The organism is Candidatus Cloacimonadota bacterium, assembly GCA_028706475.1.
Taxonomy (GTDB): domain Bacteria; phylum Cloacimonadota; class Cloacimonadia; order Cloacimonadales; family Cloacimonadaceae; genus UBA5456.
In genome coordinates this window covers 1-57,671 of the sequence record JAQWBI010000004.1, presented here as the reverse complement: position 1 = coordinate 57,671, position 57,671 = coordinate 1, and the positions used below count along the sequence as shown (strand labels likewise).

Genomic DNA, 57,671 nt, shown 5'->3' with positions numbered 1-57,671 from the left:
CCCGCGGTATCATCTTTGCTTCCCGGGATACGGATTTCGCAACTGTGGCAGGTATGAAAGCCAAAGAACTCTATAGGGCGTGTAAGGGCTGAGCACGACAACAAGATATACAGATTGTATCGACATATTTGCATATATTGTCTTGCAGTAAAATGCGTTGGAAAATCGAAGAAGTCCACCGTCATTTGAAACAAGTCTAAGGCTGGGAAAGTATACAATTAACATCATATATAAGTTTACAAACCATGAATCCGATTCTTTTGCTTACAATGTGTTTCCTGTACTCATTGAAGAGGTTCGCACATAAGTACTTGCTGGCATTCCCTGCCATTATGAAGTATAGAAACAAAACTTGGAAGAAGATATACGACTTTGTCTATTATCGCCTGTCAGAGCTCGTCACTCGATGCTTCTGCTCAGTTTCCAGATTCAATATGAATCCCTATAAGGGAAAATGGCACGAAGAAAACCAGCTTATTGTATCCTGTTTTACAACCGGGGGATGTGAGAGTAGATAATAGTTCTTGACATATTTATTCAAAGACTATCTTTAGATTTATTGTGTGTCTGGCTCTGGATATTGTGGCGTTAAAGGGTCGTGGATTCACATGTACGATTTGTTATGACGCATTGCCAAAGACACAAAAATGCACAGATCACAAGGATGTTCAATGAAGAAATTCTGTCTGATTTTACTGGTTATTGTGTTGAGCCAGGCTGCGTTTGCACAGAATCAAGTGCGATACGCTGGATTTAGCTTTAGTGGAGATTATGCCAATATCCCTCAAAGATACAAATATACTCATCAGTTGTTTGCACAAAAGGATTCCTCCGGTCTTTCCGTATTGGAACAAGAATTCTTTAGAATGTTTGAACAAAACAAGGTCTTTGGTAACTTCGAATTAGTCTTCACGAATATTGATACCAGACTGGCAATGACTATCACTCTATTGCGAGAGAACGTAGATTTTGAGCAGATCGGAGAGTATGTAAAGCTGATCTACAATCTGGGTTTCTCATTGAATATTCTGGATTATGATGAGATGCGAGTAATTCAATCTTATCCTGTGAAAGTGGCGTATCTGGATATCATTGAAGGTTCTGAAGACGATATTTTGCAGACCCGCATCATAAACACGATTCACGAGATAATCCAGAAACAGGTGATAAACGGTCTTAGCCGGCGTGTAGCTGAAGTATATCTCGCACAGAGCGGCACTTTATCGATGAAAGTGAGTGATATAACATTCAGCGACGATGTTTTGCATCAGATCACAGACAGCGGGCAGAATGAAGCTAGTTATGCTGCCCTGATCGCCAATCAAGCAACAGAAGCTTTAGCGTTTGATCTCAATGTGTCCATGTTACCCTATTCCAGGGATTATGCCGGGCAAAAGATGGCACTCTCCTTCTCTGACGCTGAAATGCAGAATTTCAGTATCCCTGCTGCCAGCTACGATCTGGCCATCCATGTGGATAAGTTCTATAAAGCTTTGCATTCGGAAAAAAACACTGAAAGAGTGTATGTATATGGGGCTTATACCAACGTGAAGATCTATGATGCTGAATTAGGTGATGTGTATTGGAACAATGAGGTGAAGCATGGAGCGGCAAAGCTGACGGTAAAGAATCAGGTCGTGGACGATTTTGCCAATTTCAATGAAGTTTTGTTAACCGCTGTTACAAAAACAATGATTGATACTTTTAAGGCAGATAAGGAACTCATGAGAGACAAAAAAGGAAAAAAAGGAGTGATAAAAAGATGTCAAAACTTCTGAAGAACATCTTCATCTGTGTGCTTCTATCATTTGTGATAAACAGTATGTATGCCATTACCAAAGTAAAGGTGAAGGGAGAAACGGATATCCGGAAAAAGAAACCCTCCATAGAAGAAATCAATAGGGTTTTTGAAAATGGCAAAGAGCAAGCCATCAAAAAATGGGCTGCGACTCTTGAATCCCAACGCCTGCAACTGATCAATTCACTCCTCCCCGAGATAATGGATAATCTCAATATATATATTCTGGAAGTAACGCAATTGAATGAAGGGGAATTGGTGAACGGCAAGTGGCAGATGAACTTGGAAGTATCCATCAACGATGCTCAGATTGATCTTTTGGCGAATCAACGATCTCAATCCAGCAGACAACTGCAGCAGGATACGTACCTTAGCTTTATCTATGTGGCACGGGAGGTAAGTGCGGTGGAAGCTTTTGACGATACTGTGAACAGAACTGCCGCCAGCTCCTCTTCACATAGCTATAATGCCTCCAGCGATAATGACCGCGTTCAGCACAGCAAGATAAGCGGCAACACCGACATCGTTACTACTACGCAAGGGCATGGCTCTTCCGATACTCGCGTTATCCAGCAAACAGACACTGCGGCAGCAACCTTGAAAACGCATGACGATGCTGCTGTGTCTGGAAGCGTACATTATCAAGACGATAATGCAGCCTTGTCTGTAACCTCGAGCAGTTCTACATCCTTGGACAAAATGCATAGTTCATCCGACACGGTACAGGATACAAATGTAAACAGCCAATTTGAAAATAGAACAGACACCAATATCAACACCAGCGGAAATATTGTGACCACTACTGTTTACAGAAACAGCTCCAAGGGCAATACGGATAGTGCTACTCTCTCGACATTCCAATCCTCAGGATCGGTGGTAAAAAGCAGCCAGGGTATTATCTATCGGGTCTTCAATCCACAGGAGATAGATTCCAAGGTAACGGAGATCTTCAATAAAGCGGGAATTGATGTGGTGCCGGCTTATGAAGCGGATATCACTCCGGAGCAGCTAGCATTTGACTTTGCTTCCATCGGAGAAGTGGCCAGTTCAACTCAGAAAGAAGCTACCGATCTGGCTCGTGATGCCGGCTTGGATTTTCTCGCAATAGGTCTCTTGGATCTGGGACAGGAAGAGATTGATCCAGTAACGGGTCAATACAAAATCTACGCTAAAGTAAACAGCTACATCATGGATCTCAGAAAGCGTTTTGCCACCAAGATCTGCAGTGTGGGTCCGGTACAGTTTAGCGGATTGGGCGAAAACCCAACCGTGGCAAAGACAAACGCTCTCATCGAAGCATCTACAAAAGCATCCCAAGATCTTGTGGATCAGCTACGAGTCAAAATGGGGATGTAGTATAAAAAAGGAGAGAACAATGAAAAAAATCATTGTAAGTCTGGTTATGGTAATAATTGTCTTCGGGGCATTTGCCAAAAAGAAAAAAGACACGGCTGAATTCCAGTTGATTCTGGATGATTCCCAGTTTGAAACAGAGGAAGCACAGATAGCTTATGCAAATAGTATTTCTGGAGATGTGCTTACTATTCTTCCGAGTTTGTATGCGTCTGTGGCATCAATGGGCAAGGATTTTACGCCTATCATGGTAGAGTTTCAATCCGCCAAAGAAGATATAGCATATGCTAATGAAATCATGTTGCAAGCTCTGGATCTCAGAAAAGACGTAGTGGCTGCACAGGCAGCAACAGATGCAGCAGCAGCGGGCAATGCAGGGCAAGTAATGACGGAAAAATCTGCTGAAGCCGAAGCCAGATTACAGGAAATGGCAGACAACAAGACTGAACTTAGTGAGCTACAAAAAGCCTGGATGAAAGCCGGATTAATGCGCATGGGTTCAGCAGTGATCAGGGAAACTGCGCTGGTGGTAGCGGTGAAACAATATACCGATAATTCCAAATCCCTGAAGGGAATAGCAAAAACAAAAGAAGCCAAAAATCTTGCTGCGGCAGCTTCTATGGCGGCAGAAATCCCTACAATGCTCTCTCAACAGGGCAATACCCTGAAAAATTTGCTAACGATAGCCTCGGTAAACAATATCGAAGTGCCAGCAGAAATAAAACTACCATGATCTAAAAACATACGGGGAGGGGGCAATCCTCTCCCCGCAATGATTGAGGCACGACATCATGAAAAAATGTATGCTAAATTTAGTACTTATATCGGTTTTGATTTTGCCCGCACTTGCCATAACCAACAAACCACCAGAATGGATTGCTGCTCCCTCAAAGTATTATCCTCAGGATTTATATGCCACAGCATACGGAACAGGAAAGACCGCCGAAGCAGCAAAAGCAAACGCCCTGTCAAGTCTCTCAGGATTCCTTGAGACCAGAATATCTTCTGGGCTCAGGGTTACTGAAGAAGCTATGGAACAACGGGATGCAAAAAAAACTACCAACAAGTACAGCCAGCATGTTTCTTCTGATGTAAGAACCTACACTGTGGGCAGTCTTCAATTTGCTGAGATCAAGGAAAGCTGGTACGATGAATCTGCTCACCTGTGGCATGCATTGGCGGCCATAGAAAGGGATAAGGTGCTGACCCATTACAGTAGCATAATCGACAACAACGAACAACTAATAATGCTCAAAATGGAAGCTCGCGATCAACTTCCGGATACGATCAAAAATTATATTCAAGCTCAGTATTTATTCCAGGAAAACAAAACGAACTACTTTTATTATAACGCTTTTACCACTTCAGTGACTCAGAACCGATATCCCAGCATCAGGGAAGACTACATCCTGCAGGAAATCCAAAGAGCAAAACAACAGATGCCCCTATCAATAATAGTTCGAAACGATTACGATCTGCAGATAGAGAATGAATTGAAACAGACTTTAAAAGAGCATGATTTCAGCCTTGCTCCGGAATCAAATTATCGATTGATCGTTGATATAGAGCTTCGGGAATCCCGAGAGATGAACAAACAGCACTTCGTAAATTTGGCAGCTACTTTGATGTTGATGTATAAAGATACAGAACTCTTCAGGGTATCTGCATCGGCAAATCAGGGCGATAGAAATGAAAGTGGAGCATTGAAACGCAGCAGTAAAGTCCTTGCACGTAAACTAAGCACCGAAGTACTCCACGCCTTCGGACAGCAATAGTATCCCCCATACGAAAAAACCCGGCTGAAACCGGGTTAAGGCAAATGGCTGGGATGGAAGGATTTGAACCCTCACATACGGATCCAGAGTCCGCTGTCCTACCATTAGACGACATCCCAACAATAAAGTGGCTGGGCAGGGAGGATTCGAACCCCCGTATGGCAGGACCAAAACCTGCTGCCTTACCGCTTGGCGACTGCCCAACTCGAAGATATGTGGCGGAGAGGCAGGGATTCGAACCCTGGGTAGGCTTTTGACCTACACACGCTTAGCAGGCGTGCACCTTCAGCCAGCTCGGTCACCTCTCCTGGCACAAATTATCTATATATCAATTACACTTCTATACTCTGGCGGAGGATGAGGGATTCGAACCCCCATGGGCAGAACCCGGCGGTTTTCAAGACCGCTGCCTTACCAATTAGGACTAATCCTCCATATGTTTAATCCAAAAATTATGCGTCCGGCTTTCTGTCAAGTATTTTCGCTTGGCTTGCATTCCTCATTTTATATGAGGAATATTATCAACAGATGATAAAGAATGGATGTTAATCATCTGGGAGCCATCAATCCTGGACATATCCACATATAAATGAAGTTCATCCAAAGCTTTTTTCTTGACTGAATATCCTTTGGCACAAAAACTTGGAATCTATGTTAATTATGGGAGAAAATGATGTCCAGAAAGCAACAAGGGATGTTTACTGTATGTATCATGGCCTTTCTAATAATGGTCTCAGGACTTTATGGAAGCTTTTTCAGCCACAACTCTGAAGTGATGCCCATGGGGCAGATTGGTGGTGTGTTCAGAGCTGTAGATGGAACAGGGCTGGAAGATGTGCGAATCGATGTGTATCTTCAACAGGCTCAGGTGCGCAGCTTGCATACTGGCCCGCTGGGGGAATATAGCATCAAGTCCCTTGTTCCCGGTATCTACAGCCTGGAGTTTCAGCTTCCCGGTGCCGAGAGTATCCGGCAAGATGTGAGAGTGCATCCTGCCCGAAACAGCTTCTGTAACGTGCGGATGGAGTCTTCCCCCTCAATCGCTTTCATGCTTACTATCCCCATAATACCGGTTGAGCATTCGTCCCTGGATATGCTGATGCCTCAGCCGGTGCCGGTTAGTGGCGCTTATGCCGCACCATACATGCCTCCGGTATTACCTGAAGCATTTCTGCCCGTTAGTTCCATGCCTTTTTATGATGTGTCTGCCAAACCTTTGACCGATGTATCTGTAAATGTGAACACAGCATATTTCAGTTATCTCCGCCGTCTTCTTTCTGCCGGCAGGCTGCCCAATCCGAATGCTCCGAGAGTTGATGAGATGCTGGCTTATATGCAACCAGATATTTCTGGTTCGTCAGCAGATGCTTTCACAGTGGCAACCCAGATTATGCGGCATCCCTATGATCCTGACCGGAGCTTTTTGTATGTGGGAATGAAGTCTCCCGTACTAAATACAGAGAAAGCAAATCCCCGAAACCTGTATGTGGTGCTGGATTGTTCCGGCAGAATGGGAACTGAAGACAAGCTGTATCTGGCCAAAGAGAGCTTACGTTGTTTTATTGAGCAGATGAATCAGGACACCCGGCTCACAATTATCTGCGCGCGACAAGATCCGCTTGTAATCTCGGTGGATGGCAAGGATAAAGCATCTGCTTACCTAGCTTTGGATAAGATATCGGCTTCTGGAAGCGGAAATGTGATTGATGCGTTACAATTAGCACTACAGCAGGCCATAAAACTGGAGCATAATGGAACTGCACAGTTAGAGCATGGAATCTTCCCCAATACACTAAGTGTACCCATGTATGGCGAAATGTGGCTCTTCAGTGATGGCTTTTACTCTGAACAGATCCTGCAAGATATGGCTAGCACTCTGGCTCTGGCACACAAACAAGGGATTTTATGCACGATTTTAGGTTTGGGCTTGGATCTGTATCAGGATAACAATCTGTACAAGGTATCTGGTGAAAGTTCAGCAAGATACATCTATGTGGATAGTCTGAAGGAATTCCAGCATCAACTCCAAGCGGGCCTATTGAAATATGTACCTCTTACAGCACAATATCTGCAGTTAAAGTTTGATTTTTCCGGTTCCAGCATTACCCGCTATCGTCAGATCGCAGTGAGTGGTATGGATGAGAGTAGCGCTACATCCAGTGCTTCGTTCACTCCAAATATGTTGACTTCGGGGCAGAGCATTTCCGCTTTGTTTGAGATAGAGTTGCCTGATACTGCCGATATCCAAAGCGATAGTGCGGGCAAGTTGATGCTTTACTATCATAGTCCTCATTCTGCAAAACCTCGCTACGAGGAGTATGATCCCAGCCTAACCGCCTCAGCTGAAGCGCAACAAGACATGCGGGATTATGTGTTTACTGCGCTCTTTGCTAAATTACTCAGAGATGAGGTAGATGTCGATGGACTGTCCTGGCACAGTTTATGGGACTATGTGCAGAATTATGCCTCAGACTCAGAGCTGAAATTCATGATCCAAACAGCCACCGAGTTACAACCGTAAAACATGAGGATGTAGTGCGTATGAAACTAAGAACGATAATTGTTTTTTTACTTTCGTTTCTATTGGGATCCTGTTGGTTCACACAAAGCTTTCTTACTCACGAACTGAAGCTTCAAAGGACAAATCGCTATGAAAATCCTGCAATCAACACAATCGTTGCCGATCTCAAAGGTGATGGCAGAGAGCTTCAGATATCTGCATTCTATGAAAATAACTTGGGCAGGATCGAGATCAACAATCAAGAAGGTAAAACCATTTCACAAATCAACACTGCAAATTATCGCCCAGGTGCCCTGAAAGTTCTTGAGAATCCGAAAGACAAAAGCACTTGGCTGTTTTACAGTATGAACAATGGTAGTACTTTATCCTTACGAGCTGCTAAATACACTTGGCAAGTACCTCTATTACGTGAAAACAAAGGCTTTGTGCCATATTACCGTGAAGATGAGCTGATGGACTTGGATTCCTACACCTGGACCGCTTTCTTCGTCCCGCAGATAATTGATGATATCGATGGAGATGACAGGCTGGAGATCGTTTGTACAGCTTATGATGGTTACAGTTCAAATCCCAGGGGACTGATCGCCTATGATTGGGAAAGTGGGGCACAAAAATGGTTCTATCGCAGCCCGGCGGTTTTTTCCGGATTCTTCTATGATGACTTTGATCTGGATGGAAGCAAAGAGTTCCTGCTCTCAAACATCTCTTTCAACAACAATACTATGAGTATTGACGGTCTGAACGACTTCAGCGGGAACTTAGTGATACTGAACACTAAAGGTGAGCTGACCCATTTGCACAGGATCTTTGATGGTTTAGGCGCACTAACTGTGAACGTTGCGGATGTGGATCAGGACGGCAAGCTGGACATCTTTGCTGTAGCATCCACGCGGGGCAACAATACTGATGCCGATTGTATAATTCGGTTTAGCTACGACGATGGGCGCCTTATCCGCAAAAAGGAACTATCTTTACCCAAAAGCTTGATGATGTTTGATCATAATGATTTTTTGCAACGCATGGACAGCTCCTCAGAGTATCGCTTGATATTATCTGATGCATTGAGAGGCATTATATGTTTTGACGAGGATTTGAACGAATGCCATAGCCGCACCGTCCGGAACGTGAAGCGTATCTGTACAATCACAGATATCGATCACAACGGTAAAAAAGAAATAATTGCCCTGAATAACGAGGATGAACTGCAGGTTTTTAATCATGATCTGCTGGAAATAGCCCGCACACCCTTGTCTTTGGAGGATCAGAACCTGATGGGTATAAGAGTGATCAACCGTGCAGAGGGCATGCAAACCTCAATTGCAGTGATAATGGACAAATCTATCCACTTCTACTATCTGCAGCATATCTCATTTTTTCTCCTGGTATATCGCTTGTTGAAAGCCCATGCCCTATGGTTGATGTTGATCCTTCTGGCAATCGTTATCTACATGGGAATCTACATCAGTAAACGCAAGCAGGACGCCATCTCCACTTACAATCTACTGGATGAAGGCGTGTTTCTGGTAAACAAAAAGGGCTGTATCCTCTTTGCGAATAAAGTTGCTATTTCCATGGCTCCCCAAAATGAATCACGAAGTTATTGTAAGCATTTGCGCACCATCTCTCCAGATTTGGATGAAGCCCTGGCAAAGATGCGCCGCAGTATGTCCAGTCAGGAGCATCTGGAGATCATTCTAAATGGGAAACCGCTAAAAGTAAGCCTGCAAAGATCTCATAGCTATTCTGGTAGATACTTCATCTTTATGTACCGAAAACTGGCGGATATTGAATCCGATACTCTGCAATGGGCAGAGACTGCACGCAGGCTCTCGCATCATGTTCGCCGGCACATCACAAACGTGATTCTGGCTCTGGACCCCCTGGAAAAAGACTGCAGCCAGGAAGATGCCGAGTATCTGGATATCATCAAAAGCGAAATCGAAAAGGTACGCGTGTTCACACACGCATTCCAGCGCTTCACCGAAATGCACAATTACGATCTGAAAGTTCAGGATCTCATCCCTTCGGTGGAGCATGCTCTTAGCAACACCAAGATCCGGGATAACATCAAGATCATTCGTAATTACAATCTAAAATCCATCCATGCTAAAATCGAGCCTATCCGCTTTGAAGAAGCCATTGTGAATATCATAAACAACGCCACGGAAGCCATGCCAGAAGGCGGCACCCTACACATCAGCATCCGTGAATTTCCTCTGCACCAAAGCCCCGGCGGCAACCTCAGCGTGTTAGTGGAGATTGAAGACTCCGGTAAAGGCATTCCCCAAAAATACATGGAAGATATCTGGAAACCGTTTTTCACTACAAATCAATCCGGAACCGGCATCGGCATTCCCGAAACCCGCAAAATCGTCGATTCCATGGGCGGTCTGATCGACATCCAAAGCGAGGAGGGTCTGGGGACTACTGTTTCCATCTGGTTAAAAGGATCTCAAGATGAATAGCATACGTATTTTGATCGCTGATGACGATACGATATTTTGCAAGCTTATCGAAGATTTGTTGCGCAGGGAAGGCTATATTGTCCACTCCGCTTCCTGTATCGCAGAAGCACAGGCTGCATTGAACACATATAAGTTCGATTTGGTGATGCAGGACATGTGCTATCCTGCTCTGCAAGATGGTTTTGCCATGTTGGAAGAGCTGCATGAGCGTTATCCGGAAATGCCCATCCTAATGATCTCTGGCGCTGCGCACATTCCTGATGCTGTAAATGCCATCAAATACGGAGCTACAGATTTTATTGAAAAGCCTATTGCCAAAGAGCATCTCATTATCCGGTTGGAACGGCTCAAAGACAACATCCTGATGCGCAGAAACCTGCATGGATTACAGCTTTCGTCGATCGGAATGATAGGCAATTCCGAGCCCATGAAGCAAGTGTATGATTCCATCATCAAAGCATCACGTTTCGATACCCCGGTCCTTATTTGCGGTGAAACCGGGGTAGGTAAAGAATTGGCGGCTATGGCCATCCATCGTCTGTCTGATCTGCATGAAAAGAATCTGGTGACCATCAATTGTGCGTCCATACCCAGTGAGCTCTTTGAATCGGAACTGTTTGGCTACGAAAAGGGAGCTTTTACCGGAGCTACAAATTCTCACAAAGGCTATTTTGAGTATGCTCAGGGCAGTAGTATCTTTTTGGATGAGATTGGTGAATTACCCATGACCGTACAGGCAAAACTGCTGCGAGTGATCTCCGAACAGGAGATTCAAAAGCTTGGAGGAGGCCCCTGCAAAGTTTCCACCCGCATTATCAGCGCATCGAATAAAAACCTGCTGGATATGGTGGAAAATGCTTTATTTCGCGACGACCTCTACTATCGCATCAGCACCATTAAAATAGATATCCCGCCTTTGCGTAATCACCGTGATGACATCATCATTCTGGCGGATTACTTTTTACATTGCTTTTGCACCAGGCATCAGATTCCCCTCAAGATCATCTCCCCCTCTGCGGCCGCATGGCTGTTTGAGCAGGATTATCCCGGAAATGTAAGGGAGTTGAAAAACTCTGTGGAGCGCGCAGCTGTTTTTTCGATATCGCAGACCTTGAGTGTGGTAGATTTTACCACAAAGTATCCTGAACTCGATGACATTCCTACCTCATATCGGGAGACGGTACGTCAGTTTGAACGAAATTACCTGGAAAAGATACTCTTGATTCACGATGGAAACATTACTCGCGCAGCAAGTTACCTCCAGATGGATAAATCTAACCTCAGTAAGAAAATCAGCAGTCTGGGCATCGAATTACCGGGTAAATAATACCATAATCTGACTAAATCTGCCTTCTACTGCGCCATGAGTGTGGTAGATTTTACCACATCCGCTATCAGATAATTCCTCACAACATATTGAATATCAATATAATATGATACTCATGATATTTGGTGCAAATCCTGCAATATATTTACGTACATCCATCATGGATCGTATATCTTCGCACGCATTATTCGGTAGCGAGATAGCGCTGGGTGGATCAGGCAGAAGGGCGATCGGAAGGTTGTAGGATCTGTAGGCCGGGGCATCCTTCAGGGGTAATGGGCAGGCATCTATAATGGATGTAGGCTTTTTTTACTATACCAATAAGGAGTATTGTGATATCTGTAGGCTGATGCCTCAATGAAGCAAAGGCTAGACCATATGGATGGGCAACAAAGGGATAGTTCCGGCTTCAGACAGCAGGCTGAATGGCCGGATCATAGAAAGGATCTTGCATATACGCGGTGTGAGATCCTTTTCTTTTTCAGGGTGACTTTATCGAACTCCCTCGGCAAACATGATTCCATGCCGTACACCCCGGTTGCTCACGATCAAGTTGCTGCTCTTTGTGCTATCCATGATTCTGCTGATGATCATCACCGCTGCCAGCATGATATCCACGCGGGAAGGATCCATGCCGGGAATGAGGCGGATTTGATCCAGAGTGAGTGCGCGATAGGTTCGTTCTTGACGCAGTATTTCGCTTCTACGCATTTCATAACCGTCAATTTCCTTCAGGGCTTCAGCTTCGTTTTTCCCTTCATTCATCAGTGCTACCATTGCGCAGGTGTACACTGCTCCACCGGTTCCCACCAATTTTTTGGCAAATGGGTTGTTCCAGGCTAGCTCTCGTTCCAATTCCATCTGAAGTCCCAGATACATACATTGCGTGGGTGGTTGTTTTCTGATAAATCTTTGGCTCAGGTTTACTGCTCCCAAGGGAAAACTCTTGCTGTAAAGTATCTTCTCATTGTTTCCTTTGATGATCTCTGTGCTGGAACCACCGATGTCGAAGCAGTTTATGAATCCGGTTACACCTTTTGTGCCTATTACTCCGCGATATGCCGCTTCGGCCTCTTCTTCCCATGTCAGGATGCGCAGCTTCAGGCCAAATTGTTCGCTGATGAGCTTTTTGATCTCGTCACTGTTTCTTGCGCGTCGCAAAGCTTCTGTAGCGATAAGGATGATATCATCAGTCTCCGGGAAGCGTTTTTTAACGTCGTCGATAGTTTTCAGGATAGCTTTAATCCCCGCTGCAGTCATCATTTCTTTGCCGTTGATCTGGGATGCCAACCGCAAAGGTAAGCGATAGAAGCAGCCTTCTTTGCCTTCCGACATATTTGCAGAAAGCACTTTAGCAGTGTTTGAACCAAACTCGATCAGAACTTTCAGGTCACTATTATGCTTCATAATTCCCCCATACTTCAAAATATAATGCGACTGAGGCAAATTGCCCAATGAATTCGGTTCATTTCCTATTTTTATTCTTTTGCTTTGTACATGTAGTATACTATATCACTATTGTCCCTCTATGGTTTATGCCGTTCTGAAGCAGATATAAAGCTGTTATCGTCCAGTGTTCACTCGATTATAACGGCTTTATGACCCGTTGAACACAGCTTGATGTTCCGGGCTTGATCTGTGGGGGTAAATGAATTGAAAGTTGCTGGCTGCTATGGGTTTCTCGGAAAAATCTTGACGTATCTTCGCCTTCCCCAAACTGGTATATATTAGATAAAATGAATCAGAGGTGAACGTGCGAGAACTTATTATAGCCGGCAATTGGAAGATGCATAAGGGTTTAGATGAAGCCAAGCAGTTTTCTCGGAAACTCAGAGAGGCGTTGCAGGGTAAGAACACAGGCAATGTGATCCCAATCGTAGCACCTGCCTATCCTTTTTTGGCCGTATTACTCAGAGAATTTGACGACAGCCCTGTGAAAGTAGCCGCACAGGATGTGAGTGTACATGGCGATGGCGCATTTACTGGCGAAGTATCCGCAAACATGCTTGCTTCTCTGCAGCTGCCTTACTGTATTGTAGGGCATTCCGAGCGACGTGCATATCACGCCGAGAGCAACGAAATTGTACGGAAAAAAGCTATGAAGCTGATGCAACAGGGGATCGTTCCAATCCTTTGCATTGGAGAGACTTTAGAACAACGCGATGCCGGAATCACAGAGAAAGTGATCAAAGACCAGTTATCCGGATGCCTGTACCAGATCAATCTCTACAGCGGTAAAGAACTGATCATCGCCTACGAACCCGTGTGGGCCATTGGCACAGGTCGCACTGCCACGGGAGAGCAAGCTCAGCAAGTTCACGCTCTCATCCGAAAATGGCTGTCTGTAGCTTACCATGATGAATTGGCGGAATCGTTATGTATACTGTATGGCGGAAGCGTGAAGCCGGAAAACATCTCTGAATTACTTAGCATGCCGGACATTGATGGCGGTTTGATCGGAGGAGCATCGCTGGACTCCGATTCTTATCTAAAAATGCTTGACATTGCACAACACTATGATATGGAGCACAATAGATGATAGATATGAAGTATATCCGGGCAAATCCGGATGTGGTGCGAAACGCAATTATAAACAAGAACGAAAAAGCGAATCTGGATGAGCTTTTGGCGGCCGACGAAAAACGCCGTAAACTGCAGTATGATTTCGATCAGTTAAAAGCCAGGCAAAACTCTGTGTCTCAGATCATTGCCCAAAAGAAAAGAGTACGGGAAGAGGTTGCGGAAGAGCTGGCAGAGATGGCAAAAGTGGCAGAAGAGATCAAAAGCATCCAATTGGACTTGAGCGCTGTAAGTGCCGAAGCGGATGCGCTCTTGCTCCGCATCCCGAATATCCCGCATCCTTCTGTTCCGATCGGCAGGGATGAGTCTTTGAATGAGGTGATTCGCCATGAAGGCGAGCCGCCTAAATTCGATTTTAAGCCTTTGGATCATCTTGATGTGGCAAACCATAACGCTATGCTGGATCTTCCCCGCGGGGCAAAGATATCCGGTAGCGGATTTCCCATTTATACGGGATTTGGTGCCCGGCTGGAACGTGCACTGATAAACTTTATGCTGGAATATCATCTGCAAAAGCACGGTTACACGGAGCTGATGGTGCCTCTTGCCGTGAATAGAAAGACTATGACCGGAACGGGGCAACTGCCGAAATTGGAAGATGATATGTACCACGTCAGCGAAGATGACCTCTTCCTGATCCCGACCGCAGAAGTGCCGGTTACCAATATCTATGCGGACGAAGTGCTGTCCTACAAAGACCTCCCCCAAAAGTTTGTGGCTTACACTCCTTGTTTCCGCAGAGAAGCGGGAAGTTATGGTAAGGACACTCGAGGTTTGCAGCGTTTGCATCAGTTCAATAAAGTGGAGATGGTACGTTTTGTAGAGCCGGAGTGTTCTGAAGCCGCTTTGGAAGATATGCTGCATGATGCCGAGGACATACTGAAAGCTTTTGGATTGCACTATCGGGTAGTGTCGCTGTGCACGGGAGATCTCAGTTTTGCCAGTGAAAAGACCTACGATCTGGAAGTATGGGCGGCAGGCAGCGGGAAGTATCTGGAAGTATCTTCTGTAAGTAGTTTTGGAGAGTTTCAAGCCCGGCGTGCCAATATCCGCTACAAGGATGCCGAAGGCAAGATGCGTCATCCTCACACTTTGAATGGTAGTGGTTTGGCCACACCCAGGCTAATGATCGCGATATTGGAAAGCTATCAGCAAGCTGACGGCAGTCTGCGAGTTCCGGAAGTGCTGAAACCCTGGATGGAATTGAAGTTATAGTAAGATCAATATGATGATTAACCAGAGTAGATCAACAAACAAAGACCATTGGAGATGATATGAGACGCGCATACAGGATTGTTCCGCTGCTTCTGTTGCTTTGCCTGAACCTAGGAGCAAAGCATTCAGACGAGTTTATGATAGGTACTTATTCTTATCTAAGCAATAGATTTCCCTACCTGGTGGAACACCGGGAGACACTGAGCCGTTATATGCATGAAATGGGCTACAACAGCAATTTGGTTGAGACAAAAAAAGATGACCCGGATTTTCCTGCACTGTTGGCAACCCTGGATAAACACGAAATCGATGCATGGATCATAGAGAAGTCGTATTCGGACGACCCTGCTGATGAAAGGCATTATGCCATCTCATATATGACAACATCGAGTTATCAGAGATTTGAGGCGGAATATCTGGATGAGAATGATCTCCACCGCGGCGACAGCAAAGACAACAGATTTTGGTATGCATCGCGTAATGATAACCTGATTACTCGCACGGGAAGGGCAAAAGCAGATTCGAGGGCCTCAAACGGATATGTGTGGCAAAGCATCCGGGGCAAAGATAAACCAGGATATGCCATGGGGGATCTCCGCTATCGCTGGCCCAATCCAAATGGCTTCTATGTGCGGTTTGGACATTCATTTCGCGTTTATCGAAGAAACCTTCCAACTCATGCTGGCAATTATCTATGGGTCACCTATAGATTCAAGCTTGCGGACATAGCTCCAGATGTAAAACCGGATACGGAGCTTCTACGCTTTGAAGTGGTGGGTTTTAATCTGGAAGGAAGCGGCTTTGCCGCCAAGGCTACCCCGCTTGCGGCATCATCTTCCAAGGGTACGGCTCAGGAGGCAGCATATACACTGGCAGATTACGAGCGTTCCCGCGGGGAGGACGGTTATGTGGATTTTGTGCTTAAGATACCTTATCAGGATTTGATCGACGCCAATCTGTTTAAACTTGATGCTACTGGTGTGTACGTTCTGGATAACCTCAATGCACGCTTGTATTGGCAAGGTAACTGCAACCTGGAGCTGGACTATGTGGAAATCGAAGATCAAATGAGCCGGGAATTGAGATCCATGGACGAAGCCCAAAAGGCAAAACTACTGAGCCGGGCCCGGAATCTGATTAGCCAAGGCAAAGGGAATGTACTAGGTTTCTATACCTTCGACGAACCTTTACAACCTCAGTTCAACAGTTATAGAATAATGGATGAACTAATGGCGGAAGAAGATATCAATATAATGACCGCAATCTACGATTATAAGTATGAAGACATCGTCTTGGACAAAACAAATGAAGTCTATTACGACAATGTGGCAGGATTTATTAGTGCGGCTCAACCAAGAATTGTGGCACCGGATATATATCCCATGCTTCAAGGCTACAGCTTGAATCCGGGAGCAGAGGGCAGGGAATTCCTCCAGGAAGTTTTGAACAGCAATATGCTTCAGATTTATGAACATGGAGTCCGCTATTGCAAAGAGGATCCATCCAGAAAGTTCTATCCCATCATACAGGCATTCGGAAGATGGGAAAAGGGGGATCCGGATACGTGGAGAAAATGGGTTTTACCGCCATATGCCACACAAAAAGCTCTACTTTATCTGCCCCTGGTGTATCAGGCGGACGGGGTTTTGCACTACAGACTACAATCCTACATTGATCAAGATGGATATGGCGAATATACAAGCCTGAGTGCCATAATGAAAGACGGGAAACACATGTCCCCGGTACCCGGTATGGAGGCAATGGACGCCATCATGCACTCCAATCCCAAGGTCTATATGTACGGAAACATCCTGCAAGACATGGAATGGCTGGACGCCGGAACGATCATGACAAAGCCCACGAAGTCCAAGGTAATCCCCAAACAGATACCAGTAAAAGCGATGTATGTGCAAAATCAAACAGAAGCTCCTTATAGCGGGTACATACAATGCGGGTATTATATCGATGCGGATAAAACGCCCTATTTGATGCTGGTAAATCGCCGTGGTAATTACTTTAACAGTAGTGTGGCTACCAGTGAAGACTTGGTGCCTCCCTCATTGTATGATCAGCATTATCCTCAGGCAGATCCCCAAACACTGCACATTACTCTGAGTCCATACATCAAAGGTTATTCGGAAAATGTGGGCTTGATGGATCCTTACGATAAGCAGATATACCAGGTACAGGATGGTAAATGCGCCATCGAAATCCCTGCAGGCGAGGCGAAGCTGCTGAAACTGGTGAACACTCTGCCGTCCAGGGTGGAAGGCTTGGTGACACTTAAGGGAGAGACCATAATAGCTCACGATGTTACTTTGGAAAAAGGAGCAAAGCTGAAAATGCATAAAGACGCTCGTGTCACTATGTTGCCAGGAGCCCGCATCTTCGCTCCCGAAAACACTGATGTGGTATTGGCTGGAGAAATAGAAATGCAGGGAGACTCCTCGCTTGTGATAATGGGATACCTGAAAGAAAAGAATGTGGACATCAGGCAAGATGAGCAAGCGAAGCTTCTGAAACAGCCCCAAGCCAAGAAGTCCTTCTTCAAAAGATTGTTTTGCATAGACTAAGGAATGCTCATGGAACATAAAAGCTTCGATATCTTTGAACTACTGAGGATCATGGCGGAAAATCGCAAGATGATCATCGCGATTGTGTTAATTGTAGCCATCGCGGCAGTGATTTATAGTTTGTTGACTCCACAGATATTCAGTTCCAGAGCCAGCTTCTTCTCTGTGGGAGATCAATCCTCGTCACTACCGATAAATATACCTGGGCTTTCCGGCGTTGCGGCAAGTCTGCTTGGTTCCGAGGGCTCCCCAAATGCGGAGAATCTCACTACAGTGATGAGATCACGAACCTTTGCCGAAGACCTCATCCGGGAGTTCAAACTTATCGATTACTTTAAACTTACTCATCCCGACAGCCTGAGAAATCTGGACGATGCCATAGAAAAGTTGAGAGGCAAGATGTTCTCTACCGGCTACGACGATGCCAGCGGATTAATCTCCATCAAGATAAGTTCAAAGGATAAACAGCTTTCTTTGGATATGGTGAATTACCTCTTGCAGAAATTGGATAAATACAACAGAGAGCAGAAAGTAACACAGGGTAAGCTAAACCGTCAGTTTCTGGAAGGTAGAGTGAAAGAGATAGAGGCTAGCCTGGATTCTCTGATCGAGCGCAGCCGGGAGATGGGAGAGAGCACGAAAGTGGTGCATCTGGAAGCCCAGGGCGAAGCAATTATCAAATCTTATACCGAGTTGATCGCAGAAGGTATGAAAGCAGATCTAGACCTGGAAATGGCAAAGGCCAATTATGGCGAAAACAGCCCGGTGATGCAAGCGGCAATATTGCGTAGAAACAGCATCCAAAAGCAGATTCGAGACCTGGAAGAAAACAAGAATACACCAGAGTATCTGCTGGATATGGGCAAACTGCCTCAGATCACTGCCGATCATCTGCGACTGGAGATGAACATGCAGATAAACCGTACTCTGTATGAATACATCTATCCGCAGTATGAAGCAGCGCGCCTGGTGGAACTGAAGGATATGCCCACCATAGATATCCTGGATGCCCCGCGCCTGGCGGGTCGAAGAGATTACCCCAAGCGAGCGATAATCTGCATCATATCTACTCTGGTGGCATTCGTCTTTGCCGTAGCCGTAGCTTTGCTGATTGAGCTGTTCAAACGCAATAAACACCGCGTAAGTGCGATAACGAACAGTCTGAAGAAATGATACTCTCTGGTATCTCAGCTCAAAGGAGCAAATGGCATGACTAAGTTTCAAGCCTTGGTGGACATCGTTGCAGCGTTAAGGGACAAGGATAATGGTTGTCCCTGGGATATAAAGCAGACTCATGAATCTCTGGTTCCAAACTTCATAGAAGAACTTTACGAAGTGGTTGAGGCCATCGAAGACAAGGATTATGGTGCCTTGCGGGAAGAACTGGGTGATCTCATGCTACACATTGTGTTTCAAGCTCAGATCTCTTCCGAAGAAGGAATCTTTGAGATGACGGATGTATTGGAGGCGATCTGCAACAAGCTTGTACACCGTCACCCCCATGTGTTTGCTGATGTTCAGGTGGATGATGCTGAAAGTGTGAAGATGAATTGGGAACGCATCAAGAAACAGGAGAAGAAGGAGCGGGAAAGCGTGTTGGACGGTATTCCGCGCGCACTGCCTGCTTTGATCCATGCTCAACGGATCCAGGAGAAGGCTGCCTCGGTGGGCTTCGATTGGCAGGACATGAAGCCGGTCTTGGAAAAGATAGAGGAAGAGCATGAGGAATTGCTGGAAGCACTGGCTCAGAACGACCAGGATGCCATTAGTGAGGAATTGGGAGACTATCTGTTCAGCATCGTTAATCTGGCTCGAAAGCTGAACATAGACGCGGAAGCTGCTTTAAAAGCTACCAACCGCAAGTTTTACCGTCGATTCCGCTATGTGGAAAGCCAATACAACGAGGACGAAATCCATGAAGCAAGCCTTGAGGAACTCGATTCCCACTGGGAATCGGCCAAAACCAAGTAACCGTTTTCATCATCTCAGAGTATACATAGTACTTGGCTCGCTATTCATCTTTGTATTCTTTGCGATATACACTCAAGTGCTCATCCAGAAAGCAAAAACAGAGCAAGAGTACGTTCCCCGCATATTTGCCCGCTACATTGCCTATACCGATGGCTATCTGAGAGTGGCAGAGAAGTATGCCCAATTGCTTACCGAAGTAAGCTCCAAATACCTTCAATTCACTGCACAACGAGATTTTCAACAGCAGCTATGGGATTATATATCCACCGAGTTTATGCAGGAGAATCCGATCCCTATCATTGTGACGGATGATGATTTTTTGCCCTTGGTATGGAAGAATGTAGGAGTTAGCCCAGACAGTCTTTACGAAGAGTTGTCCGAAGCATCAAAGGCCAGATTGGAAGAGCATATATCCAAAATGGTGCAAACTCCGTTGATCGACGAGGGGACTCTTACCGGATATGCTTTTTACAGTAAGCCAATATCCTTTGAGCAGTTTATAAAGAACATAGATTACGAGATCATAGTAACCGATCGTAACCGCGAACCGCTCTTTTGGCGCAATGTAAATGTAGATGAAACAGCCCGCTTTCACCAATTGCCGATCGCTGATCAGTTTGATCTGCTCTCCCGGCAATCATCCATGACCGAGATCCCGCTGCTGAACGAACAAGATTCCATGGGCTACATCTACTTCAGCAATCCCCAATCTCTGTCTTATATCCGCTACATCATCATCCTGGAACTCTTTTTGGCGCTGATGGTAGTTTTCTTTGGCAGTTATGGCTTTCTATTATTGAAACGCAGCGAGAAAGACACTCTGTGGGTAAGTCTGGCCAAAGAAACCGCCCATCAATTCGGAACTCCCATTACATCGCTGATGGGCTGGATAGACTATATGGCAGAGAGTCCCACGGAAGGAGTAGAACGACCGGATATGCCACAGATATTGAACTTCATGCGGGGAGATCTGGAGCATTTACGCAACATCGCCTCCCGCTTCGGTAAAGTGGGCAGCATCACAAAGTTGGAGCCTCACAATCTACATCAGGTTCTCTTTGATGTGGTGGAGTATTTTCGTCATCGTATGCCGCACTTGGGTTCTCGTATCGATATCCATCTGATCAGTAAAATCGAGCAAATAAATGTGATGATGGATGAGGAATTGATCAAATGGACTTTGGAAAACCTGATCAAAAACTGTGTGGATGCGATGTCCGGTAAGGGCGGCAATATCATCCTGACTGCCACCCAGAAGGATCCCTATGTGTATATCCAAATCCGCGATGAAGGCAAAGGCATTCCCCGCAGAGAATGGAAAAAGGTCTTTGATCCTGGAGTGACCAGCAAAACCAGAGGTTGGGGGCTGGGGCTCAGCCTGGCAAAGCGCATCATAGAAGAATACCATCAAGGTAGGATCCGCGTGGTGGAAAGTGCGATCAACGAAGGTACCACCATCGAGATTAAACTCTTTAATGCCGATCACTTCAGGAGGTGAGTATGGAACGGATTCTTTCCCGCACAGAAATGCAAGCTATCGACAGAAAAACCATTGACGAATTTGGCATTCCATCCCATGTATTGATGGAGGTTGCGGGAGCTCGCTGCGCCGATCATATTATGAGGGAGTATCCTGATCAGGTACAGGATGGCGTGGTAGTGCTTTGCGGAACAGGCAACAATGGCGGCGATGGCTATGTAATTGCCCGGCATCTTTTTGCCTTTTGTCCCGAAATTCTGATATTCAGTCTGGGGACAGGTAAGATGAGCGAAGAAAGCAGAAACAACCGTTTACTATGCGAAAAGCTGGATATTCCTATCTTTGATATCAACTCTCAACGAGACTTGCGGGGATCGGTGCTTGAAGCTATCGGAGTGATCCCTGTTCTGATTGATGCAGTCTTTGGTATCGGTTTCAAAGGGGATTTGCCGCCTCTGATACATAATGCTTTTACCGCATTCTCCAGCATGGCGGAAGTGGTGGTAGCCATAGATATTCCATCCGGATTGGACGCAGATAATGGCAATGGGGAGTGCATGAAAGCAGACCTTACGCTTGCCATCGAAGAGCTGAAGTATGGCCATATCCTGCAAAATGGCTGCCTCCGCTGTGGAAAGCTCTTACGCATACCCATCGGTATTCCCGAAATCTACAAGGAAGACACCGCTGCATACATATACAATGAGTGCATCCTGCCTGAACGTCCTGCTAATGCACATAAGGGGGATTTTGGCAGAGTGTACATCTTTGGCGGAAGCCCGGGTTATGTGGGTAGCGTCCGTCTATCTGCAAGATCCGCTTTACGTAGTGGAGCAGGATTGGTGCATATCTGCTCCCGCAAAGAAGTAATTTCGTTCTACACCGCAGCATGCGATGAGGTGATGAATTTTGCCATTCCCGAAACCAGTAAGAATATGCCTTGCCAAAAGGAGCTGAAAGAGCTTCTCAAGCGTGCCGACGCCATTTGCATCGGCTCCGGAATGGGCTTGGACGAATATGCCTTGCACCTGCTAAGCATCATTCTGAAATATGCCGAATGTCCTTGTGTGATAGATGCCGACGCCATCACGTTACTGGCGCAAAACCGGGACTTGATTCCACTCCTGAAACTAGGTAACTTTGTGCTAACGCCGCACAAGGCGGAGTTTTGCCGATTGGCGGGGATATCTCTACAGGATTTGGATGCAGATCTCATCGCCCGCTTGAACGAAGCTCAGGCGGCATGGGGCTGTGCAATCCTGTTGAAGGGGCATAGCAGCCTGTATGCAGACGGGGATAAAACTCTGGTGATCCGTGCCGGGAACGACGCTTTGGCCACCGGGGGCAGCGGAGACCTTCTGGCAGGCATCATAGCGTCATTTGCTGCCCAAAATCTGCCCCTATATCAAGCTGTTTGCTCGGCTGCCCTGCTGATGGGTAGCACCGCAGAAAGATTGTGCCGGAAGCAGCATTCATATTCCGTGTTACCCGGAGATATCATCGAACATTTGGGAGATAAAGATGCATAAACTTGCTAAGATAAATACCCCCGTTTTCTGGGCTGAAGGGCATCCCGGGGCTTTGGATAGGGAAAACTGGAAGCTGGAGATTTGCGGACTTTGCGAGAATCCCGTCAAGCTTAGCTGGCAGGATTTGCAGGAGTTTCAGGTAGAAACAGTTAATGCCCGGCTCACCAGCGTTACCCGCTGGTCTGTGTATGGTGCCTGGACGGGAGTGAGGATCGCAAACCTGCTGGATCACGCAAAAATACTTTCCGGGTGCCGCTATCTGCGCTTTTGGTCGGTGGGAGATGTGTATGACACCTCGATTCCTCTGGCAATAGGGCAAAAGGAACGCTCACTGGTTGCCTGGGCATTCGACGGAGAGCTCTTGGACGAGAATTATGGCGGACCAATCCGTGCTTTTATCCCCTATCTTTGGGGCTACAAATCTGCCAAAAGCATCATTAGAATTGAACTAATGGATCATTATATACCCGGATTCTGGGAGATACGTGGCTACACAGACAGTGGCGAGATTGAAGCAGGTGTATGCCGGGACATTAATGATGACGGCGCTTTGAAGCACATTCCCGGTGGGGAAGTGATAGAATTTAGCTAATGAAACTCTGGATTACATATCTGCGCGCCATTGGAGCGATGTTCTTCTGGGCTATCACTTTTGTATGGTACAAAATCGCTTTCGAAACCTACCGTCCTTATGAAATTGTGTTTCTACGCTTATTTCTGGCCTCAGTCCTGCTCTTTGGACTGATGGTCATTAGTCGGCATTGGCAAAAGATGCAGGCTAAAGACCTATGGCGCATGATGATAGTGGCATTCTTTGAGCCTTTTCTGTACTTCAATGGAGAGGCAAATGGCATGCAGTTCGTTTCAAGCTCGATGGGCAGTATCATCATTGCCACGATCCCCATTTTCGCAGCTATCGGTGCCTGGCTCATCTTGAAAGAAAAGCTAAGCATCTACGTAATTATGGGAGTGATAGTTTCCTGCTTGGGTGTAGGGATTATGAGCTATGGCAGCGGAGACTTGTCTGCTACTCTAAAGGGAGTCAAGTTTTTGGGACTGGCAATCTTTGGTGCGGTGGGCTATAGCCTCACAGTGCGCCCGCTTACTTTGAAATACAGCACACTGACTATTGTGGCATATCAGTCTTTTTTCGGAGCTCTGTATTTCTTGCCCATGTTCCTGATCTTTGATGGCAATCATTTCTTTATGGTCAGTCATTCCCTCAGAGGTTTGACAACTATCGTCGCAATGTCGCTGTTTGCTACCATAGGAGCCTTTGTGCTGTACACAGACGTAATCCGCAGCTTGGGTGTAGCAAAATCCAATATCTTTACAAACCTGATCCCCGTCTTTACGGTTGTGCTGGCGTTTTTCATTCTGGGAGATCCCATCGGGATTCGCACTATAGTGGGGCTGGCCCTCACTTTGCTGGGATTGGTACTTTCACAATATAATGACCTTAAGCGTTTGAAACAGCGTTATCTGAAGGGAGACATACTTGAGCGCAACTGAGGTCATGTCAAGCTTGGGGTGGCATTTTCCATATTGCTACAGCGACTCCTCTTTCCCTTTGTTTGATGCAGTGATGAAGCTGATATCAAGGTGTTATCATCCTGTGCTCACTCGATGATAACCCGATAATATCAGGTTCACCAATAGATGATTCTCTGGGGGAGAAGGGTGGTGTAGTGCCGGCGCTCGCTGTAGCGCCGGATATAGGCGGAACAGCGTCCGCTTGTACCTGTGAAAGATGAATTATAAAAAGCTCTACCTTAGAAATACGCTCGCCTTGGAGACTGCAATTTGTTCTTGACGTATATGCGGCTTTTTGATTCTGTATTATAGCTAAAGAAATTGATTATAGACATCATGAGAATAAGGAAGATACATCATGCGCAAGTTAATGCTAATTATGTCGCTTATCTGCATCCTGGCCACTCTAGGAGGACTAAGAGTTAGCGTGGATACATATCCGGGAAACAGGCATGAGTACAGCAGTGAATACACTCTGATGCTGGAGCCTGGCAGACCTATGCTGCACTACTATCAATTGCGCGTGCTTTTACCCTACGGCGAAAAGTATGACACAGCGGAAATCAGTTGGGGGCAATCCAGCAATCTGGGCAGAGACATATACATTGATTTTGCCAAACAGCAAGAGCCGATATCTTCCACAAACATATATACCGAAACCACTGCCGATCCACAAGTGTATGAACGCAACGATTTTTATCCCTACAAGGATTTTGACTATCTGGGAACTCAATACTATTGCGGTTACGCTATTGCGCTCTTCAATGTGTATCCCATCCGCTACAATCCCGTAAGTAGGGAACTGATTGCCTACGATTCTTTTGAACTGTACCTGCACGGCTCGTTTGATCCTTCGGAAGCAGAGCGGCAATCCCTATTCTCATCAAAGCACCCACAGACGCTTCAAATCCTGCAAGATATGATTCATAACCCAGAAACCATCAGTACTTACAGCAATGCTGCCCAAAACCGTTATGCAAGCCGCAATCTGGACCCTGCAGACGCAAAACAGATGATCGTGATCACCAGTGCTTCCCGCATTCCCTGGTTTACAGAATACATCAGTTGGCGCGAAAGCAAAGGCATCAGCACGGGCATCTATAGCACGGAGTTTATCTATGCGAATTATGACGGTGTGGACAACGCTGATAAAGTGCGCAACTTCATAATAGATGCGTATCTAACTTCCCTGGGCACCTCCAATCAACTGGAATATGTGATCTTGGGCGGTGACGATGAAGTGGTACCGGAACGCGGAGTGTTTGGCAGAGTGGGCTCTACAGAGGACAATCACATGCCTTCGGATCTGTATTACAGCAATCTTGATGGCACTTGGAATGCAAATGGTAACGAAATCTATGGCGAGATGCAGGATGATACGGACTTAATCCCGGAATTGCATATCGGCCGCTTTCCTGCAGAGACTTTGGCTGAATTCCAAAACATCTTCAACAAAATCACGTATTATGTAGACAACAGTACTTATAGCAACAACATCGCCGTTTTCTTCGGAGAAAATCTGAATCCCGATCCACTCACTTGGGGCGGAGATTACAAAGATGACGTAGCCCAGTATCTTCCTGATGAATATGCCTTTAGCACACATTATGAACGGGATGGTTCGTACAGCGGTGCATATGTGGTGGAGAGCATCAATAATGGTGCGAACGTGATGAATCACATGGGACACTCAAACGAGACCTTCCTGATGGGACAAGGTAACAACTCTGTTTCTCTGCTTCAAAACACAGAATATGGCTTTCTGTATTCTCAGGGGTGTTATCCTGCAGCCTTTGACCAACGCACTTCTGGAGACGGAGAGAGCATTGGCGAACATTTGCTGACATCATCAGGAGCATTGTTTGCCTTTGTAGGCAATACTCGTTATGGGTGGTATATGCCCGGTGGCATCGATGGTGCCAGCCAGTATTACGATCGACAGTTCTTTATTGGCCTGTATCAAATGAATATGCGGGAATTGGGGAAAGCTCTTACATACTCCCGAGAACAAAACCTGAATGCAGCTCTCACAAACGATGTGATGCGCTGGTGCTACATGGAGCAAATACTCTTTGGCGATCCCTCTGTGGAGGTAAAACTACCCAATCCCAGTTTGCCGATGCTGAGTCTGGAAAGCTACAGTATCGATGACTCTCTGGGCGATACGGACGGAAACATCAATCCCGGTGATATCATCAGTGTAAAGCCTGTGATATCAAACGCTGAAGGATGGGGAAACGCCTATGATGTATCACTTCGGATCATAGCTATGCCGGTGGGAGTGGAGCCTATGGATTCATGCATCATAATCAGCGAGTTACAACCCGGAGAGCAATCAAATGAAGATGTGGCGCTCACTCTGCAGCTTCCGCAGGACTGCGGTTTTGGAAACTATACGTTGAGGTTGGCTCTGGAATCTTTTGATCCTATCAGTCATCTTACAACGGGCATAAAGCATTATGATATCACTTATGAGATTACTTTGATAGATGCAGAATTCCCGTATGAGACAAGCAGCGCCGGCAATTCCGCACCGATGGTGGTGGATCAGGATGGAGACGGCGACAATGAAATTTTGTATCTTGACGTGTTTGGCATCGTCCATGTGGTGGATGGGGATGGGCAAGAGGTCTCTTCTTTCAGTACGCCTGAAGAGATTTATATAACTTCCAGCGCAGCGATGGGTCAGATCGACGACGAAGCCGGCGACGACATCGTGATTCTGGATCGCAGAGGTAAAGTATTTGCCATTTCTTTAACCGGATATCTGATCTTCAGCTACGACACACAGACAACCCTTCTCTTCAGCCCCGTGATTGCCGATCTGGATGGCAACTCTAGCAATGAGATTATATTTACCGGTATGGATAACAAACTGTATGTATTAGACAATCAAGGAAACGATTATCCGGGATTTCCCATGATACTGAACGGTATAGTCATGACGAATTTGGCAGTGGGAAAATTGAGTCCTGAAGGTCCCATGCAGATTGTGGCAGGACTGGGTAATGGCGGTCTGGTGGTCGTAAATCCCGATGGCAGTCAAAATCCGGATTACGCACTCAATCTTGATAGCGCAATCAACGGAAGTCCGGTGATTCTGGACAACGGGAAGATTGCTTTGGGCACCTCCAGCAATACCTATCTGATAGGACCGGAAGGGATCGAATTCAATATCGCGACCAGCTTCAGAATCCTGGGAGGGTATATCACTGCGGATATCAACCGGGATGGCTCTTTGGATATTGTCTGCGTATCAAATCGGGGCACTTTATATGTGATATCTCAAGACGGAGAGCACATCAACGGATTCCCTGTAAATACAGGAGTAATCTTCAACTGTCCGCCATTGGTAGCAGATGTGGATGGAGACACTCAATACGAGATCATCCTGCATAGTAGCGTGAACAACATATATATCTTCAATCACGACGGTAGTATGATGCCCGGCTATCCTTATCTTACTTCATATATCGGAGCTACTCCCGGAACTTTAGTGGACTTCCATAATAATGGCAATTTCAACTTGATTACCGGATATTCCCAGGGAGTCCTGCTGAGCAATCTTCGTTCTGAAGTAAACAACCTCACACCTTGGACAATCTTCCGTGGAGCTTTGAACCGCCAAGGGTCTTTTGCTGCCACGGGATATGTGGACAACGATGATGATGTACAGACTCCAGCTACGAACCACCTGGCACAAAACTACCCCAATCCTTTTAATCCCCACACCACAATCGCGTTTGACCTAAGCAAGCCACAGAACCTCAGACTGGATATCTACAACACCAAGGGGCAATTGGTACGCAATTTGGTAAACGGACACATGAGCGAGGGTAATCACAAAGTGACATGGAATGGCACTGACAACACCGGCAGAGCGCTGGCCAGCGGTTTGTATTTCTATCGTCTGAAAAGCGAGAGCTTCAGCTCCACGCGCAAAATGTTGCTGTTGAAATAGGAGATTAGATGCAGGATATAGCCAACAATATCAAAGACATACAAGAGCGTATCGGGCAGGTATTGCTTCGATGCGGCAGAGAAGCCGATCAAATAACTCTGATAGCAGTAACCAAGACCCACAGTGTGGAAGCAATGGAATTAGCCCTTAAAAACGGGGTGTCCCACATCGCGGAAAACAAGGTACAGGAAGCCATGCGCAAGCTGCCGATGATGCAAAATAAAGACTTTTACTTCCACTTCATCGGCCATCTGCAGACAAACAAGATCAATCAACTGCTCAGCTTGAAACCCTACCTCATTCAAAGCATAGATTCCGTGTATCTGGCAGAGAAACTGCACAAGGCTTTGGGACGCACAAATCGCAGCCAGGATATTTTGATCCAGGTTAATACTACTGAAGAGGAGCAGAAAAGCGGAGTGAACTTCGGTAATGCCGAAGAACTGCTGTGGAAGATAGCCTCGTATTCCACTCTAAGAGTGAGAGGATTGATGACCATCGGCAAGCTGCATCCCGATCCGGAGATCAGCAGGCCGTATTTCCGGCAGTTGAGAGAACTTTTTGAAAAGGTGCGCACAGATCTTCCGGCAGGCTTTGACTATCTCTCCATGGGCATGAGCCACGATTGGGAAATTGCCCTGGAAGAAGGGGCAAATATGTTGCGCATTGGCAGTGCCATCTTTGGTGAACGATATTACGGGGAGGATAGATGATATTCCTGGTAGCCGCCCTCTTGTTTCTGATAGCCTATCTCTATGGCAGCTATTCCACCGCAAGGATCATCGCCAAAAACTTCCGTTCACTGAATATATATAAAGTGGGTACAGGACTGGCCGATACCGAAAACATCTATACAAACATAAGTAAACCCATGGGAGTGCTGGTTGGAGCAATAGATCTCAGCAAAGCCTACCTGTTTTTATTGGTTGTGGAGTTTATCCTGCGCCTTTTGGATATGCACAGCCACTTTCTGGATATCAGCATTTTATACAGCCCCAATCTGATGTTGCTCTACGGAATAGGGATGCTCATCGGTCATTGCCTGCCAGTTACACACCGTTTTCGGGGTGGCCGCGGGATCTTTACCTATATGGGCTTCTTTGCCTACTTCGCTTTTCTGCCGATGGTTATCACTGCGGCAGTGGCGGTAGTCCTGGTGATGCGTTTCAAGCAAATCCGCTTTGCCCAATATACCATCGTGATTTTACCGGTAATCCTCTTCCAATTCTTTTTTTATCTCACCAATCTGTATCAGGGCAGTTTACCCCCTTATTTCAATTCCATTCTCATTGTGAACGCTTTCTTGATGGGGGGATTGAACTTCGTGGTATCCAAACGCTTAGGAGAGTTTTGAGGTTTCTATGATCAAGATAGTACCAGTGGAGAGTAAAAAGCACTTAAAAAGCTTTATAATGTTGCCATTCAGATTGTACAAAGATGATCCTGCCTGGGTACCTCCTTTGATACCGGATCAATACAAATTCTTCAATGCCCAGAAGAATCCCTATTATTTCCACTCTGAGGTTCAACTCTTTTTAGCGATAGACGATTCCCGGGTGATAGGCCGCATCAGCGCCCACACCAACACTCAACATCAAAAGGAGCATAAAGAGGATATCGGCTTCTTTGGCTTCTTTGAATGTGAAAACGATGCACACGCTGCAGAAATGCTCTTTGATGCTGCGGCGCAGTGGAATCGGAAGAAAGGCTTTGCAGCCATGCGCGGACCGATGAACTTTTCCGTGAATCAGGAAGTAGGCCTTTTGATAGATGGTTTTTCCGATCCTCCCATGGTGATGATGCCTCATGCCAAGCCCTATTACGCAGAGCTGTTTGAGCATTGTGGGCTTGTTAAAACCATGGATCTCTATGCCTACCTTAGCGAGCGTAAAGATATACCGGAGCGTGTACAGCGACTTGCTGCAGCCATTGAGCGCAGGGCCGGAGTCTCTATTCGCAGCCTTTCTAAAAACAAGAAGCAGCTACGCAAAGACATCGAGACCGTATTTGAAATATATACAAGAGCCTGGGAATACAACTGGGGCAATGTACCCATGACCAAAGCTGAATTCGATCACATCGTGGATGAATTGCTGCCTCTGGCTGATCCCGAATTGATCTTCATCGCTGAGAAAGACGGACATCCTGCAGGATTTTCACTGGCCATGCCAAATTATAACGAGGTTTTGAAGGTAATGAAAGGCAGAGTAAATCCCATCACCGTCATCAAAGCTATGCTAGCCCAAAAGAAGATCGGCAGCGCCAGAGTAATTACCATGGGACTCGTCAAAAAGTATCAGGGCCGCGGGATCGACACTCTCTTCTATTACTATTCATATAAAAACGGGCTGCCCAAGGGCTTCTTCCGTGGTGAATTCTCCTGGGTGTTGGAGAACAACACCATGATGATTCGCATAGCCGAGATGCTGGATGCCAAAATCTATAAAACCTATAGAATCTATGACAAACAAATCTAAATCACTACTTTCTGCCATTGATGTGATTACACTGGCCTACGTAGGCTGGATATTGCTGTATATGACCATCGGTTTTCAACGCACCTCGAATGCCCTTGTCCACATCCCGGCGATGCTTTCTATTGGAGTGGGAATCCTGTTTATGGCTTGCTGGCATCGCAATATGGATAGCTTGAAGCATCCCCGTTTGTACAATGCACTCAGCCTGATTCGGGGATTGTATCCCGTTACCCTCTTCGGATACTTCTATACCAGTGGCCATGTCTTCAATCGCATCATCTTTTCAGATTGGTTGGATCCCTTCTTCATGAATATCGATCTGAGCCTGTTCGGTTATTTGCCTTCGATGGTGTGGGGAGAAAGCTATGACCATATCCTGATCAGCGAGCTGTTTCACTTCGCCTATTTCTGCTATTATCCCATGATAGTGGGCTTGCCGCTTTATCTGTATTTCAAGAAACCGGAAGGCTTTCGGGAGTTGATCTTCAACCTCTGCTTCGTGTTCTATCTCTGTTACTTTATCTACAGTATCATCCCTGTGATCGGTGGTCGGTTCATTCCTGAGGCGATGGAGCTAACCCGTACGTATCGGGGAGGCCCATTTACCCATATAATGGTATTCATCTACCGTCACAGCAATCACTTGGGCGGTGCTTTCCCGTCTTCCCATATTGGTGTAACCATCGTGCTTACCATTGCCGCTTTGCGGCACGCTCGTAAATTGGGTTATCTCTTTCTTCCCATTGCCTTCTTCCTTAGTCTGGCAACGGTTTACTGCCATTATCATTGGTTCATAGACGCTGTGTTTGGTGTCTTTATCGGAGTGGGTGGCTACTATCTGGCAAATTACGTTCATCGCAAACTGCAAGGAGTTCTTTAGATGAGACACACAATCCTGTTGCTTATGACGCTCGCTCTGGCTACACTGTATGCCCAAAGCCCCCTGCCGATTACCAGCTACGATTATGCCATCCCGGAAAACAATGTATCTCCCATAGCTTTGGGTACGGGCGGGATGAACGTCACCGATGCGGCAGACCCCTTAGTGTCTTATGGCAATCCGGCGCTCCTGGCCAATAGCGAAAGCACCATTTTGTACATGGCATACAGATTTGCCGGTGATGATGATGTGCGCTTCGCTGACGCAGTAAAGGTAAGCAACTTTCTAAAAGAGAAACAATTCAAGTATTTTACTTTGGCAGCAAAACAGGTAGCCTTCTCTTACCAGCCCATGGCATCGGTCAACATCAGTGAATTCAATCCCGTCACCCAAAAAAGCTTGTACTATGACTACAAAATGGACAAGGTCCAATTGAGCTTTGGCATTACGGACAAAAGCTGGCCTGATATCGCTGCCGGTGTAAACTTGAAATACCTGAGCGGCAGGTTGGTGTACCTGGAAGAACACTTGGATGGATCACAGTTTGTAAGAGACCACTTCATTGACGACAAGGTGAAGGGCTTCAGCACGGACTTAGGCCTTAGCGTCCAAAGGGGAAACACAGTGTTTGGTTTAAGTGCCTACGACCTGGTGTCCCGTTTGTGGTGGGAAAACTATCCGGCAAAGAGTGTTCAGCGCCGTATTGCCACAGGTATCCAATTTAATTCCGGAACATCAAAGACCAGTTTCGGTATTCAGAGTAAGATCTCCAGTAAACCCGAAACAACCTATCACGTAGGTTATTGCTACAATGTGGATTGGGACACAAGCAGTCTCAGCAGTGACCAAACAGTGAAACAAGGTTTGGATGTCCGTTTAGGAGCTTACAGCGAAGATTTTTACGGTGCCAACAACATCAATTTTACTCTGGGTTCAGGATATTATTACAAGATGTTCCGTTTCGATTTCTCGCTCAATTCCAAAGGGTTAAAGCTCGCTGACAGTGAATTTTTGTTTTCCCTGGGATTGGGATTCTAGGTCATGTTTGAACTCTCTTTCCTGAATGCTGGATTACTGTATTTTGCAGCTGCAACTGTCTTGCCGTTGCTAATCTGGCTTTTAGCAAAGAAGAAACCACACCGCATTATATTCTCCTCACTGCGCTTTATCAAAGAGAGCCGGGAGCATGAGAAAAAACGCAGTAAGATCACGAACATCATCCTCCTTATCCTGCGGATGCTGATCATTCTGCTGCTATGTCTGGCTATTGCCCGCCCCATGCTGGTTTCATCTGCTCTGAAAGATTCGGACAAACATCCTCCCACCGCTCTTGCCATTGTATTGGACAATTCCTACAGCATGGACTATGTTGAGGATAGACTTAGCAGGCTGGATCTGGCGATTCGCGCCATAGAGCGTATCAATGCCAAAGCCAGCCCGGAGGATCGCCTTATACTGGTAACCCGGGATGAGGCTTTCAATGCCCTCCATGCCCAGATCTATGCCAAAGAGATCCCTCCGGAAAGCCTAAAAAGCATCTCTTGGAGCCATGAACCGATGGATTGGCCTCAGACCCTGGCTTTTGCGGAATCCCGCTTGGAAGAAGCGCAAATGCCCAATCGCGAGATCTATCTGATTAGCGATCTGGTAAACGAGAACATCGAGTATAAGAGTTCCATTCCTCTTGTCTTGATTCCCGTCTCGGAAAAGGAACCGCGCCAAAACCTTTCCCTGTCTGATGCCCGGGTATTGCCTCAGATCGTGGACCGCGCCAAACAACAGACGATAGAATTTACTCTCACAAACCATGGCTCTGCTCCAAGGGACGAAGTGCTGGTTCAAGCTGTAGTGAACGACATCAAGGTGGGAGAGCGCTTCGTAAGCCTCGCTGCCCGCCAAAGCATGAAAGAAAGCATCAGCTTCGAACTGCGCGATACCGGCTGGCAATCCGGTTATATAGAAGTAATGGATGAGTATCTCTCTGCGGACAACCGTAGTTATTTTGCTTTTGAACACTATCCCAATCCCCGGATCGCAGTAGTGGGAGATGCAGGCTTGCCTCCCCAGCTCCGCAGCATTCTGCGTGTGTTTAGTGGTAGCGATCCCATCCGCATTGATCCTTCAGCGATAAACCTGCAGATGCTTGATGATTACCAACTCTTGCTCTTTTACCCCTTCGAAACACTTAGTCCCCGTCACAAAGAGCTTTTTGCCGAGATGGACAGACGTGGCATGGGTAGCCTAATCTGTCCCGGACCCCGCTTGGGACGCGATACCAAGACCTGGCTGGAAAAGCGGTTCAACCTGAAACTGGGCGATTTCGTATCTGGGCCTGCCAGCATAGACTTCGTCTCTCCCCATCATCAAGCCAGCGCATTGATTGCAGATAAGAACCTCAGGTTTTCGCAGGTTAGTTCTCATTGGCAGGCATCTTCGGCAGCGTCCCCCCTGATCTCCGCGTCGAGTAAGGCACTGGCTGTTACGAATGCAAATTCAGCACTCTGGTTGTGGGACTTGGCCGCCGACTCGCCCTTTTTTTCCGATCCTGCCTTTGCCGTGTATGCCTATCGCCAGCTCTCAAGCCTGATGAATGCAGATGTGCCGGTTACCGAGCTGAAAGTGGGAGACCTCATCAGAGCTAATGCGCTAGAATTGCCGGACGCAAGCCGAATTGATCTGGCAAATCCCCTGTTCAAAGCTAGTGATCCCGGCATCTACACTCAAAATCCGGACAGTCCCAGAGCCGCAAAGCTGGCCGTAAACATCAGCTATCTGGATAGCGATACTATACCGGGAAAAGTCCCAAAGAATTTCACACTTTTGGGCGAAGATTTCGAAGACAAGCTCTTTATGTCCCGCTTGGGCAAGGATCTCTGGAAAAGCCTGCTAATCCTGGCGGGGATTTTAATGTTGACTGAAATCGCCCTGATCAAGTATCTGGAATACAAGTCTTTAAAACAAGGATTACAAAATGATATTGGAAAGAATAGATAATCCCGACAAAATTCACGCGCTCACAAATGAAGAACTGCGGAACCTGGCTCAGGAATTGCGCGACCGCATCATTTCCGTGGTTGCCAAAACCGGCGGACACATAGCTCCCAGCTTGGGCACAGTCGATTTTACCCTGGCTTTGTTAAATGTGTTTAATCCCATGAAAGACCGCATTGTGTGGGATGTAGGGCATCAAAGTTATGCCTGGAAGATCCTCACCGGACGCAATGAACGATTCGACACCCTGCGTCAATACGGCGGTTTGAGCGGATTTACAAACATCCACGAAAGTCCTTACGATGCTTTCAGCACAGGGCACAGCAGCACTTCGATCTCCGCGGCTCTGGGCATGGCTGCCGCCCGGGATCTGAAACAAGAGCATTTCCACAGCATTGCCGTAATCGGAGACGGTGCGCTTACCGGCGGTATGAGCTTCGAAGCCCTGAACCATGCAGGGCATTTGCAACCGGATAACTTCATTGTGATCCTGAACGACAACGCCATGTCCATCTCCAAAAATGTGGGCGGATTGCAGAAATATATGGCTCGCATGTACGCCTCCAAAAGCTACAATACGCTCAAGAAACAGATCTGGGATCTCAGCGGGAGCTTGCCCTCCAGCATCCGTCGCCGCTTTATCTACGGTGCGCAAAAGCTGGAAGAATCCATGTTGAACATCCTGGTGCCAAATATCATTTTCGAAGACCTCGGCTTCAAGTATGTAGGTCCCATCGACGGTCACGACATTCCGCATCTAATAACCATCATGAAGCGGGTAAAGAACTTCATGGTTGGCCCCGTATTGATTCATGTGGTTACGCAAAAAGGCAAGGGTTATACTCCTGCGGAAAATGATGCCTCCACCTTCCATGGCATCGGCCCCTTCGATGGGCAAAGCGGCAAGACTGCCAGCAGTGGCAGTAAGAGTTACAGTGATGTGTTCGGCGATACTTTGGTGGATCTCGCCGCAACCAATTCCGACATCGTCGCCATCACTGCTGCTATGAGTGCAGGAACCGGGCTTTCCGGTTTTGAAGCCAAATATCCCGAGCGTTTCTTTGACGTGGGGATCGCCGAACAGCATGCATTAACCCTGGCTGCCGGAATGAGCACCAGAGGGATCAAAGCTTTTGTAGCCATATATTCCACCTTCGCTCAACGCGCTCTGGATCAGATCATCCACGATGTGGCCCTACCCAAACTACCCATCGTACTTTGCCTGGATCGGGCTGGTTTGGTGGGGGAAGACGGTGCCACACATCATGGAGCCTTCGATCTTTCCTTCCTGGCAGGGGTGCCAAACCTCACAATTCTTGCTCCCTCATGTGCAGAAGAGCTACAAGCAATGCTCACTTGGGCAGCATCTTACAAGGAAGGTCCGGTCGTGATTCGTTATCCTCGCGGGAAGGCTCTGTACCGTAGTATCTATATTGATGCTTTCGAGCCCGGCAAAGCGGAAATCATCAATTCTGCAGACGATCTCTCCGATCCGCCCTATGCTTTTGTTACCGTAGGAGATGCACTTTCTCTGGCGATCGATACTGCCAATATCCTGAAACGCGATGGTTGTAGTCCGCTAATTGTAAATCTCCGCAGTGTCAAACCTTTGGACGAGAATGTACTACATGCTTTGGGCAAGGCCTGTAGTCATATTTTTACCTTCGAGAACAACTCCATCATCGGCGGAACCGGTGGGCGCATCGCCCAGATCCTCTCGGAAAGCCAAGCACGAGTAGTCAATTTTGGTTATCCGGATTACTTCATCGGCCATGGCGACACTCAAAAGCTGAAGGAAGAAATCGGTTTTACTGCGTCCCATCTCGCCGAAGCGGTTCGGCAGCATCTGTGAACGACACTATCTGTGCGCTTATTACCGCTCCCGGCACTGCGTCGATATCTGTGATCAGAGTATCGGGCCCCGCTACTTTTCCTGTGGTGGCTTCCTTTTTTGACCGGCCGGATAAGCTGCACAATGCGAGCTCGCACAGCCTGGTTTTCGGTACCTTTCTGGATGCAGAAAAGAGGCCTGTGGATGAGGTACTGCTATCAATTTTTCGTACTCCGAAGAGTTATACCGGAGAGGACATTATAGAGATCAGCTGTCATGGTAATCCCCTTATTGCCGATCGCATCCTGAGCACTTTACTTACCCGCACGCGTTTGGCAAATCCAGGGGAGTTCACGCTACGGGCATTTTTGAACAATAAGATGGATCTCAGCCGTGCTGAAGCGGTGAACGACCTAATCGTGGCCAACAGTTCTAAAGCCTCAGAGGCAGCGTTGATGCAGGTAAAGGGCTATCTGAGCCGGCATCTGCAGGAGCTTTTGGACGAGATCTCCGATGCCCGTCTGCGCTGTGAATTGGCGATAGATTTTTCCGATCAGGATTTGCCGCAGATTGATCTGGATGATCTTGCTGCCAGGATTCGCAATATCCGGGACAAAGCCTCGGCTTTACACGAAGAAGGCAGTCATGCCCGTAAACTGCGTGAGGGCGTCAGGATATGCCTGGCAGGAGCTCCAAATTCCGGAAAATCATCGTTATTCAACGCATTTCTCAAACAAAACCGGGCTATTGTAACTCCCCATCCCGGAACCACGCGGGACTACTTGGAGGAATCGTTCTCACTATCCGGATATCCCATCGTACTGGTGGACACTGCCGGCCTCAGGGAAAGCAAGGACAGTATCGAGCAGGAAGGAATATCACGCTCTTATGAATTGATGAAAACTTCTGATTTTATCCTTTTCTTGTATGAAACGGAAGCACCAGAATTACCTTTTGGGATTCAGCAATTTGAACAAAAGATCATCTATGTGGCCAGCAAAGCCGATCTTTTCCCCGCTCGTAAGCTTCCTGCCCGGCATGTGCCCTGCTCAACAGTGACACCGGACGGATTGGAGCAGCTGTCTGGAGTAATCCTGGAAGGTTTGAAGATGCCATCACAGATACTGGAGCGCCCGTTAGTCACTAATGCCCGGCATTTGGCAGCCCTCAGCCGTTGTCTTGAAGCCTTGGGAATGGCGGAGAATGCTATAAAAGCTGATGCTGGATTTGAATTTGTGGCTAGTGATTTGATCTCAGCGGCATCGGCCTTGGAAGACATCTTGGGTGTGGTTCCCACAGATGCGCTTCTAGGCAGGATATTCGACAACTTCTGCATTGGGAAATAGCTGGATGTCCACGTCCTGCCCTCTGTAACAAGTAGTGCCGAAGCAGATATAATCGGGTAATCATCGAGTGACCACTAGATTGTTATAGCTTGATATCTGCTTCAAAACCGGATAATCTATAAAGCAGGCTTGGCAGACGGAGATTTCTCTTCCCCGGGATGCTTATAGCACAAATAGTTACACCGTGCATTTGAAAAAATAGTCATATTTCGCAATTTTGTTTGACACATCATTGCACTTGAGATTATATGCACCAAAGTATAATTCTACGAGGAATCAAATGAAGATATTAGTTCTAAACTGTGGCAGCTCATCCATAAAGTATCAATTAATCGATATGAAAACCCGCGATGTAATGGCTGAAGGGATAGTTGAAAAAATTGGAGAAGACATCGCATTTTTCACATATAAAAGTCCCATTTACACGAAGAAGAAACACAAGATGGTTATCGAAAACCACGAACAAGGTCTTCAATTGATTCTTGATGAATTGGTGGACAGCAGCCATGGCGTCTTGAACCATTTGCACGAGATAGACGCGGTGGGGCACAGATTGGTGCATGCCGGAGAGTATTACTCCGATGCCGTGGTGGTTACGGATCATGTGGTGGAAGTGATGCAGGATTGCGTATCGCTGGCACCCTTGCACAATCCCGCCAACCTGAAGGGAATAGAAGCTGTGCGGACTGCCATGCCGGATTGCCCACAGTGTGGTGTGTTTGACACGGCTTACCATCAAAGCATGCCGTCAGAAGCCTATCTCTACCCTCTGCCGCTGGAATTTTATCTGGAACATAAGATTCGCCGCTATGGTTTTCACGGAACCAGTCACAAATATGTAAGCCTGAAAGCAGCTGAATTTTTGCATAAAGACATTGAAGACATGAAGATAATATCCTGCCATATAGGTAATGGTGCTTCCATCACCGCCATCGATGGGGGCAAATCCATCGACACTTCCATGGGTCTGACTCCGCTGGAAGGTTTGATGATGGGCACCCGTTGCGGCGATATCGATCCTGCAATCCCCATCCACATGCAACAGGCCTTGGGCCTTAGCGTGGATGATGTGAATAATATCCTGAACAAAAAAAGCGGGATGCTGGGTCTTTCACAAGTCTCCAACGATATGCGTCAGATCGAAGATGAGATCCTGATCCGTAAGAATCCCAAAGCTATTCAGGCTCATGATGTCTATTGCTATAGGATCAAGAAATACATCGGCAGCTATATCGCCGCTCTGAATGGAGTGGATGTGATCATCTTTACCGGAGGTGTGGGAGAAAATATGTCCATTCTCAGAGAGCAGGTTTGCAGAAATCTGGATGCCTTGGGAATCACATTGAATTTGGCAGAGAATGCCCGTTTTACCGACGATATCCAAGTGCTTAGCACACCGGAATCCAAAGTAACAGTGCTGAAAATACCTACGAACGAAGAATTGATGATTGCTCTGGAAACACAGAGATTGATCAACAAAGAATGAGCAAAATGCTCACATGTATCATACTTAAGCAGGGGTTTGTTTGAATGAGAAAACTTAAGACCAGTTTTTATCGGATGCTTTATGACCAATCTCCGGTGTCGCTTTGGGTGGAGGACTTTTCGGATGTATATAGCTACATTCAAGCGCTTCGAAAAGATGAAGTGAAAGACATCAAAGCTTATTTCCGTACTTATCCTGAAAAATTCCATGAGTGTACGGCAAAACTGAGGATAGTGGATGTAAACAGTACCACTCTGAGGATTTTTGGTGCATCCAGCAAACAGGAATTGCTGAACAACATCCATAAAGTCTTCAGAGCCGAAGCGGGAGAAAGTGTCCTCGCCTCTATAGTGGCGATTTCCGAAGGCCGAAAAAGCTTTGAGGGACAAGTTATAAACTACGACCTAAACGGTAATGCCTTACATTTCAGAATATCCTGGAGTATCCCCGGTGATGCGGAAGAGGACTTCAAGCGAGTGATCGTAGCCATGCAGGACATCACCGGCTTGGATAGAATCCGCAAAGAACTGGAAGAACGCGAAGCGCTGTTCAGATGCATATTTGAGCAGGTATCTGAAGGAATGATGCTGCTGGATGAAAAGGGGAAGATCTTTTTGGTGAACCATGCTTTGGAAAACCTGAGCGGACTAAGCGCATATATGCTGGTTGGAAGCTCCATTAAAGATTACTTTACCACCTTCAGCAAAACAGTGAATCTGACCTCGGGAAATGATCTGGTAGAACAAGAACTGATGGATTTCTTTGTAAAACCGCCATCAGAACACAGAAACATAGAGTATAGCTTCTTTGACACCAGGCACAAGTTGCACGATCATAGACTGGCATTGGTTCCCATCAACAGCGCAAAAGAAAAGCTCTATGCAGCAGTCTTTTCTGACCTTAGCCCGATTCGCAAATCTGAACGGGTTACAGGAATCTTGCATCAAATCTCCCACGCTGTAAATACCGAGTGTAGCCTGGACGATCTCTTTTATACCATCCATCAAGCTCTATCGCAAGTGCTGGACGTTACAAACTTCTATATTGCGTTGTACGATAAACGCAGCAATATCATCACATTCCCCTATCTGGTCGACGAGATGAACGAGGATTCCAGCCCTGTGGAAGCAGACAACAATACCTCGCTTACCGCACAGATTATCTCGGAAGAGCGCACTCTGTTGCTATCGGAACAGGGAATTTGTGATCGTACTGCAGACAAGGGTTTCTTGGGTGTAATCTGCCGCAACTTCCTGGGAGTTCCGCTGATGCTGGCCGGGAAAGTGATCGGAGCCATTGTGGTGCAATCCTATCAACGAGGTGATCTCTACGACGATGATGACCGCGTGCTGCTGGAATCGATCTCCGAACAAATCGCCTACGCTTTGAATAAAAAACAGGCAGACGAGAAGATAAATGTGCTCTTCCAAGCTATTGAACAGGCGGGAGAAGGCATTTTGATCTTTAGCCCTCAAGGCAATATCCAATATGTGAATACCATTTTCGAAAGGATCACTTCCTATCGGCGTATTGAGCTTTTGGACCAGCCCTTTGAATGCCTCCCCTTCGATGCGACCAGTCGCAAGGAAATGCAGCAATCCTGGCTGCGAGTACGCTCTTCTCAACCCTGGCGCGGGAAAGTGGATATGATCCGCAAAGACAGCAAGAAAATCACTCTGGATATGGTCGTGAAGCCGGTTATCGATCAAGAAGGCATTCTCTCCAGCATCATTGCCAGCTGTAAAGATGTTACTTACGAGATCATGCGGGAAGAACAGCAGAAACGCACGCAGCGCCTGGAAGCAATCGGACGCCTCACCGGAGGCATCGCTCACGATTTTAACAATATCCTCTCCGCCATTATCGGTTACACGGAATTAGCCGGAGACGATCTGCCTCCGGATAGTGACGCTGCACTGAACTTGGTGGAAGTACTGAAAAGCTCTACCAGAGCCAAGGAAATGATCTCTCACCTGATCTCTTTCTCGCGTCAGGAAGAATCCAAGACGGAGGTCGTGGAACTGGTGGATCACGTAAAAGAATCAGTACGCTTCCTTCGCAGCTATCTACCACGTTCAATTAAGATCAAAGAGAATTATACAACAGAACGCAGCACGGTAATCGCCGTACCCGGACAGATACATCAGATCATCATAAACTTGGGCACAAACGCTATGCATGCGCTGCATAAAGATGGTGCCGAACTAAGTGTCGCAGTGGAAGTGGTAAACTTCAAATCCCAGGATATGCAGGCTTTTCCGGAGTTAAAACAGTGTCAATACCTCAAGGTGACAGTCAGCGACAACGGAACCGGAATCGATCCCGCTATCATGGATCATATTTTCGATCCCTATTTTACTACTAAGAGCAATAATGAAGGCACCGGGCTGGGACTCTCGATCGTCCATAGTATCGTGCAATCGCATCATGGAGCGGTGAGAGTGGACAGTACATTAGGAGTCGGTACCAGTTTCTACATCTATATTCCCGTTTACACGCCGGACGAATGGCATACTCACAAACAAGAAGACGAAGAAGCCATGGATATCGGTGGAACAGAGACTATTATGTTTGTGGATGATGAGCCGGCATTGGTGAATGTATTCCGTCAGGGCTTGATGCGCCTTGGTTATAAGGTGGAAGGTTTTACCGATCCTCGTAAAGCCCTGGAGTACTTCGAGAAATACCCGGATAAAGTTGATATGCTGGTAACAGATACGACGATGCCCTATATAAACGGAGTCGATTTGGCGCAACGGTTGATGGCAATGAAGCAGGGTCTTCCGGTGATTATCTGCACCGGATTCACTACCCTGATCTCCGTGGATGATGCCCGGGAAAAAGGCATCAAGGACTTCATTATGAAGCCATTCAAAATCCGTGATATAGCTACCAGCATTCGTGACGCTTTCAACGGAGAGGAGAAAAGTGCGAATTGACCTGCTGATGAACAAGCTGTGCCTCACTAAAACGCGCAGCATCGCCAAAAATGCCTGCGACAAAGGCTTGATATTGGTGAACGGTAAAGCAGCCAAAGCATCCCTGATGGTAAAAGCAAATGACATTGTGGAGATGAAACTGTACGGTTATCTGCATCAATTCCGCATCAAGGAGTTACCTATGGGGAATGTATCCAAAAAGGATGCTGGCAACTATTATGAAATGCTGAAGCGGGAGCCTCTGGAATAGGCAAAGCATCGCTATGAGCACAAAGCAAGGCAGACAGGGATACATCTGCTATGTCCGGTCGCTACCAAAGAAGCTGCTTTGCCTTGTGCTCTATCTATTCATAGCTCATATGATGCCAGCCACGCACTTTTTGGTGGTCAGCAATTCATATTATGATCTCTACAGCAATAAACCAGCTTCCCCCGCGGATTACGACCTCAGTAAAGCTCTTGATGGCAAGATCGGTGATCTGCAAATGCAATTTGGAGTGTATCCAGATGCTAAAGTGCCCATATACATCGTGTATGGCGAGGATGAATACCGGAGTCTGAGTGAAGATAGTGCTTCAATAGTGGAATTTAGTGAAGCTTTTTACAACTCGAAGGAAGGCGCCATCTTTGCTCGCAGTAAAGATCAGGTATCGGACAATCATCTGAAGATAATGGTGCATGAATACATACACTGGTACATTGAGGAGCTGTTTATTCAAGCTCCGCTCTGGTTTCATGAAGGTATGGCAACCTATTTCAGCCAGCAATTGGGTTATGAACGATATCTCATCTATCTGAAAGAAAGCCTGATCCAACCCCAAAGCGATCTCTTTCGTATGAGCTACAGATATCCTGAGAATCGGGAGGACTGGCCTCACTTCTATCTGAGTTCGGCGATGGCAACCCACTATATGCAGGATCGCTTTCCAGCCCAGTGGCAGAGCTTCTGGAATCAGGTGGCTGCAAATAACAAGGCGGGCAAGCGTAGCATCTTTTCTCAAACTTTTGCACAAAGCTATCAGACATCACTTTGGGATTTTCACACAAGCTTCGGCTCGTATAGCAAGCGACAAGGCTATCTGTATCTGTTTGTAGCATTGAACACTGTAGTATTTGCCTTTCTGCCTTTTGTGATGTTTGCCATTGCCCGCAAGCGCCGGCGCAGAATGCAGGGTTTACCGGATCTGCCCCTGGAAGATGAAGCGGATGACGAAGAAAGCGCAGATAGACCTTGACAGATCTGGCGAGAGACATCATCTAGCAATAGCTGTTTTTGATAGTCGGAAACGGCTATACATGCTTTATAAATCAAGCCATTCTGGAGGATGGATATGAAATATCTCGATCTCGCGATGAATGCGGCTGCCAGCCTCGGTGCAGAATATGCTGACATCCGTATTCAAAGAAGCACAGACCAACTCATCCTAATGCGCAATCTCAGTCTGAAATCCGCAAATACACAAGTGGTGGACGGTTATGGCATTAGAGTATTCAAGGACGGTGCCTGGGGCTTTGCACACAACAACGTTTACAGCGATGAAGCTGTTCTTGACACGGTGCAAAGAGCATTTGATATAGCAATGCTCTCTGCATCTGTAAACAAGGATAAAAAGCTCCGCCTGGCACCGGAACGCAGCTATATCGCATCGTACAGGACTCCCGTGAAGAAAGACCCCTTCGAGATCCCCTTAACCGAAAAGGTGGATCTACTGCTGGAGATAAACCGCAATATGCTGGCCTATGAAGGTATTCGCCAAGCCGTAAGCTACATCATCATGCACAAGGATGAAAAGCTCTTTGCCAGCACTCTGGGCACACGTCTGGATATTACTTACATCTACATCAATCCAATTATCACTGCTACTGCAGTTGCCGATGGGGACAGTCAGTCCCGCACCTTTGACGAGGGCGGCAGAACAGTTGGCTGGGAGTGGATCGAAGAATTGAACCTAGCAGAACAGGCGAAACACGTGGCGCAAGAGGCATTGATAAAAGTAAAAGCAGATACTTTGGGTGCTGAAGAACGCCGCACGCTGATCCTTGATCCGAATCATCTGGGCCTTACCATGCATGAATCCGTGGGACATCCCACCGAGTTGGACCGCGTATTGGGTTGGGAAGCAGATTTTGCGGGAGTATCATTTGCCACTCCGGAAAAGCTAAAGAACTATCGGTATGCCAGCGAGATTGTGAACTTCGTGGGTGACAACACTCTCCCCGAAGGTATGGCTACTATGGGCTTTGACGACGATGGCGTTCCCGGTCAGAAGTGGTACATCATTAAAGACGGTATCCTGAACGAATATGGAACCACACGGGACACAGCCATGGAGATTGGCTTGGATTACTCGCGCGGATGCAACAGAGCTACCTACTATTTTGACCAGCCCATCAACCGTATTCCAAACCTGTATATGTTACCCGGAACCAAGCCCTTGAGCCCGGCGGAATTGATTGCAGATACCGAAGAGGGCGTATATATACAGGGCAGAGGCAGTTTTTCAATCGATCAACACCGGGTGAATTTCCAGTTTGGTGGAGATTTCTTCTGGGAGATCAAGAACGGCAAGCTCTTCCGACCCCTCAAGAAAGTGCTCTACAAATCCTGTAATCCAGAGTTTTGGAATAGCTGCGACGCCATCTGTGACGAGCGTTTCTGGCGTCCCTTCGGTGTGGTCAATTGCGGTAAAGGGCAACCTTCACAAACTGCCCGCATGACCCATGGTTCTGCTCCAGCAAGATTCAGAAATATCCGTGTGGGAGGTTCCCAATGAACAAGAAATTCGTCGAACAATACATCAGAGAACACTGTTCCGCAGATGATTACACCTGCTGGATAAAAGAAAGCGACAGCCATGAAACCCGCTTTGCCCAAAACGGTATTACACAACATCTGGCAGGGCCAAAGGTCTGGATTGATTTCCATGTATCATTTGGCACAAAAAGCGGTAAAAGCTTGGTCAATCAGGGTGATGAAGAAAACCTGGCAAGACTAATCCAAACAGCAGAAGAGAATGCGCACCTGGCTCCAGAAGATCCGGAACATATGCCATCAGTTGGTCCCGCTGAATTGCCGAAAGTGCAGAATTGCTCAGAAGCAACTCTGAAGCTTACCCCCGCTCAGATGGTGGATATCGTGCAAAAGAGCATCGATAAAGCCAAGGCGATGGATGCCACAGTATCAGGGATGTGCGAAAAGCATTATAACTGCAACTATCTCTTCAGCAAGAATGGCTTCTCTGGGGAAGAATCCTCTACTCAATTTGGACATTCCATGACCATCAAAAAAGCTGAGGTGGAAACTAAAGTGAGCTACGAGGCCAAAGACTTTGCTCCTTTCGATCTGGAGAGCGAGTTTGCCCGCTTGGTATCCCAAGCTGAAGCTCTGGCACATCAGCAGTCTTTTAATGCGCAAAAGATCGCCGTGATCCTGCGTCCGCCTGCCCTGCTAGAACTGATGTGGTATATGAACTGGATGATGAACCGCAGACAGAGCGATGAGGGCTTCACGCCTTTTACAGGGATGTTGGGGAAAGAGTGCTTTGGCAAGAAGTTCAGCCTGTATTCTACTCTTTCGAACAACGATATATTGGCACCGGCTTTTGATATGCTGGGTTTACCGTCAAAAGAGACTTGTTGGGTGGAGCGGGGAGTACTGAAGAACATGCCCGTGGATCGCTACTGGGCGCAGAAAACCGGATGTGAAGCACAAATGCCTTTCAATATGTATATCCCCGGTGAAGATACCAGCGAAGCAGAAATGATGCAGATGGTTCCCAGAGGACTCATTCTAAACCGTTTCTGGTATATCCGCCCGGTGGATATGAAGCGAGGTGAACTCACCGGTATGACCCGTGACGGCGTATTGTACTTTGAAAACGGCGAGATAAAACATGCGGTAAACAATCTGCGATTCAACGAGATCCCTCACGAAATGACACAAAGAATACTGGCACTGGGCAGGGCTCAACTGGCATCTGCAAGCGCTGTCGTACCGCCCATCCTGGTGGATGGATTCAACTTCGTGGATAAAACTTCGTTCTAGTGTTATGTCTAGCTTGGTATGTAATCTACGAATTGCCACAGCGACCCAAGGGAGCTTTTGAATCATTCTCCTCTTTCCCTTTGTTCTATGCAGTGTTGAAGCTGATATCAAGCCGTTATCATCCTGTGTTCACTCGATGATAACCCGATAATATCAGGTTCAAGTATCGATAAACCAGAGGAGGAATGAAGCCGTTGAACCGGTCGGTGGATTATCTGCCAAAGTGGAGTTGGCAGCCCAGTTGTAAAACGACATTCGTTCCGTGATGAGTCTCTAGGATTTTGCATAATCCAGACATAGGTAGAAGAGCGATAGCAAAAAAAGGTTTCAAGCCGGGTTTGTGTGACGCATGTTGTATGATCCCGGCTTGGACCTTCGAAATATCTACCCTGTTGCCGTAGCGGGTATAGTGCCTCGAATACTGGATATCAGAAGATTTGGAGCTTGCCATGTTTTGAGTGATGAAAAAAATCCATAGCAGAATATGCAAATTCCAAAAAATGTATTGACAGAAAAATGAATGTTTAAACATAGTCAAAACAGATGTGATTCAACATTCCCAAGTGCCAATTCCTTGTGTTTACGGGAAAGCCCAAGAATGTTCGATCCCCAACAAAAACACAGGAGATACAAAATGGCCGACAAAACCATTATCTGCAGAGACTGCAACAAAGAATTTGTGTTCACCGACGGAGAGCAAGAATTCTACAGAGAAAAGGGCTTACAAAACGAACCTCAACGTTGCCCTGAATGCCGCAAAGCCAAAAAAGCAGAATTCAATCGTAAAAGATTCCAGAATCGCTAAAACTGGCAATAGAAACAACAATCCACCGCCTCTTCGGAGGCGGTTTTTTGGTTCCCGCCAAATTCTGCGACTTTTGGGATACTCAGCTTTTCCTTGCCAAAAACTGCCCTTCAGTTACAAAGGCAACTGCGACAGCTATTGAATGTCCTCATATTCAATGGATATATCCTAGGCCCAGGATTATGTAAACTGCGGCCCAAAACAGACTCAGAGGAGAATTGATGCGCAAGATAGTCCCTTTACTGATACTTATTGTTGCAGTGTTGCAGTTGAATGGAATACTGCCCAAAGAGCTGCAGAAATCCGGCAATCCCACACTCTATACCACTCTTCAACAAAAAGCCGGTACAAACCTGAATAAACTACCTCGAAAGCTGGCTAGATCTTACCGCGAGATACTGCAAAGTAACGACGATATCCTGATGGCGTATCTTCTGGCTTATGAGGCTGATAGCAAGCTTGCAGAAGCTTCCCCGCAGATAGTAATGGAAAACTATCAGGCGATTACCGATCTTCTGCAAAAAGAGGGCATGAACTATTCCGCAGAGTTCTTTCTATCTTACATTGCAAAGCAGAGTGTTTCAGACGAACGCCTCAGCCCCTATCGTAAAGCGATGCTTGAAGATGGACTGCAGGAAGTGCTGGAGATATCCGATCCCCTTCAACGTTACAGGGCAGTGGCGAGCTGGTGTGTGGGAAAAATGCTCTTTATGCAGACCAGCGGGCGCGATCAATCTCCCTTGGACATTACCCGAAAAAGCCTTACCGGACGCTGTGAGGAGATGCAGATTCTCTTTGTAGCCGCCGCTCGCACAGTGGGATTGCCGTCTCGTCCCGCCAGTACTCCCTGGTGGGCACATATGGACAACAATCACGCTTGGGCAGAAGTGTTTTTGGATGCAGAGTGGCATTACACCGGGGATATGGATGCCGCATACTTTCCCGATCAAACATGGTTTAGCGGGATGATCGACAAGACTGTATTAATCCTGGCAGAAGGCAGTCTGGCAGCGGAAGACGATGAGGTTCTGATCCGTGGAAATTACGATACCATCATCAATTCAACCGCCAATTATGCCAAAGATCGCACCCGCCGTGTGGAGATCATTTGCGTGGATGAAGATGCCAAACCGCTTGCGGATGTGCAGGTAGCTGTGATGGTGTATAACTGGGGGGCTCTGCGTCCTATCATTTATTTGAGAAGCGATGCGAATGGCAGGCTGGGATTCAGTACCGGTAGTGGGGATTTTTATCTTTCTGCTTACAAAGATGCCAAACACGCACTCAGTAAAGTAACTGCCTCTGAAGTAAAGAAGATAACGGTGGAACTGGTGCTTATCGAACAGGATGTAAAGGCCATTGATGCGGTAATGAACTATCCCGGCAATGAAATGGTGTGGCGGGAAGCTCCACTGCAATATCAGGAAGAAATAGCTTCCCGCAAAGAGGCTTGGCAAAGCACTATAGACGCTTGGCAAGAGCGGGCGAAAGCGTCTCCTGTTCCGGACAGTCTAGCGCTGATTGCGCGGGGGAACTTGGGCGAATTGGAGAAGTTTTGGCAAGCGAACACGCCTGTTGATGATAGCTTTATCGGCTTTTTGATGGGATACGATCCCAAGTTTATGTGGCAGGCAGATGCGCAGCTTTTGGAGGCAGTCTATCGTTTTTGGCAGGATCAGGATCGTGATGCACCTCCGGAGCTGATAATGCCTTCAGTATTCTACGAGGAATTGCCTCGCCCTCAGATCAAGAAAGCAAAGGCAATCCTGTATCCCGATTCGTTCCGGAAATCAGGAAAGACACCGCAAAAGCGCATGGATAAGGCACTGAAGTGGCAGAAGCGTAAATACAAGATAGACGGTGCAAAAGCACTGTCCGGACAGCCCAGACTGGACGTGCTGGCAGCTCAGAAATACCTCAGCGATACTCAATACAGGATGCTGGCTATCTATATTCTGAGGGCAAACGGAATCCCCGCACAATTCACTCGCTTGCCCGATAACATTCTGGTCTATCGGGATGATGACTGGCAGTATTATGATCTGAAACAAGGTAAATTGGCCAAGCATGAAGTGCAGAAACAGAGTAGTAACTATCTGGATATTATGTTGACCGATGCAGATGGCGTGCCCATCAACAATGCTCGGGAGCACTTTACCCCTACTCGCTTTGTCGAGGGTGCTTTTTACGATATCAACGCCTCTGTGGATGAATTGGGAGCTGGGAGATATCGCCTGGCAATGCCAGAGAGTGAGATGCAACTGAACTTTGGCTACCGGATATCGGATAGTAAGACAGCATTCAAGATGATTCCTATTACTCCTGGCACAGATTCACTACAGATAGTCGCGCAGGAGTATCCCAGAACTTGGGAGAAAGCCAGTCAGGAGATGTTGCAAATGCTTGATGATACGGATTTGACAGGGAAGGATGTGGTGATCTTCGGAAACATCGATCAGGAAAATAGCATGCGCATAGCTCAGAAGCTGTTGGATATGGATAGAGGCTTTGTATTTTACGGCTATACTCAGCAAGGTTCCCATCGTTTGCCAGGATATGTGTTCAATCCGGTCTGGCAGGATATGGTTCATAGCGATCCCGGTTTTGCACATGCGGTAATTACTCTATATAGAACAGCAGAAGGCTGGAGGATGTATGAAGGCATCTGGAGCAAGCTTCCATAAATCGCTTTTGGAAGGGACATTGGAGTACGCTTTGCCCTTTTTCGTGGCTTGGGGCGAAAACATCGTTATATTTTCCAGTATAAGTACATATATTAGGAAGGAACGACTGCAGTGAATAGCAATCTTGGCATCCATCAATTTATGCCTGATAAGGTGTGGAAGTGGAAGATATTGGAACAGAAGGTGGCCAATGTGCTAGCTTTGCACGATTATCAGGAGATTCGGCTGTCTGTCCTGCAGGATTACGAGGTAATCCACCAGGGAATTACCGCACTAATGCAGGAAGATGAAGTCGAACACGCCACCGAAGGCATTGTCAATCTGTCCCGTCCCAATGGAGATATCAGCCTGCTTACTCTACGCCCGGAAGGCACCATCAGCGTGTTGCACCACACAGCGCAGATTATTAAGGACAGAGATGTGCACCGCTTCTACTATATGGGTCCGATGTTTCGCAAAGAAAACAGCGCAGCACCCAGGGAATTTCATCAATTGGGAGTGGAGCTATTAGGCAGCGACAGCGTGATTTCGGAGAATGAAGTGATTTCATTGGGGATTAATATCTGCCAAAACCTGGGATTGAAAGATGTCCGGCTTCACCTCAACAGCTTTGGCTGCCAAGTCTGTCGTCCTGCCTATGTTTCAGATATGAAAGACTATCTGGACAAACACAAGGACGGATTGTGCACACCTTGCTTTACAAAGCTATACACCAATCCCTTTGCGGATCCGGGCTGTGATAACGAGCAGTGCTGGGAAACCATCACGAAAGGTCCGCGGATGCTGGATTACCTTTGCCCAAAGTGCAAAAAAAACTTTAGCCGGGTAAAGATGATCCAAGCCAATCTGGCACACGAATACACGATCAATCCACGCATGTTCAAGAACTTCGCTTATTACAACGAGACCGTGTTTGACTTCGTAATCCGCAACGGGGGCAATGACTTGGTGATCGGCGGTGGCGGGCGTTATGACTTTCTTTCACAGATGATTACCGGCAAGAAGATCCCCGCGGTGGGTTTTTATCTGAATATCGACAGCATTTTTGACACGATGGATCGGCGAGGGCTGTTTACTCCTCTGGACAAGTCTTTCAGCGTTTACATTGCCTCGCAAAGCGAAGACCTGGAGATGATGATGCTGCAGATAGCTCAGGAACTGCACGATAACGATATCAAGACTGTACTCAGCACGGACAAGCACAGCATCGATGAGGATGTGGTTTTAGCTCAAAAAGCCCTCTGTGAACTGCTGATCGTGATCCGGGATGAGAATGTGCGTGAGGGTAAGATCCTGATGCGCAACATCATCAAAGAACATCAGGATTACATCGGGCTCCACGAGATCACGGATGCCATTCTGCTGGCCCGCAAATCTTTAAATAACTCATAACAAGGAGATACAATGAAATCCATCATGACACACAGTGCACCGGCTGCTATCGGCCCTTACTCGCAGGCAGCATTGAGGAACGACACTTTGTTTGTTAGCGGTCAATTGGGGATAGATCCAAATACCGGGAATATGGCAGATGGTTTTGAAGCCCAGGCGAATCTGGTGTTTCAGCACTTGAAAGCCATATTGGAAGCTGCCGGTATGGGAATGTCTCATGTAATGAAAGTAACAGTGTTTATGAAAGATATGAACGATTTTGCCCTGCTAAATGAGATCTATGCACGCAACTTCAGTGCACCATATCCGGCTCGTGAAGCCGTTCAGGTGGCGCGCTTGCCCAAAGACGGCTTAGTAGAAATATCCGTGATCGCGATGAGGTAATACCTTGAGCATCACTACAAAAGGCGGAGACCAGGGTAGCACCTCTTTATACACCGGCGAAAGGGTGTTGAAGAGCGATCTGCGTGTGGATGCCTATGGCAGCTTGGACGAACTGGATGCCTTCATCAGTGAAGCCAAACACCATATAGGAGATGTGGAGATCAAAAAGCTCTTGCTGGACACTCAAAACCGCCTGTACCGTGTGATGGGAGAGCTTGCCACACCGGATGGAAGCTATCTGATGCCCATCTGCAAGGAAGAAGTGGATGCCATCACGGATACTATTCACCTCTATGAGGAGCGGGTAAATCTGCAAGGCTTCGTGGTTCCGGGATCCTGCATTGCCAGTGCGCATTTGGATATTTGTCGCACCGTTGCCCGTCGTGCCGAACGCCGGGTAATCGCTTTGGCACAAGCCTCGGATGTCCCTCCCAATCTGATAAAATATGTGAACCGGCTCTCAGATTTCTTTTTTATCCTGGCCCGCGCAATCGAGGTTCAGGAAGGAGTATTGACATACAAAAGCAAACTTGATACAGGTTGCAATAAAACATAAAGACAAGCAGCTGTGCCCAATAAGCAGATTATTATGTAAGCTGCAGGGCCAGAAAGGCAGATTTTCTGATGCATTAGGAGAATGGAATATGTACAAGATAGTATTGATAAGACACGGTGAGAGCGAATGGAACAAAGCTAATCTCTTTACCGGCTGGACGGACGTTGATCTTTCGGAAAAAGGCATGCTGGAGGCCAAAGAAGCCGGAAGACGCCTCAAAGAAGCCGGCTTTAGCTTCGATGAAGCTCACACCTCGGTATTAAAACGAGCCATCCGTACATTGTGGATGGTCTTAGACGAGATGGACTTGATGTATATCCCCATCCAGCATGATTGGCGGCTTAATGAACGCCATTACGGGGCATTACAGGGTTTGAACAAAGCAGAGACAGCCGCCAAATACGGTGAAGAACAGGTGTTGGCCTGGCGCAGAAGCTACGACACGCCACCTCCCGCGCTGGATAAAAACGATGAGCGCTATCCCGGTGCTGATATTCGCTACAGGCATCTGGAAGAGAAGCATATCCCTCTATGTGAATCTTTGAAAGATACCGTAGCGCGTACCATGCCCTTCTGGAAAGATGTGATTATTCCACGCCTGGCAGCAGGTCGCAAGATGGTGGTAACAGCCCATGGCAACAGCTTGCGCGCTATTGTGAAAAACCTCGATCAGATCTCTGATAGCGAGATCGTGAGCTTGAATATCCCTACCGGGATTCCTCTGGTTTACGAATTCGATAAGGACCTACAAGTCCGCAATCGATATTATCTGGCCGATGAAGAAGAAGTGAAGGCAGCGGCCAATAAGGTGGCAAATCAAGCCAAGAACTAACGTGATCAGCTGGCTGGTGCAGGATGTTCCATACCAAGCGGAGCTGCCAGTTCTGTTCTTTGGTATGGGAGTATATGAATCAGGCAAAAAAGCTTGACTAATATCCATCTACGCAGAACATGGCAAAAAAAACCAGAAGGAGTCTTATCATGGCTGTTAAGATTGATAAAGAAACCTGCATCGGCTGCGGAGCATGCGTGGATGTATGTCCCGTAAGCGCTCTTAGCCTTGTTGACGGTAAAGCTGATTGTGATGAAGGCACTTGCATTGATTGCGGGGCTTGCATTGCTACATGTCCGGTATCGGCCATCAGCGAGTAAGCAAACTACTCAACAGATTCAGGTGGAGTGAGCAGCATAGCAGCTTCTCCACCTTTTAGTAAAAGGAGATTTTTATGAAAAGATACACATTCCTGCTGCTCTTGCTATATCTTTGTTCAGTCTTATTCTCATCGGATGTAAGCGGGATACAGAGCGGAACCTGGACTGCTGCGAACAATCCGTATGTCCTGGTCGGAGACGTCACTGTCCCAGCCGGTTCCACCCTAACTATAGAGCCTGGCGTATTGGTTCAGGCCATGGGTAACTATCAGATCAATGCCGAAGGCAATATCCAAGCTATCGGTACAGAGACAGACAGCATACGCTTTGAGAATGCCCAGACTCCGCCCACGAATCTCTGGAAAGGCATTCGCCTGGAAAATGAAACGGAAGAGAGCAATTTCATGCACATCGTGGTGGAATATGCCGAATATGGCATCAATGCAGTAGATTCTCCCATGGAAGTCTCCTACAGCCGCTTTAGCTACAACCAGCGTGGCCTCCACCTTTATGGCATCGGCAATCTCAATCCTGCAGTTATGGATGTGCACCACAACATCATTGAACATACCATGCAAAACGGTATCTTGGTGCCTCAGAACAGTAATGCCTGGATTCATCACAATGAAGTGCGCTACAACGGCACTGTAACCCAATACTACGGTGCAATCCAACTGGCAAACCAATCTGCCGGTGGACAAAACAATCCCATCATCGAGCACAACTATATCCACGACAATTTTAAACAGGGCATCACTGCATGGGATATTGTAGGAGCTGGAGCGATCAACGCTACCATCCGTTACAACCACATAGAAGGCAACCTCACCGGTATCTATCTGCTGAATGCCAGCGGTGTGGTTCACGACAACCTGATTATAAACAACTTTATCCCCGGAGATACCAATAGCGGTGCCGGCATGATGATCGGTGGTGCCACGTCGATGCCTTATATCGCCGGAAACACCCTTACCGGAAATTTCACCGGATTCTATATCACCGGCAACGCCATGCCCGTCCTGGGTGATCTTGCTTTGAATCATCCTTTTGCTTATGGACAAAATGTCATTCAAGACAACATCGACGAGAGCAACACTCTGCACTCTGTGGTTTGCGCCAGTTACAGCGCCAGCCAAAACGTAATCAAAGCTGAAAACAACGATTGGGGAGTATATACTCCGTTCGAGATCGGCATCGGCATCATGGACAACAACGACAGCGCCAGCCTGCCTACAGTGGATTTCGAACCTTGGTTCCAGCCGCAGACCGGCGTCACTCTCAGCGGTTCATTCTCTTGGGATACAGAAGACTACGACGAAATAAGCCCCACAGAACTCAATCTGCTCCTTGTGGATCCGGTGAGTGGCGAGATTCTGGAAACACATGACCTGGATGCCAATCCCTTCACGATAGAGACTGAAGTAACAGGTAGTTTTTACGTCCTGCTCAACGAACCTACACCTTCCCGCCAGATTTACGCTGCTCCGGGCAGCTTGATCAGTCCCACAGAATTTGATGCTTCCACAGGAGAAGACATCGTTCTGGGCGATATTTACATCGATTCTTGGCAACATTATCTGAAAGAGCAGCGGGGCGAGAGCGAAATCATCAATGGCAGAGAGGTCTTCCCGATCTCCAAAAGCATGCTGTTCCTGGCTCCCCATATTATCGACTACTTCTATGATGAGGGCGACAACCGCTATATCTATCGTCATGAGGAGTTTGACGGCGAGCAGTGGAACACTGTGGATTTCGGCTTTGATCAGATCTACGATCAAATCGCCAATTTCAACCATTCCTACACTTGGCAACAGAATTATGTAGAGAACGGCATAGCAGTTACCTACATCGTAGGTGTTAGCATCGATGACGCTGGAGATCGTACTTTTGTAACAATGGATCAGTCCTGGAATCAGCTTTTGCGCCGCATTACCGGTGCGGATTATGAGCGCATGTATGTGATTACGGATGGCAGTGTAAGCACCATGCTGGAAGTTGAGGAACCCACAGCGGGGCTGCGATATATGTTCTTCCGTATGCCTCCGCAAAATCCATCGGATCTGAGGTTGCGCAGCGAATTAGTTGAAGACACATCCTACAATTTGGAGTTTTGGTGGAATCCTTCCACCATGCCGCTGAACGACATAGATGGTTACAAGCTTTATTGGCAAAGAAGCGGAGAAGAACCTCAACTTTACACCACCATTCCCAGCTTTCATACATCCTGGACGCTATGGGGCGTAACGGGAAACGGCACTTACAACTTTTGGCTGACGGCTACGAACGGCGAAGTTGAAACCGAGCCCAGCAACTTCGTAACCATCACCCTTACTACTGCCAATGAGGATCTGGTCCAAAAGCCTCAGCTTTCGGTGTATCCAAACCCAGTTAGCTTTGGGAACAATGCTGCCTTGCACCTGAACGTAAAAGGCATGGACAAACCCATGCTAAATATCTACAACCTCCGCGGTCAATTGGTCTATGACAGCGCCATCAAGAACGAAAAGAGTACTTGGAACGGCAAAGACAATAGCGGCAGAGCTTTGGGCAGTGGCGTCTATTTCATGCGCCTTGAGGATGCCAACAAACAGCGGATCAACAAAAAGATCATAGTTACAAAGTGACGAGTATGCAACAATCGCAATGGCAACAGAAGGCTGTACAAAGCTTTGACACAGGCTACAACTGCGCCCAGAGCGTATTCGTTGCCTTTGCTCCCGCTTTGGGACTGGATGAAAAGACTGCTCTGAAGATTGCTTCCACATTTGGTGGCGGAATGCATAGAGGAGCCACCTGCGGAGCCCTGACTGGAGCGATGATGGCCCTGGGCCTGGCAGCGGGTTTTAGCGAATACAGCCCCGAAGCCAAGGATGAGATCGGCGGTTTGACCCGCGAACTGGTATTACGCTGGCAGGATCAATTCGGTGAGCTGGACTGCAGGGATATTCTGCAGATTGATCCATGTGATCCAGAGCAAAAAACAAGCTGCCCGCGAAGCCGGAATCCTGGCCGAGCGTTGCCCAAATTGTGTGAACGGAGCGGTTCAAATTCTCTCCGATATCTTGCGGGAGCTTGATGTTTTGTAATTAAGAATATCTTCCATATATGGAGACAAGGTAACCAAATGGCTTGTCCCTACTGGAAAACTATAAGAAAGCCCTTAGGAGGTAATATGTCCGAGATAATATATGTGAAAGGACGCGAAATACTGGATTCCCGGGGAAATCCCACCGTGGAAGCCGATATACATCTGGAGAGCGGTATCAGTGCCCGGGCATCAGTGCCCAGCGGCGCATCCACCGGCGAACGTGAAGCCATCGAACTGCGGGATGGCGACAAATCCCGCTATATGGGCAAAGGCGTATTGAAAGCCGTACAAAACATCGATGAGATCATAGGCACGGAACTCTTGGGCATGGAATCTCAAATGCAGGCCAATCTGGATATGATGATGCTGGAACTCGATGCCACGGATAACAAGGCGAAATTGGGCGCTAATGCCATTTTAGCGGTCTCGATGGCTGCTGCACGCGCTTCCGCCATGGAACTGGACATCCCGCTATATCGCTATTTGGGCGGTGTGAATGCCTTCACTCTGCCAGTTCCGATGAGCAACATCATCAATGGTGGCGAACATGCCGACAATAATGTGGATATTCAGGAATTTATGGTGATGCCTCTGGGTGCCCGCACTTTCCGCGAGGCTCTGCGCATGAACGCTGAAGTATTCCACAACCTGAAGGCCATTCTAAAGGGGCGCGGCCTTGCCACTTCAGTGGGAGACGAAGGCGGTTTTGCCCCCAATCTGGCTTCCAATGAAGAAGCTTTGATCGTGATCGTGGAAGCCATTAGTAAAGCCGGATACAAACCCGGTGAAGACATCTTTATCGCTCTGGATGCCGCCGCTTCATCCTTCGTGCAGAACGACGGCAAATACGCCATCGACGGCAAGATTCTATCCAGCGAAGAGCTGATCTCCTATTACGAAGAGATCGTTGCCAAATACCCTATCTGCTCCATCGAAGACGGTCTGGCAGAAAACGATTGGGATGGCTGGAAGCTCTTGAACAAACGCCTGGGCAACAGGATTCAACTGGTGGGTGACGACCTGTTTGTCACCAATCCCAAACTGATCCGCAAAGGTATAGCCGAACAAGCTGCCAATTCCGTGTTGATCAAACTCAATCAGATCGGTAGCGTCAGCGAGACCATCGATGCCATCAACACCGCTCACAAAGCGGGTTGGACTGCTGTTGTCTCGCACCGTAGCGGCGAGACCGGAGATACCTTCATTGCAGATCTGGTAGTGGCGTTGAACACTGGACAGATCAAGACCGGAAGCATCTCCCGCAGTGAAAGAGTGGAAAAATATAACCAGCTCTTGCGCATTGAGGAAGAACTGGGCGAAGCAGCTCGGTTCCCCGGAAGATCCGTGATCAAACAACTAGCCAAATAACCTTATCTCTTTATATGCCTCTGCCAATGGCGGGGGCTTTTTATCTTATCCGCACTTTCCACTCCCAGAGAATCATCGCGTATCGAAGCAGATATCATTGGGTTATAGTCGGGTGACCACTCGATGATAACAGCTTAATATCTGCTTCACCATACCTTGAACATCT

General features: G+C 47.1%; 43 protein-coding genes and 4 tRNA genes (1 of these 47 running past the window's edge). 42 read left to right on the top strand and 5 right to left on the bottom strand.

Annotated features, from left to right (window positions below; genetic code table 11):
• The 5 genes from pyrF to PHF32_01880 all read left to right on the top strand — a co-directional run.
• Positions 1-92, top strand: partial view of an orotidine-5'-phosphate decarboxylase gene (gene pyrF / locus PHF32_01900; GenBank protein ID MDD4559482.1) — the final stretch only. The gene continues 703 nt to the left of window position 1, outside the view; only the last 92 of its 795 coding nucleotides appear in the window; its start codon lies beyond the left edge, outside the window; it ends in the stop codon at positions 90-92.
• 579 nt (positions 93-671) lie between these two features.
• Positions 672-1,778: a hypothetical protein gene (locus PHF32_01895; protein ID MDD4559481.1), complete on the top strand. Its 1,107-nt coding sequence runs from the start codon at positions 672-674 to the stop codon at positions 1,776-1,778.
• Positions 1,763-3,154, top strand: a complete 1,392-nt coding sequence (locus PHF32_01890) for a hypothetical protein (GenBank protein ID MDD4559480.1) — start codon at positions 1,763-1,765, stop codon at positions 3,152-3,154. Before PHF32_01895 ends, PHF32_01890 begins: the two co-directional genes overlap by 16 nt.
• A 19-nt stretch (positions 3,155-3,173) precedes the next feature.
• The gene (locus PHF32_01885; protein MDD4559479.1) at positions 3,174-3,884 is read left to right on the top strand and encodes a hypothetical protein; all 711 of its coding nucleotides are present in this window, start codon (positions 3,174-3,176) and stop codon (positions 3,882-3,884) included.
• A 70-nt stretch (positions 3,885-3,954) separates the two neighbouring features.
• Positions 3,955-4,926: an LPP20 family lipoprotein gene (locus PHF32_01880; GenBank protein ID MDD4559478.1), complete on the top strand. Its 972-nt coding sequence runs from the start codon at positions 3,955-3,957 to the stop codon at positions 4,924-4,926.
• 45 nt (positions 4,927-4,971) lie between these two features.
• Here the strand turns inward: PHF32_01880 and PHF32_01875 are convergent.
• The 4 genes from PHF32_01875 to PHF32_01860 all read right to left on the bottom strand — a co-directional run bounded on the left by PHF32_01875 (position 4,972) and on the right by PHF32_01860 (position 5,360).
• Positions 4,972-5,045: transfer RNA gene (locus PHF32_01875), tRNA-Gln, on the bottom strand.
• 9 nt (positions 5,046-5,054) lie between these two features.
• Positions 5,055-5,129 (bottom strand) — tRNA-Gln (locus PHF32_01870).
• 13 nt (positions 5,130-5,142) lie between these two features.
• Positions 5,143-5,234, bottom strand: a tRNA-Ser gene (locus tag PHF32_01865).
• A 40-nt stretch (positions 5,235-5,274) separates the two neighbouring features.
• Positions 5,275-5,360 (bottom strand) — tRNA-Ser (locus PHF32_01860).
• Positions 5,361-5,599: 239 nt separating this feature from the next.
• Between PHF32_01860 and PHF32_01855 the strand changes: the two genes are divergently transcribed.
• The 3 genes from PHF32_01855 to PHF32_01845 are packed head-to-tail and all read left to right on the top strand — an operon-like array spanning position 5,600 to position 11,239.
• Positions 5,600-7,447, top strand: coding sequence for a von Willebrand factor type A domain-containing protein (locus PHF32_01855; GenBank protein MDD4559477.1), 1,848 nt, complete (start codon positions 5,600-5,602; stop codon positions 7,445-7,447).
• Between the two features lie 20 nt (positions 7,448-7,467).
• Positions 7,468-9,912, top strand: a complete 2,445-nt coding sequence (locus PHF32_01850) for an ATP-binding protein (protein ID MDD4559476.1) — start codon at positions 7,468-7,470, stop codon at positions 9,910-9,912.
• Positions 9,905-11,239 carry a sigma-54 dependent transcriptional regulator gene (locus PHF32_01845; GenBank protein ID MDD4559475.1) on the top strand — a complete coding sequence of 445 codons (1,335 nt, stop codon included), beginning with the start codon at positions 9,905-9,907 and terminating at the stop codon, positions 11,237-11,239. The genes PHF32_01850 and PHF32_01845 overlap by 8 nt, the downstream gene beginning before the upstream one ends.
• 492 nt (positions 11,240-11,731) lie before the next feature.
• Here PHF32_01845 and PHF32_01840 read toward each other — a convergent pair whose 3' ends face one another.
• Entirely contained in the window at positions 11,732-12,646 is a 915-nt protein-coding gene (locus PHF32_01840) for a hypothetical protein (protein MDD4559474.1), read from the bottom strand.
• Positions 12,647-12,992: 346 nt separating this feature from the next.
• Here PHF32_01840 and tpiA point away from each other — a divergent pair, with 346 nt between their 5' ends.
• The 34 genes from tpiA to eno all read left to right on the top strand — a co-directional run bounded on the left by tpiA (position 12,993) and on the right by eno (position 57,505).
• A complete protein-coding gene (gene tpiA / locus PHF32_01835) occupies positions 12,993-13,778 on the top strand; it encodes a triose-phosphate isomerase (GenBank protein MDD4559473.1) in 786 nt (261 codons plus the stop codon).
• Positions 13,775-15,034, top strand: a complete 1,260-nt coding sequence (serS, locus tag PHF32_01830) for a serine--tRNA ligase (protein ID MDD4559472.1) — start codon at positions 13,775-13,777, stop codon at positions 15,032-15,034. The genes tpiA and serS overlap by 4 nt, the downstream gene beginning before the upstream one ends.
• Before the next feature lie 59 nt (positions 15,035-15,093).
• On the top strand, positions 15,094-17,607 hold the full coding sequence (locus PHF32_01825) for a hypothetical protein (protein MDD4559471.1): 2,514 nt from the start codon (positions 15,094-15,096) through the stop codon (positions 17,605-17,607).
• 9 nt (positions 17,608-17,616) lie between these two features.
• Entirely contained in the window at positions 17,617-18,780 is a 1,164-nt protein-coding gene (locus tag PHF32_01820) for a Wzz/FepE/Etk N-terminal domain-containing protein (protein ID MDD4559470.1), read from the top strand.
• A gap of 36 nt (positions 18,781-18,816) precedes the next feature.
• Positions 18,817-19,578, top strand: a complete 762-nt coding sequence (gene mazG / locus PHF32_01815; GenBank protein ID MDD4559469.1) for a nucleoside triphosphate pyrophosphohydrolase — start codon at positions 18,817-18,819, stop codon at positions 19,576-19,578.
• Positions 19,523-21,076, top strand: a complete 1,554-nt coding sequence (locus tag PHF32_01810) for a HAMP domain-containing sensor histidine kinase (protein MDD4559468.1) — start codon at positions 19,523-19,525, stop codon at positions 21,074-21,076. The genes mazG and PHF32_01810 overlap by 56 nt, the downstream gene beginning before the upstream one ends.
• A 2-nt stretch (positions 21,077-21,078) precedes the next feature.
• Positions 21,079-22,587, top strand: a complete 1,509-nt coding sequence (locus PHF32_01805; GenBank protein ID MDD4559467.1) for an NAD(P)H-hydrate dehydratase — start codon at positions 21,079-21,081, stop codon at positions 22,585-22,587.
• Complete coding sequence (locus PHF32_01800) at positions 22,580-23,179, top strand: molybdopterin-dependent oxidoreductase (GenBank protein ID MDD4559466.1); 600 nt, start codon at positions 22,580-22,582, stop codon at positions 23,177-23,179. Before PHF32_01805 ends, PHF32_01800 begins: the two co-directional genes overlap by 8 nt.
• Positions 23,179-24,099: a DMT family transporter gene (locus tag PHF32_01795; protein ID MDD4559465.1), complete on the top strand. Its 921-nt coding sequence runs from the start codon at positions 23,179-23,181 to the stop codon at positions 24,097-24,099. Before PHF32_01800 ends, PHF32_01795 begins: the two co-directional genes overlap by 1 nt.
• 379 nt (positions 24,100-24,478) lie before the next feature.
• On the top strand, positions 24,479-28,081 hold the full coding sequence (locus PHF32_01790) for a C25 family cysteine peptidase (protein MDD4559464.1): 3,603 nt from the start codon (positions 24,479-24,481) through the stop codon (positions 28,079-28,081).
• 8 nt (positions 28,082-28,089) lie between these two features.
• On the top strand, positions 28,090-28,794 hold the full coding sequence (locus PHF32_01785) for a YggS family pyridoxal phosphate-dependent enzyme (GenBank protein ID MDD4559463.1): 705 nt from the start codon (positions 28,090-28,092) through the stop codon (positions 28,792-28,794).
• The gene (locus PHF32_01780) at positions 28,791-29,435 is read left to right on the top strand and encodes a glycerol-3-phosphate acyltransferase (GenBank protein MDD4559462.1); all 645 of its coding nucleotides are present in this window, start codon (positions 28,791-28,793) and stop codon (positions 29,433-29,435) included. Before PHF32_01785 ends, PHF32_01780 begins: the two co-directional genes overlap by 4 nt.
• 7 nt (positions 29,436-29,442) lie before the next feature.
• Positions 29,443-30,558: a GNAT family N-acetyltransferase gene (locus tag PHF32_01775; GenBank protein ID MDD4559461.1), complete on the top strand. Its 1,116-nt coding sequence runs from the start codon at positions 29,443-29,445 to the stop codon at positions 30,556-30,558.
• Entirely contained in the window at positions 30,542-31,438 is an 897-nt protein-coding gene (locus PHF32_01770) for a phosphatase PAP2 family protein (protein MDD4559460.1), read from the top strand. Before PHF32_01775 ends, PHF32_01770 begins: the two co-directional genes overlap by 17 nt.
• Positions 31,439-32,476 (top strand): hypothetical protein, encoded by a 1,038-nt coding sequence (locus tag PHF32_01765; GenBank protein ID MDD4559459.1) that lies wholly within the window; start codon positions 31,439-31,441, stop codon positions 32,474-32,476. It abuts the gene before it with no gap.
• A 3-nt stretch (positions 32,477-32,479) separates the two neighbouring features.
• Positions 32,480-34,432 (top strand): BatA domain-containing protein, encoded by a 1,953-nt coding sequence (locus PHF32_01760; GenBank protein MDD4559458.1) that lies wholly within the window; start codon positions 32,480-32,482, stop codon positions 34,430-34,432.
• The gene (gene dxs / locus PHF32_01755) at positions 34,410-36,281 is read left to right on the top strand and encodes a 1-deoxy-D-xylulose-5-phosphate synthase (GenBank protein MDD4559457.1); all 1,872 of its coding nucleotides are present in this window, start codon (positions 34,410-34,412) and stop codon (positions 36,279-36,281) included. Before PHF32_01760 ends, dxs begins: the two co-directional genes overlap by 23 nt.
• Positions 36,278-37,606 (top strand): tRNA uridine-5-carboxymethylaminomethyl(34) synthesis GTPase MnmE, encoded by a 1,329-nt coding sequence (gene mnmE / locus PHF32_01750; protein MDD4559456.1) that lies wholly within the window; start codon positions 36,278-36,280, stop codon positions 37,604-37,606. The genes dxs and mnmE overlap by 4 nt, the downstream gene beginning before the upstream one ends.
• A gap of 280 nt (positions 37,607-37,886) precedes the next feature.
• The gene (locus PHF32_01745) at positions 37,887-39,092 is read left to right on the top strand and encodes an acetate kinase (protein ID MDD4559455.1); all 1,206 of its coding nucleotides are present in this window, start codon (positions 37,887-37,889) and stop codon (positions 39,090-39,092) included.
• Between the two features lie 44 nt (positions 39,093-39,136).
• Positions 39,137-42,031 (top strand): PAS domain S-box protein, encoded by a 2,895-nt coding sequence (locus PHF32_01740; GenBank protein ID MDD4559454.1) that lies wholly within the window; start codon positions 39,137-39,139, stop codon positions 42,029-42,031.
• A complete protein-coding gene (locus PHF32_01735) occupies positions 42,021-42,281 on the top strand; it encodes a S4 domain-containing protein (protein MDD4559453.1) in 261 nt (86 codons plus the stop codon). Before PHF32_01740 ends, PHF32_01735 begins: the two co-directional genes overlap by 11 nt.
• Positions 42,282-42,294: 13 nt before the next feature.
• Positions 42,295-43,266 carry a hypothetical protein gene (locus PHF32_01730; GenBank protein ID MDD4559452.1) on the top strand — a complete coding sequence of 324 codons (972 nt, stop codon included), beginning with the start codon at positions 42,295-42,297 and terminating at the stop codon, positions 43,264-43,266.
• 96 nt (positions 43,267-43,362) lie between these two features.
• Entirely contained in the window at positions 43,363-44,805 is a 1,443-nt protein-coding gene (locus PHF32_01725; protein ID MDD4559451.1) for a TldD/PmbA family protein, read from the top strand.
• Entirely contained in the window at positions 44,802-46,076 is a 1,275-nt protein-coding gene (locus PHF32_01720) for a metallopeptidase TldD-related protein (protein ID MDD4559450.1), read from the top strand. The genes PHF32_01725 and PHF32_01720 overlap by 4 nt, the downstream gene beginning before the upstream one ends.
• A 634-nt stretch (positions 46,077-46,710) precedes the next feature.
• Positions 46,711-46,881, top strand: a complete 171-nt coding sequence (locus PHF32_01715; protein ID MDD4559449.1) for a zinc-ribbon domain-containing protein — start codon at positions 46,711-46,713, stop codon at positions 46,879-46,881.
• A gap of 221 nt (positions 46,882-47,102) precedes the next feature.
• A complete protein-coding gene (locus PHF32_01710; protein ID MDD4559448.1) occupies positions 47,103-49,565 on the top strand; it encodes a transglutaminase-like domain-containing protein in 2,463 nt (820 codons plus the stop codon).
• Between the two features lie 111 nt (positions 49,566-49,676).
• Positions 49,677-50,957, top strand: coding sequence for an ATP phosphoribosyltransferase regulatory subunit (locus PHF32_01705; protein MDD4559447.1), 1,281 nt, complete (start codon positions 49,677-49,679; stop codon positions 50,955-50,957).
• Positions 50,958-50,969: 12 nt separating this feature from the next.
• Complete coding sequence (locus PHF32_01700) at positions 50,970-51,341, top strand: RidA family protein (GenBank protein MDD4559446.1); 372 nt, start codon at positions 50,970-50,972, stop codon at positions 51,339-51,341.
• Positions 51,342-51,345: 4 nt separating this feature from the next.
• The gene (locus tag PHF32_01695; GenBank protein ID MDD4559445.1) at positions 51,346-51,897 is read left to right on the top strand and encodes a cob(I)yrinic acid a,c-diamide adenosyltransferase; all 552 of its coding nucleotides are present in this window, start codon (positions 51,346-51,348) and stop codon (positions 51,895-51,897) included.
• 88 nt (positions 51,898-51,985) lie between these two features.
• Positions 51,986-52,729, top strand: coding sequence for a 2,3-diphosphoglycerate-dependent phosphoglycerate mutase (gpmA, locus tag PHF32_01690; GenBank protein MDD4559444.1), 744 nt, complete (start codon positions 51,986-51,988; stop codon positions 52,727-52,729).
• Positions 52,730-52,848: 119 nt separating this feature from the next.
• Complete coding sequence (locus tag PHF32_01685) at positions 52,849-53,049, top strand: 4Fe-4S binding protein (protein ID MDD4559443.1); 201 nt, start codon at positions 52,849-52,851, stop codon at positions 53,047-53,049.
• 74 nt (positions 53,050-53,123) lie between these two features.
• Entirely contained in the window at positions 53,124-55,673 is a 2,550-nt protein-coding gene (locus tag PHF32_01680) for a T9SS type A sorting domain-containing protein (GenBank protein MDD4559442.1), read from the top strand.
• Between the two features lie 5 nt (positions 55,674-55,678).
• Positions 55,679-56,125 carry a C-GCAxxG-C-C family protein gene (locus PHF32_01675; protein ID MDD4559441.1) on the top strand — a complete coding sequence of 149 codons (447 nt, stop codon included), beginning with the start codon at positions 55,679-55,681 and terminating at the stop codon, positions 56,123-56,125.
• Positions 56,126-56,221: 96 nt separating this feature from the next.
• Positions 56,222-57,505 (top strand): phosphopyruvate hydratase, encoded by a 1,284-nt coding sequence (gene eno / locus PHF32_01670; GenBank protein ID MDD4559440.1) that lies wholly within the window; start codon positions 56,222-56,224, stop codon positions 57,503-57,505.
• Positions 57,506-57,671 lie beyond the last annotated feature (166 nt).

What these genes read in the sequence shown, in the direction of transcription:
- PHF32_01895 (MDD4559481.1), top strand. Translation starts at nt 672, where the DNA reads ATGAAGAAATTCTGTCTGATTTTACTGGTTATTGTGTTGAGCCAGGCT.
- PHF32_01890 (MDD4559480.1), top strand. Translation starts at nt 1,763, where the DNA reads ATGTCAAAACTTCTGAAGAACATCTTCATCTGTGTGCTTCTATCATTT.
- PHF32_01885 (MDD4559479.1), top strand. Translation starts at nt 3,174, where the DNA reads ATGAAAAAAATCATTGTAAGTCTGGTTATGGTAATAATTGTCTTCGGG.
- PHF32_01880 (MDD4559478.1), top strand. Translation starts at nt 3,955, where the DNA reads ATGCTAAATTTAGTACTTATATCGGTTTTGATTTTGCCCGCACTTGCC.
- PHF32_01855 (MDD4559477.1), top strand. Translation starts at nt 5,600, where the DNA reads ATGTCCAGAAAGCAACAAGGGATGTTTACTGTATGTATCATGGCCTTT.
- PHF32_01850 (MDD4559476.1), top strand. Translation starts at nt 7,468, where the DNA reads ATGAAACTAAGAACGATAATTGTTTTTTTACTTTCGTTTCTATTGGGA.
- PHF32_01845 (MDD4559475.1), top strand. Translation starts at nt 9,905, where the DNA reads ATGAATAGCATACGTATTTTGATCGCTGATGACGATACGATATTTTGC.
- PHF32_01840 (MDD4559474.1), bottom strand. Translation starts at nt 12,646, where the DNA reads ATGAAGCATAATAGTGACCTGAAAGTTCTGATCGAGTTTGGTTCAAAC.
- serS (MDD4559472.1), top strand. Translation starts at nt 13,775, where the DNA reads ATGATAGATATGAAGTATATCCGGGCAAATCCGGATGTGGTGCGAAAC.
- PHF32_01825 (MDD4559471.1), top strand. Translation starts at nt 15,094, where the DNA reads ATGAGACGCGCATACAGGATTGTTCCGCTGCTTCTGTTGCTTTGCCTG.
- PHF32_01820 (MDD4559470.1), top strand. Translation starts at nt 17,617, where the DNA reads ATGGAACATAAAAGCTTCGATATCTTTGAACTACTGAGGATCATGGCG.
- mazG (MDD4559469.1), top strand. Translation starts at nt 18,817, where the DNA reads ATGACTAAGTTTCAAGCCTTGGTGGACATCGTTGCAGCGTTAAGGGAC.
- PHF32_01810 (MDD4559468.1), top strand. Translation starts at nt 19,523, where the DNA reads ATGAAGCAAGCCTTGAGGAACTCGATTCCCACTGGGAATCGGCCAAAA.
- PHF32_01805 (MDD4559467.1), top strand. Translation starts at nt 21,079, where the DNA reads ATGGAACGGATTCTTTCCCGCACAGAAATGCAAGCTATCGACAGAAAA.
- PHF32_01800 (MDD4559466.1), top strand. Translation starts at nt 22,580, where the DNA reads ATGCATAAACTTGCTAAGATAAATACCCCCGTTTTCTGGGCTGAAGGG.
- PHF32_01795 (MDD4559465.1), top strand. Translation starts at nt 23,179, where the DNA reads ATGAAACTCTGGATTACATATCTGCGCGCCATTGGAGCGATGTTCTTC.
- PHF32_01790 (MDD4559464.1), top strand. Translation starts at nt 24,479, where the DNA reads ATGCGCAAGTTAATGCTAATTATGTCGCTTATCTGCATCCTGGCCACT.
- PHF32_01785 (MDD4559463.1), top strand. Translation starts at nt 28,090, where the DNA reads ATGCAGGATATAGCCAACAATATCAAAGACATACAAGAGCGTATCGGG.
- PHF32_01780 (MDD4559462.1), top strand. Translation starts at nt 28,791, where the DNA reads ATGATATTCCTGGTAGCCGCCCTCTTGTTTCTGATAGCCTATCTCTAT.
- PHF32_01775 (MDD4559461.1), top strand. Translation starts at nt 29,443, where the DNA reads ATGATCAAGATAGTACCAGTGGAGAGTAAAAAGCACTTAAAAAGCTTT.
- PHF32_01770 (MDD4559460.1), top strand. Translation starts at nt 30,542, where the DNA reads ATGACAAACAAATCTAAATCACTACTTTCTGCCATTGATGTGATTACA.
- PHF32_01765 (MDD4559459.1), top strand. Translation starts at nt 31,439, where the DNA reads ATGAGACACACAATCCTGTTGCTTATGACGCTCGCTCTGGCTACACTG.
- PHF32_01760 (MDD4559458.1), top strand. Translation starts at nt 32,480, where the DNA reads ATGTTTGAACTCTCTTTCCTGAATGCTGGATTACTGTATTTTGCAGCT.
- dxs (MDD4559457.1), top strand. Translation starts at nt 34,410, where the DNA reads ATGATATTGGAAAGAATAGATAATCCCGACAAAATTCACGCGCTCACA.
- PHF32_01745 (MDD4559455.1), top strand. Translation starts at nt 37,887, where the DNA reads ATGAAGATATTAGTTCTAAACTGTGGCAGCTCATCCATAAAGTATCAA.
- PHF32_01740 (MDD4559454.1), top strand. Translation starts at nt 39,137, where the DNA reads ATGAGAAAACTTAAGACCAGTTTTTATCGGATGCTTTATGACCAATCT.
- PHF32_01730 (MDD4559452.1), top strand. Translation starts at nt 42,295, where the DNA reads ATGAGCACAAAGCAAGGCAGACAGGGATACATCTGCTATGTCCGGTCG.
- PHF32_01725 (MDD4559451.1), top strand. Translation starts at nt 43,363, where the DNA reads ATGAAATATCTCGATCTCGCGATGAATGCGGCTGCCAGCCTCGGTGCA.
- PHF32_01720 (MDD4559450.1), top strand. Translation starts at nt 44,802, where the DNA reads ATGAACAAGAAATTCGTCGAACAATACATCAGAGAACACTGTTCCGCA.
- PHF32_01715 (MDD4559449.1), top strand. Translation starts at nt 46,711, where the DNA reads ATGGCCGACAAAACCATTATCTGCAGAGACTGCAACAAAGAATTTGTG.
- PHF32_01710 (MDD4559448.1), top strand. Translation starts at nt 47,103, where the DNA reads ATGCGCAAGATAGTCCCTTTACTGATACTTATTGTTGCAGTGTTGCAG.
- PHF32_01700 (MDD4559446.1), top strand. Translation starts at nt 50,970, where the DNA reads ATGAAATCCATCATGACACACAGTGCACCGGCTGCTATCGGCCCTTAC.
- gpmA (MDD4559444.1), top strand. Translation starts at nt 51,986, where the DNA reads ATGTACAAGATAGTATTGATAAGACACGGTGAGAGCGAATGGAACAAA.
- PHF32_01685 (MDD4559443.1), top strand. Translation starts at nt 52,849, where the DNA reads ATGGCAAAAAAAACCAGAAGGAGTCTTATCATGGCTGTTAAGATTGAT.
- PHF32_01680 (MDD4559442.1), top strand. Translation starts at nt 53,124, where the DNA reads ATGAAAAGATACACATTCCTGCTGCTCTTGCTATATCTTTGTTCAGTC.
- PHF32_01675 (MDD4559441.1), top strand. Translation starts at nt 55,679, where the DNA reads ATGCAACAATCGCAATGGCAACAGAAGGCTGTACAAAGCTTTGACACA.
- eno (MDD4559440.1), top strand. Translation starts at nt 56,222, where the DNA reads ATGTCCGAGATAATATATGTGAAAGGACGCGAAATACTGGATTCCCGG.